Origin of the sequence: Streptomyces sp. NPDC048643 (assembly GCF_040650615.1) — a bacterium.
Taxonomy (GTDB): Bacteria; Actinomycetota; Actinomycetes; order Streptomycetales; family Streptomycetaceae; genus Streptomyces.
This window is the reverse complement of record NZ_JBEZHO010000001.1, coordinates 352834-410201: the sequence shown is the minus strand read 5'-3', so window position 1 is coordinate 410201 and position 57368 is coordinate 352834. Positions and strand designations below refer to the sequence as shown.

The 57368-nt window shown below is 69.2% G+C and carries 52 protein-coding genes and 3 tRNA genes (1 of these 55 running past the window's edge); 28 read left to right on the top strand and 27 right to left on the bottom strand.

The annotated features are described in order from the left end of the window. The 9 genes from AB0C62_RS01805 to rpmH all read right to left on the bottom strand — a co-directional run. Positions 1–30, bottom strand: the 5' portion of a protein-coding gene (locus tag AB0C62_RS01805; RefSeq protein WP_362969097.1) for a GNAT family N-acetyltransferase. It extends 588 nt beyond the left edge of the window; the window shows 30 of its 618 coding nt (coding positions 1–30); the start codon lies at positions 28–30; its stop codon lies beyond the left edge, outside the window. A gap of 329 nt (positions 31–359) precedes the next feature. Beyond that, the gene (locus tag AB0C62_RS01800) at positions 360–1454 is read right to left on the bottom strand and encodes a ParB/RepB/Spo0J family partition protein (RefSeq protein ID WP_362969096.1); all 1095 of its coding nucleotides are present in this window, start codon (positions 1452–1454) and stop codon (positions 360–362) included. Further along, a complete protein-coding gene (locus AB0C62_RS01795) occupies positions 1451–2524 on the bottom strand; it encodes a ParA family protein (protein ID WP_362969123.1) in 1074 nt (357 codons plus the stop codon). The genes AB0C62_RS01800 and AB0C62_RS01795 overlap by 4 nt, the downstream gene beginning before the upstream one ends. A 354-nt stretch (positions 2525–2878) precedes the next feature. Then, positions 2879–3595 (bottom strand): 16S rRNA (guanine(527)-N(7))-methyltransferase RsmG, encoded by a 717-nt coding sequence (gene rsmG / locus AB0C62_RS01790; protein WP_081218334.1) that lies wholly within the window; start codon positions 3593–3595, stop codon positions 2879–2881. Positions 3596–3797: 202 nt separating this feature from the next. Then, positions 3798–4307 carry a R3H domain-containing nucleic acid-binding protein gene (locus AB0C62_RS01785; RefSeq protein WP_081218335.1) on the bottom strand — a complete coding sequence of 170 codons (510 nt, stop codon included), beginning with the start codon at positions 4305–4307 and terminating at the stop codon, positions 3798–3800. A 15-nt stretch (positions 4308–4322) separates the two neighbouring features. Continuing rightward, the gene (gene yidC / locus AB0C62_RS01780; RefSeq protein WP_362969095.1) at positions 4323–5597 is read right to left on the bottom strand and encodes a membrane protein insertase YidC; all 1275 of its coding nucleotides are present in this window, start codon (positions 5595–5597) and stop codon (positions 4323–4325) included. Positions 5598–5600: 3 nt separating this feature from the next. Then, complete coding sequence (gene yidD, locus AB0C62_RS01775) at positions 5601–5954, bottom strand: membrane protein insertion efficiency factor YidD (protein WP_362969094.1); 354 nt, start codon at positions 5952–5954, stop codon at positions 5601–5603. Continuing rightward, entirely contained in the window at positions 5951–6322 is a 372-nt protein-coding gene (rnpA, locus tag AB0C62_RS01770) for a ribonuclease P protein component (RefSeq protein ID WP_081218338.1), read from the bottom strand. Before rnpA ends, yidD begins: the two co-directional genes overlap by 4 nt. 21 nt (positions 6323–6343) lie before the next feature. Next, positions 6344–6481: a 50S ribosomal protein L34 gene (rpmH, locus tag AB0C62_RS01765; protein WP_006381191.1), complete on the bottom strand. Its 138-nt coding sequence runs from the start codon at positions 6479–6481 to the stop codon at positions 6344–6346. A gap of 398 nt (positions 6482–6879) precedes the next feature. Here rpmH and dnaA point away from each other — a divergent pair, with 398 nt between their 5' ends. The 9 genes from dnaA to AB0C62_RS01720 all read left to right on the top strand — a co-directional run bounded on the left by dnaA (position 6880) and on the right by AB0C62_RS01720 (position 20266). Further along, positions 6880–8955, top strand: coding sequence for a chromosomal replication initiator protein DnaA (gene dnaA / locus AB0C62_RS01760; RefSeq protein ID WP_362969093.1), 2076 nt, complete (start codon positions 6880–6882; stop codon positions 8953–8955). Positions 8956–10043: 1088 nt separating this feature from the next. After that, positions 10044–11174, top strand: coding sequence for a DNA polymerase III subunit beta (gene dnaN, locus AB0C62_RS01755; RefSeq protein WP_149512458.1), 1131 nt, complete (start codon positions 10044–10046; stop codon positions 11172–11174). A gap of 192 nt (positions 11175–11366) precedes the next feature. Beyond that, a complete protein-coding gene (gene gnd, locus AB0C62_RS01750; RefSeq protein WP_362969092.1) occupies positions 11367–12242 on the top strand; it encodes a phosphogluconate dehydrogenase (NAD(+)-dependent, decarboxylating) in 876 nt (291 codons plus the stop codon). 130 nt (positions 12243–12372) lie between these two features. Further along, complete coding sequence (gene recF / locus AB0C62_RS01745; RefSeq protein ID WP_362969091.1) at positions 12373–13497, top strand: DNA replication/repair protein RecF; 1125 nt, start codon at positions 12373–12375, stop codon at positions 13495–13497. Next, positions 13494–14069: a DciA family protein gene (locus tag AB0C62_RS01740; protein ID WP_362969090.1), complete on the top strand. Its 576-nt coding sequence runs from the start codon at positions 13494–13496 to the stop codon at positions 14067–14069. Before recF ends, AB0C62_RS01740 begins: the two co-directional genes overlap by 4 nt. Positions 14070–14654: 585 nt before the next feature. Continuing rightward, positions 14655–16718, top strand: coding sequence for a DNA topoisomerase (ATP-hydrolyzing) subunit B (gene gyrB / locus AB0C62_RS01735; protein ID WP_362969089.1), 2064 nt, complete (start codon positions 14655–14657; stop codon positions 16716–16718). Positions 16719–16760: 42 nt separating this feature from the next. Further along, complete coding sequence (gene gyrA, locus AB0C62_RS01730) at positions 16761–19352, top strand: DNA gyrase subunit A (RefSeq protein ID WP_362969088.1); 2592 nt, start codon at positions 16761–16763, stop codon at positions 19350–19352. A 19-nt stretch (positions 19353–19371) separates the two neighbouring features. Continuing rightward, on the top strand, positions 19372–20091 hold the full coding sequence (locus tag AB0C62_RS01725) for a DUF3566 domain-containing protein (protein WP_362969087.1): 720 nt from the start codon (positions 19372–19374) through the stop codon (positions 20089–20091). A 101-nt stretch (positions 20092–20192) separates the two neighbouring features. After that, a tRNA-Ile gene (locus AB0C62_RS01720) sits at positions 20193–20266 on the top strand. A gap of 704 nt (positions 20267–20970) precedes the next feature. Here the strand turns inward: AB0C62_RS01720 and AB0C62_RS01715 are convergent. Beyond that, the gene (locus AB0C62_RS01715; RefSeq protein WP_362969086.1) at positions 20971–21420 is read right to left on the bottom strand and encodes a DUF6344 domain-containing protein; all 450 of its coding nucleotides are present in this window, start codon (positions 21418–21420) and stop codon (positions 20971–20973) included. Between the two features lie 327 nt (positions 21421–21747). On the opposite strand from AB0C62_RS01715, the gene AB0C62_RS01710 reads away from it, so the two are divergent. Both AB0C62_RS01710 and AB0C62_RS01705 read left to right on the top strand, forming a co-directional pair. Continuing rightward, complete coding sequence (locus AB0C62_RS01710) at positions 21748–21876, top strand: DLW-39 family protein (protein ID WP_351638128.1); 129 nt, start codon at positions 21748–21750, stop codon at positions 21874–21876. A 228-nt stretch (positions 21877–22104) separates the two neighbouring features. Beyond that, complete coding sequence (locus tag AB0C62_RS01705; protein WP_362969085.1) at positions 22105–23577, top strand: hypothetical protein; 1473 nt, start codon at positions 22105–22107, stop codon at positions 23575–23577. Positions 23578–23637: 60 nt separating this feature from the next. Here AB0C62_RS01705 and AB0C62_RS01700 read toward each other — a convergent pair whose 3' ends face one another. Further along, a complete protein-coding gene (locus AB0C62_RS01700; RefSeq protein WP_362969122.1) occupies positions 23638–25440 on the bottom strand; it encodes a protein kinase in 1803 nt (600 codons plus the stop codon). 130 nt (positions 25441–25570) lie between these two features. Then, positions 25571–26119 carry a transcriptional regulator gene (locus AB0C62_RS01695; protein ID WP_037689714.1) on the bottom strand — a complete coding sequence of 183 codons (549 nt, stop codon included), beginning with the start codon at positions 26117–26119 and terminating at the stop codon, positions 25571–25573. Between the two features lie 182 nt (positions 26120–26301). Between AB0C62_RS01695 and AB0C62_RS01690 the strand changes: the two genes are divergently transcribed. Further along, a tRNA-Ala gene (locus AB0C62_RS01690) sits at positions 26302–26374 on the top strand. A gap of 482 nt (positions 26375–26856) precedes the next feature. Here AB0C62_RS01690 and AB0C62_RS01685 read toward each other — a convergent pair. Next, entirely contained in the window at positions 26857–27558 is a 702-nt protein-coding gene (locus AB0C62_RS01685; RefSeq protein WP_362969084.1) for a DUF5324 family protein, read from the bottom strand. Between the two features lie 394 nt (positions 27559–27952). On the opposite strand from AB0C62_RS01685, the gene AB0C62_RS01680 reads away from it, so the two are divergent. Next, a complete protein-coding gene (locus AB0C62_RS01680; protein WP_362969083.1) occupies positions 27953–28486 on the top strand; it encodes a peptidylprolyl isomerase in 534 nt (177 codons plus the stop codon). Positions 28487–28664: 178 nt separating this feature from the next. Next, complete coding sequence (locus AB0C62_RS01675; protein WP_362969082.1) at positions 28665–29570, top strand: rhomboid family intramembrane serine protease; 906 nt, start codon at positions 28665–28667, stop codon at positions 29568–29570. Positions 29571–29859: 289 nt separating this feature from the next. On the opposite strand, the gene crgA is transcribed toward AB0C62_RS01675, so the two are convergent. Beyond that, complete coding sequence (gene crgA / locus AB0C62_RS01670) at positions 29860–30114, bottom strand: cell division protein CrgA (protein ID WP_081218355.1); 255 nt, start codon at positions 30112–30114, stop codon at positions 29860–29862. Between the two features lie 142 nt (positions 30115–30256). On the opposite strand from crgA, the gene AB0C62_RS01665 reads away from it, so the two are divergent. The 6 genes from AB0C62_RS01665 to AB0C62_RS01640 all read left to right on the top strand — a co-directional run bounded on the left by AB0C62_RS01665 (position 30257) and on the right by AB0C62_RS01640 (position 34837). Continuing rightward, a complete protein-coding gene (locus AB0C62_RS01665; RefSeq protein ID WP_362969081.1) occupies positions 30257–31036 on the top strand; it encodes a DUF881 domain-containing protein in 780 nt (259 codons plus the stop codon). A gap of 68 nt (positions 31037–31104) precedes the next feature. After that, a complete protein-coding gene (locus AB0C62_RS01660) occupies positions 31105–31848 on the top strand; it encodes a class E sortase (RefSeq protein WP_362969080.1) in 744 nt (247 codons plus the stop codon). A gap of 31 nt (positions 31849–31879) precedes the next feature. Continuing rightward, positions 31880–32041, top strand: a complete 162-nt coding sequence (locus AB0C62_RS01655; protein WP_107482591.1) for a hypothetical protein — start codon at positions 31880–31882, stop codon at positions 32039–32041. After that, the gene (locus tag AB0C62_RS01650; protein ID WP_362969079.1) at positions 32038–32676 is read left to right on the top strand and encodes an aminodeoxychorismate/anthranilate synthase component II; all 639 of its coding nucleotides are present in this window, start codon (positions 32038–32040) and stop codon (positions 32674–32676) included. Before AB0C62_RS01655 ends, AB0C62_RS01650 begins: the two co-directional genes overlap by 4 nt. Next, positions 32673–33932: a class E sortase gene (locus AB0C62_RS01645; RefSeq protein WP_362969078.1), complete on the top strand. Its 1260-nt coding sequence runs from the start codon at positions 32673–32675 to the stop codon at positions 33930–33932. Before AB0C62_RS01650 ends, AB0C62_RS01645 begins: the two co-directional genes overlap by 4 nt. A 239-nt stretch (positions 33933–34171) precedes the next feature. After that, a complete protein-coding gene (locus AB0C62_RS01640) occupies positions 34172–34837 on the top strand; it encodes a class E sortase (protein ID WP_164372981.1) in 666 nt (221 codons plus the stop codon). 134 nt (positions 34838–34971) lie between these two features. On the opposite strand, the gene pknB is transcribed toward AB0C62_RS01640, so the two are convergent. From pknB to AB0C62_RS01610, 6 genes are all read right to left on the bottom strand, one after another. Next, a complete protein-coding gene (pknB, locus tag AB0C62_RS01635; protein WP_362969077.1) occupies positions 34972–36975 on the bottom strand; it encodes a Stk1 family PASTA domain-containing Ser/Thr kinase in 2004 nt (667 codons plus the stop codon). 170 nt (positions 36976–37145) lie between these two features. Continuing rightward, a complete protein-coding gene (locus tag AB0C62_RS01630) occupies positions 37146–38621 on the bottom strand; it encodes a penicillin-binding transpeptidase domain-containing protein (RefSeq protein WP_362969076.1) in 1476 nt (491 codons plus the stop codon). Further along, positions 38618–40057 (bottom strand): FtsW/RodA/SpoVE family cell cycle protein, encoded by a 1440-nt coding sequence (locus tag AB0C62_RS01625; protein ID WP_081218363.1) that lies wholly within the window; start codon positions 40055–40057, stop codon positions 38618–38620. Before AB0C62_RS01625 ends, AB0C62_RS01630 begins: the two co-directional genes overlap by 4 nt. Before the next feature lie 26 nt (positions 40058–40083). Next, positions 40084–41610, bottom strand: coding sequence for a Stp1/IreP family PP2C-type Ser/Thr phosphatase (locus tag AB0C62_RS01620; protein WP_239155399.1), 1527 nt, complete (start codon positions 41608–41610; stop codon positions 40084–40086). Positions 41611–41738: 128 nt separating this feature from the next. After that, entirely contained in the window at positions 41739–42263 is a 525-nt protein-coding gene (locus AB0C62_RS01615) for an FHA domain-containing protein (protein ID WP_362969075.1), read from the bottom strand. Positions 42264–42273: 10 nt separating this feature from the next. Then, the gene (locus AB0C62_RS01610; protein ID WP_362969074.1) at positions 42274–43116 is read right to left on the bottom strand and encodes a DUF3662 and FHA domain-containing protein; all 843 of its coding nucleotides are present in this window, start codon (positions 43114–43116) and stop codon (positions 42274–42276) included. A gap of 577 nt (positions 43117–43693) precedes the next feature. Between AB0C62_RS01610 and AB0C62_RS01605 the strand changes: the two genes are divergently transcribed. Next, positions 43694–43777, top strand: a tRNA-Leu gene (locus AB0C62_RS01605). 424 nt (positions 43778–44201) lie between these two features. On the opposite strand, the gene AB0C62_RS01600 is transcribed toward AB0C62_RS01605, so the two are convergent. Next, entirely contained in the window at positions 44202–44855 is a 654-nt protein-coding gene (locus tag AB0C62_RS01600; protein ID WP_362969073.1) for an NAD(P)H-dependent oxidoreductase, read from the bottom strand. 267 nt (positions 44856–45122) lie between these two features. On the opposite strand from AB0C62_RS01600, the gene AB0C62_RS01595 reads away from it, so the two are divergent. The 4 genes from AB0C62_RS01595 (at position 45123) to AB0C62_RS01580 (ending at position 48887) form a co-directional block, all read left to right on the top strand. Continuing rightward, entirely contained in the window at positions 45123–45494 is a 372-nt protein-coding gene (locus tag AB0C62_RS01595) for a helix-turn-helix domain-containing protein (RefSeq protein WP_362969072.1), read from the top strand. Between the two features lie 172 nt (positions 45495–45666). Then, positions 45667–47289 carry a DUF2252 family protein gene (locus AB0C62_RS01590; RefSeq protein ID WP_362969071.1) on the top strand — a complete coding sequence of 541 codons (1623 nt, stop codon included), beginning with the start codon at positions 45667–45669 and terminating at the stop codon, positions 47287–47289. Between the two features lie 150 nt (positions 47290–47439). Further along, complete coding sequence (locus AB0C62_RS01585) at positions 47440–48477, top strand: hypothetical protein (RefSeq protein WP_362969070.1); 1038 nt, start codon at positions 47440–47442, stop codon at positions 48475–48477. Between the two features lie 62 nt (positions 48478–48539). Continuing rightward, entirely contained in the window at positions 48540–48887 is a 348-nt protein-coding gene (locus AB0C62_RS01580) for a rhodanese-like domain-containing protein (protein ID WP_362969069.1), read from the top strand. Between the two features lie 163 nt (positions 48888–49050). Here the strand turns inward: AB0C62_RS01580 and AB0C62_RS01575 are convergent, their stop codons facing one another. The 6 genes from AB0C62_RS01575 to paaA all read right to left on the bottom strand — a co-directional run bounded on the left by AB0C62_RS01575 (position 49051) and on the right by paaA (position 54073). After that, the gene (locus tag AB0C62_RS01575; RefSeq protein ID WP_362969068.1) at positions 49051–50184 is read right to left on the bottom strand and encodes an acyl-CoA dehydrogenase family protein; all 1134 of its coding nucleotides are present in this window, start codon (positions 50182–50184) and stop codon (positions 49051–49053) included. A 233-nt stretch (positions 50185–50417) separates the two neighbouring features. Then, complete coding sequence (locus AB0C62_RS01570; RefSeq protein ID WP_362969067.1) at positions 50418–51482, bottom strand: 2Fe-2S iron-sulfur cluster-binding protein; 1065 nt, start codon at positions 51480–51482, stop codon at positions 50418–50420. Next, on the bottom strand, positions 51482–52039 hold the full coding sequence (gene paaD, locus AB0C62_RS01565; protein WP_362969066.1) for a 1,2-phenylacetyl-CoA epoxidase subunit PaaD: 558 nt from the start codon (positions 52037–52039) through the stop codon (positions 51482–51484). Before paaD ends, AB0C62_RS01570 begins: the two co-directional genes overlap by 1 nt. Beyond that, complete coding sequence (gene paaC / locus AB0C62_RS01560; RefSeq protein WP_362969065.1) at positions 52033–52752, bottom strand: 1,2-phenylacetyl-CoA epoxidase subunit PaaC; 720 nt, start codon at positions 52750–52752, stop codon at positions 52033–52035. Before paaC ends, paaD begins: the two co-directional genes overlap by 7 nt. After that, complete coding sequence (gene paaB / locus AB0C62_RS01555) at positions 52749–53036, bottom strand: 1,2-phenylacetyl-CoA epoxidase subunit PaaB (protein WP_261703692.1); 288 nt, start codon at positions 53034–53036, stop codon at positions 52749–52751. Before paaB ends, paaC begins: the two co-directional genes overlap by 4 nt. After that, entirely contained in the window at positions 53033–54073 is a 1041-nt protein-coding gene (paaA, locus tag AB0C62_RS01550; RefSeq protein ID WP_362969064.1) for a 1,2-phenylacetyl-CoA epoxidase subunit PaaA, read from the bottom strand. Before paaA ends, paaB begins: the two co-directional genes overlap by 4 nt. A 383-nt stretch (positions 54074–54456) precedes the next feature. Between paaA and AB0C62_RS01545 the strand changes: the two genes are divergently transcribed. Genes AB0C62_RS01545 through AB0C62_RS01535 form a run of 3 tightly spaced genes read left to right on the top strand, consistent with a single transcriptional unit; the run spans position 54457 to position 57352 of the window. Then, entirely contained in the window at positions 54457–55377 is a 921-nt protein-coding gene (locus AB0C62_RS01545) for a DUF5819 family protein (protein WP_362969063.1), read from the top strand. Next, positions 55374–56606 carry an HTTM domain-containing protein gene (locus AB0C62_RS01540; protein WP_362969062.1) on the top strand — a complete coding sequence of 411 codons (1233 nt, stop codon included), beginning with the start codon at positions 55374–55376 and terminating at the stop codon, positions 56604–56606. The genes AB0C62_RS01545 and AB0C62_RS01540 overlap by 4 nt, the downstream gene beginning before the upstream one ends. Next, positions 56603–57352 carry a TrmH family RNA methyltransferase gene (locus AB0C62_RS01535; protein WP_362969061.1) on the top strand — a complete coding sequence of 250 codons (750 nt, stop codon included), beginning with the start codon at positions 56603–56605 and terminating at the stop codon, positions 57350–57352. Before AB0C62_RS01540 ends, AB0C62_RS01535 begins: the two co-directional genes overlap by 4 nt. Positions 57353–57368 lie beyond the last annotated feature (16 nt).

The window sequence follows — 57368 nt, the reverse complement described above, 5'->3', positions numbered from 1 at the left end:
CAGCGTGAGCGGTACGAGCCGACGCCCCATGAAGGATGTTCCTCGCTTCCTTCCCCCGCGGCGTCACGGGCGGATGTCAGATGGCTCCGCTCCTTGAGCAGGCTGCCGACGAACCCTCCGACGGCCCCCAGGCCCAGCCCTGCGGTGAGCAGTCCTGTACGGCTCAGGGTGTGCATGGCCCCCGCCTCCCCTATGAAGGTGCTGCCAGGTGAATGCGCCATACCCCATCGCATCGTATCCACGATGCGATTCCCTCGATACCGACAGAAAGCAAAGAGCGGGCCGTGTTCCGGTACACACCGGACACGGCCCGCTCCGCGCTGGTGGACCGACCGGAGACCGGTCCACCAGAAGCCGGCTCAGGCCTCCACGTCGTCGGAGCCGTCGTCCAGAAGACTCTTCTGAAGGACCGGTCCCTCACCGGGAGCGAAGGAGCCGAGGATGCGCTCAAGGTCTTCCATCGAAGCGAACTCGACAGTGATCTTGCCCTTCTTCTGCCCCAGGTCGACCTTCACCCGCGTCTCGAAGCGGTCCGACAGACGTGTCGCCAGCTCGCTGAGCGCGGGAGACACCCGGCCGCCAGCCCGCGGACCCTTGGCCCGCTGAGCCGACTGCGGACGCGACCCCATGAGGGTGACGATCTCCTCCACGGCTCGCACCGAGAGGCCCTCGGCCACGATGCGGTGGGCCAGGCGATCCTGCTCCTCCGAGTCGTCGACGGAGAGGAGGGCACGCGCATGACCGGCGGAGAGGACCCCGGCGGCGACACGGCGCTGAACGGACGGCGAGAGCTTGAGCAGACGCAGGGTGTTGGAGACCTGCGGACGGGAGCGTCCGATCCGGTCGGCCAGCTGGTCGTGCGTGCAGTTGAAGTCCTTGAGCAACTGGTCGTAGGCGGCCGCCTCTTCCAGCGGGTTCAGCTGGGCACGGTGCAGGTTCTCCAGCAGCGCGTCCAGGAGGAGCTTCTCGTCGTCCGTGGCGCGGACGATCGCGGGGATGGCCTCGAGTCCCGCCTCACGACAGGCCCGGAAGCGCCGCTCACCCATGATGAGCTCGTAGCGCGACGGACCCACCTGCCGCACGACGACAGGCTGGAGGAGTCCGACCTCCTTGATGGAGGTGACGAGTTCGGCCAGGGCGTCCTCGTCGAAGACCTCACGAGGCTGGCGCGGGTTCGGGGTGATGAAGTCCAGGGGCAGCTCGGCGAAGTGAGCACCGACCGGCGCCTGCAGCTCATCCGTGGACCCGCTCGACCACGGCTCCTCGGTCTCATGTGAAACAGGCGGCAGCGTCGTCACCTTGGCCGCCGCGACCCCGCGCTCCGCGGTGAGGACGGGGCCGGAAGCCGGCGTCGTGGACGCACCGCTCCCCGAACCGCTCACACGCTCACCTGTCGGAGCCGCGGGGATCAATGCGCCAAGACCCCGTCCCAGCCCCCTTCGTCGCTCGCTCACTGGATCCCCTCCACCGTGTTCCGATCGTTCCGTGCGCCCGCGTGGGCATGTTGTGCGTCGTACGCCACTCCGGCTCCGCGAAGGGCGATCTCTCGGGCCGCCTCCAGGTACGAGAGAGCACCGCTCGAACCCGGATCGTAGGTCAGGACCGTCTGCCCGTAGCTCGGAGCCTCGGAGATGCGGACCGAGCGCGGAATGCTCGTCCGCAGTACCTCTTCGCCGAAGTGGCTGCGTACCTCGTCCGCGACCTGGGACGCCAGACGTGTCCGTCCGTCGTACATGGTCAGCAGGATCGTCGAGACGTGGAGGTTGGGGTTGAGGTGCCCCCGCACCAGGTCGACGTTGCGCAGAAGCTGTCCCAGACCTTCCAGTGCGTAGTACTCGCACTGGATCGGGATGAGGACCTCGGCGCCGGCGACGAGTGCGTTGACGGTCAGCAGACCGAGCGACGGCGGGCAGTCGATGAGGATGTAGTCCAGAGGCTGCTCGTAGGCCAGGATCGCTCGTTCCAGTCGGCTCTCGCGAGCCACCAGCGACACCAGCTCGATCTCCGCACCGGCGAGGTCGATCGTCGCGGGAGCACAGAAGAGACCCTCGACGTCAGGGACCGCCTGAACGACTTCGGAGAGCGGCTTGCTGTCGATCAGCACGTCGTAGATCGACGGGACCTCGGCGTGGTGGTCGATACCCAGCGCGGTGGAGGCATTGCCCTGAGGGTCGAGGTCGATCACCAGGACGCGGCTGCCGTGCAGGGCCAGCGAGGCAGCAAGGTTGACCGTGGTCGTGGTCTTACCCACCCCACCCTTCTGGTTGGCGACCACCATGACTCGGGTCTGCTCGGGCCGTGGCAGGCCCTCGCCGGCACGACCTAGCGCCTCCACAGCCAGTTGGGCAGCACGACCGATGGGAGTGTCGTCCATAGGGGGCGGTGTTTCACGTGAAACATCCTCCCCCATCGACTCGGTACGGGGACCGGGGACCGGATCGGTCATCGGTCCCGCGATGTTGGCGTCGGACCGCAAGGATTCACTCTCCTCGACTTCAGGCTCGCAATGAACAGAGCCTCCCATGCGATCGGGGTCGTGAACCAGCGAGGCCCGTTGTTCTGTGGAGAAATCCACCTCTGTGGACAACTCCGCACCCTCTCCGAGTGAACCGAGAGGCTTTCGGTCGCGAGGTTCGGCCGCAGCGCGGCCACGACTGATGATGCCGTGCAACAGTGAGCGACGTTTCACGTGAAACACGATGCCTAGCCGCTCGGGTCATCGCGGCGCGACACTCCGAGATGCACAGGTTTGGCTGCTTGTGTGGAGTAGGGCTCGCCCTGACGGCCGCCCTACAGGAGTGACAAAGAACTCCTCCCGAGAAACAACAAACTCCCGGCTCCCCTAAGCAGGGAGCCGGGATGTTCATACCGCTCAGCGTCAGCGGCGACGACGCGTTCGGCCCGTCCTGGCCGCCTTGGCCCGCTTGGCCGCGAAACGCACACCACCGGGGCTCTCGCCCACCTCGACCCGCACGACGGTGGACAGCGGGTCCACGACCCCCTCGCCCACATGCAGAACGGAGGTCTCCACGGCACCGAGCTTGCTGAGCGCGGTGGAGGCGGCCTTCAGCTCCTCCTCGGCGGTGTCCCCCTTGAGGGCCAGCATCTCGCCGTACGGGCGCAGCAGCGGGATGCCCCAGCCGGCGAGCCGGTCGAGCGGGGCGACCGCCCGGGCCGTCACCACGTGTACCGGCTGAAGCGTGCCCATGACTTCCTCTGCGCGGCCGCGCACGACGGTCACATGGTCGAGGCCGAGCAGTTCCACGACTTCGGTGAGGAAGGTGGTCCGGCGCAGGAGCGGCTCGAGCAGCGTGATCTTGAGGTCCTCCCGGACGAGCGCCAGCGGGATACCGGGGAGTCCGGCACCGGAGCCGACGTCGCACACGGTCACACCCTCGGGCACGACCTCGGAGAGCACCGCGCAGTTCAGCAGGTGCCGCTCCCACAGCCGGGGCACCTCACGAGGGCCGATCAGCCCGCGCTGCACTCCCGCCTCGGCCAGCAGTTCCGCGTACCGGACCGCGTCCGCGAAGCGATCGCCGAATACCTCGCGCGCCTGCTCGGGCGCGGGGGGAAGCTCCGCTGCCTCCGTCACGGGGGACCGTCCTTCCGTACCGCTTGAGCGCTCTGGGCGCTGATCACCAGGACTACCAGGGACTAACAGCTGTCGAGGACCGCAGGTGCGGGTACCGCGGCCGGCGTTCCGTGTCGGGGACCACAGCTGCAGGGGACTACCAGGCTGACAAAGTTCGGCCCCGTCTGCGCAACAGACGGGGCCGAGGGAGCGTACGTACCGATCAGGCGGGGAGCACGACGACGAAGCGCTGCGGCTCCTCGCCCTCGGACTCGCTGCGCAGGCCCGCGGCCTTGACCGCGTCGTGCACCACCTTGCGCTCGAAGGGCGTCATCGGGTCCATCTTGACCGGCTCGCCGGAGCTCTTGACCTCGGCGGCGGCCTTGGCCCCCAGCTCGGAGAGCTCCTCACGCTTCTGAGCGCGGAAGCCCGCGATGTCCAGCATCAGGCGGCTGCGGTCCCCGGTCTCCCGGTGCACGGCCAGCCGCGTGAGCTCCTGGAGTGCCTCCAGCACCTCGCCGTCGCGGCCGACCAGCTTCTGCAGGTCGCGGCCGCCCGAGTCGCTGATGATCGAGACAGCGGCGCGGTCGGCCTCGACGTCCATGTCGATGTCGCCGTCGAGGTCGGCGATGTCGAGCAGACCTTCGAGGTAGTCCGCCGCGATCTCGCCTTCCTGCTCCAGGCGGGTCAGGGTGTCGCCCTCAGCGGCGGCGGAGGTGGTGCCTTCCGTCACGGGATGGACTCCTTCTTACTTCTTGGACGGGGACTTGGGCCGCTGTGGGCCCTTGCGCTGTCCGGACTGGGCCTTGCTGCGGGTACCGGCGGCGGGCTTTGCCGCGGAGGGCTTGGTGTCCTGTGGCTCGTCGGACTTGCTCAGCGAGGTCTTCGGCTCGGACTCGTCCTCAGGCTTGGCCCCGCCGGCGGTCACGGCCGACTGGCGCTGCGACTTGGACTGCCGCTTCGGCTGCTGACGCTTGGGAGCGGCCGGAGCTGTCGTCGTGGTGCCGTCCTCGGCCTCGATGACCGTCGAGCTGTCGCCCTTCGTCACGACCCCGTCGGGCTGGGCCACGAGACCCGCCTTGGTGAGGCCGTTGATGAACTTGCGCTCGAACTCGTTGCGGTCGCGGCCCTTGGCGACGATGGCCTTGATGATGGTCTTCTCGCTGCGGCGGCGCGTCTTGCCGTGGCTGGTGACGTGCTTCTGCAGGCGCTCCAGGTAGGCGGCCTGAGCCTTCGAACCCGGGGTCGGGTTGTTGCGGATGACGTACATCTGCTGACCCATGGTCCACACGTTGGTGGTCAGCCAGTAGACGAGGACACCGACCGGGAAGTTGATGCCGAAGACGGCGAACATGACCGGGAAGACGTACATCAGCATCTTCTGCTGCTGCATGAACGGCGTCTTCACCGTGGTGTCGACGTTCTTCGTCATCAGCTGGCGCTGGGTGTAGAACTGCGACGCCGACATCATCACGATCATGATCGCGGTGACGACCCGGACGTCCGTCAGCGAAGCACCGAGCGCCTCGACCTTGGCCTGGCCGTCCGTGAACTTGGCGGCGAGCGGGGCACCGAAGATGTGCGCCTTACGGGCGCTGGCCAGCAACGATTCGTTGATGACACCGATCGTCGAACCCGTCGCGATGCCGTTGAGCACGTGGTACAGGGCGAAGAAGAACGGTGACTGGGCCAGGATGGGAAGGCACGAGGAGAGCGGGTTGGTACCCGACTCCTTGTACAGCTTCATCATCTCTTCGGACTGGCGCTGCTTGTCGTTCTTGTAGCGCTCCTGGATCTTCTTCATCTCGGGCTGCAGCGTCTGCATCGCCCGAGTGGCCTTGATCTGCTTCACGAAGAGCGGGATCAGGCAGATACGGATCAAAATCACCAGGGACACGATGGACAAGCCCCAGGCCCAGCCCGTGTCAGGGCCGAAGATCTGCCCGTACACGGAGTGGAACTGGACGATGACCCAGGAAACGGGTGTCGTGATGAAGCTGAAAAGACTGGCAATCGTGTCCACTAATCAGGCTCCTTGAGCATGGGACGGGGTCTCGGCGGCCGGGCTCGGGGCAGTGGTCTCCCCGGTGGCCGGTTCGGCGGCGGAGTTCCCGCCCTTGCGTGCACGCCAGGCGTTACGCAGCAATTCGTGCCACCGCGGACGCTTGCGTTGCGGAACATGGTCCACACCGCCCTGCGACCACGGATTGCACCGGAGGATGCGCCAGGCGGTCAGTGCCGTTCCCTTGATCGCACCGTGCCGGTCGATGGCTGTGTAGCCGTAGTGGGAGCACGACGGGTAGTACTTGCAGACCGGCCCGAGCAACGGGCTGATCGTCCACTGATAGATCTTGATCAGAGCAAGCAGTGGGTACTTCATCGCGCGCCCCCTCCCAGTAGCCGCTCGATGGCGGCGTCCAGGTCTCGGGCCAGCTGTTCATGGTCGGCGTCACCCGCACCGGGCAGCGCTCGTACGACTACCAGGCTACCGGGGGGCAGCAGGGCGACTCGGTCACGCATCAGATGGCGAAGCCTGCGCTTCACCTTGTTGCGTACGACCGCTCCGCCCACGGCTTTGCTCACGACGAAACCCGCACGCGTCGGGGGAGCGCTCTCCCCAGGCGCGTGCGGGTCCGGTGCACCGCTACGAAGGTGGACGACGAGGAGCGGGCGTCCGGCCCGGCGTCCTCGACGTACCGCGGTCGCGAAGTCCTCGCGCCGCCTCAGCCGATGCTCGGTAGGCAGCACGAGATCATGACCTGTAAGTAATCAGGCGGACAGGCTGGCGCGACCCTTGCCACGGCGGTTCGCGAGAATCGCGCGGCCGGCACGGGTGCGCATCCGCAGGCGGAAGCCGTGGGTCTTGGCGCGACGACGGTTGTTCGGCTGGAAGGTGCGCTTGCTCACTCGGGGGCTCCAGAAAGAATCGGTGGTGGCGGGGTGCCGTCCTGGCTGTCACCGTGCGCCCACGAGGAAACTCGTATTACGCCCGAGTGCACCGCTTCCCGATCGCTCTTCGCGATCTGTGCCCATCGGAGGCAGGCGGCAGCAGCCATCGACAACTCGACCTGGTTACGGTACGCGCGGCTACGCCATCCGGTCAAACCAGTCCCTCGCAGGAGACACTGTCCACAGGCTGGGGACAACAACTTGAACCGCACCGGTCGCCCTGACTACCGTGGCTGAACTCCGATTCGTTCCGTTCTCGCCGCCCCAGCGGTTTTGTTCCTCCGCCCCGCCCCGCCTGATTTACCAACCCGTTCCCAGAACCACACGTTCGTGGGACCCGTGAGAGAGCGTGCCCTGTGGCTGACGTACCTGCCGATCTTGCCGCAGTGTGGCCACGAGTACTGGAACAACTCCTCGGTGAGGGCCGCGGTCAGGGCGTCGAGGTCAAGGACGAGCACTGGATCAAGCGCTGCCAGCCCCTGGCGCTGGTCGCGGACACCGCCCTGCTCGCCGTCCCGAACGAGTTTGCGAAGGGCGTCCTGGAAGGCCGCCTCGCGCCGATCGTCAGTGAGACGCTGAGCCGCGAGTGCGGCCGCCCGATCCGTATCGCGATCACCGTCGACGACTCCGCCGGCGAGCCGCCCCCCACACCCGCCGCCCCTCGCTACGAGGAGTCGGAGCACTCCACCGGACAGGGCCGCGACACGTACGAGAGCCAGGGGCGCGAAGAGCGCGGCCCGTACGACAACGGTCAGGGACGCGACGACCGCGGCTCCTACGACGGCGGACAGGGCCGCGACGACCGGAAGGCCTACGAAGGTCAGCGGGACGATCGCGGCGCCTACGACGGCCAGAGCCGTGACGACCGCAGCGGTTACGAGGGCGGCCAGGGACGCGACGACCGCAGCCCGTACGAGCCGCAGGGGCGCGAGGAGCGCAGCCCTTACGAGCCCCAGCGCCGCGACGGATACGAGGGGTACGGCCGCCACCGCGCCGACGACCACCGTGGCGGCCGCTCCGAATCCCTGCCCGGCGCACCCGGCGATCAGCTGCCGACCGCGCGTCCCGCCTACCCGGACTACCAGCGCCCCGAGCCGGGTGCCTGGCCGCGGCACTCCCAGGACGACTACGGCTGGCAGCAGCAGCGCCTCGGGTTCCCGGACCGCGATCCGTACGCCTCGCCGCAGCAGGACTACCGGCCGCAGTCGATGGACCGCTCGCCCTACGAGCAGCAGCGCCAGGACTACGACCAGGCGCGCCCGGACTACGACCAGCGCCCCGATCGCCGCGACCTGCAGGACCCCTCCGGCAACGGCCAGGTGCGCAGGGGCGGTCCCTCGAGCGGTGCTCCCGGACCGAAGGCGGCGCAGCCCGCGCCCGCGTCGGGTCCGGGCGAGCCCACCGCGCGGTTGAACCCGAAGTACCTCTTCGACACGTTCGTCATCGGCGCCTCGAACCGCTTCGCGCACGCCGCCGCGGTGGCCGTCGCCGAGGCGCCGGCGAAGGCGTACAACCCCCTCTTCATCTATGGGGAGTCGGGCCTCGGCAAGACGCACCTGCTGCACGCGATCGGGCACTACGCGCGCAGCCTCTATCCGGGCACGCGGGTGCGCTACGTGAGCTCGGAGGAGTTCACCAACGAGTTCATCAACTCCATCCGCGACGGCAAGGGCGACAGCTTCCGCAAGCGGTACCGGGAGATGGACATCCTGCTCGTCGACGACATCCAGTTCCTCGCGGACAAGGAGTCGACGCAGGAGGAGTTCTTCCACACCTTCAACACGCTCCACAACGCGAACAAGCAGATCGTGCTCTCCAGCGACCGGCCGCCCAAGCAGCTGGTCACGCTGGAGGACCGACTGCGGAACCGTTTCGAATGGGGTCTGATCACGGACGTCCAGCCGCCCGAGCTGGAGACCCGGATCGCCATCCTCCGCAAGAAGGCGGTGCAGGAGCAGCTCAACGCCCCGCCGGAGGTCCTGGAGTTCATCGCGTCCCGGATCTCGCGCAACATCCGCGAGCTGGAGGGGGCGCTGATCCGGGTGACGGCGTTCGCGTCGCTCAACCGGCAGCCGGTGGACCTCGGTCTGACGGAGATCGTCCTCAAGGACCTGATCCCCGGCGGCGAGGACTCGGCCCCCGAGATCACGGCGACCGCGATCATGGCGGCGACGGCCGACTACTTCGGGCTCACCGTGGACGACCTGTGCGGTTCCTCGCGCAGCCGGGTGCTGGTGACGGCGCGCCAGATCGCCATGTACCTGTGCCGGGAGCTGACCGACCTGTCGCTGCCGAAGATCGGTGCGCAGTTCGGTGGCCGCGACCACACGACCGTGATGCACGCGGACCGCAAGATCCGCGCGCTGATGGCCGAGCGCCGCTCCATCTACAACCAGGTCACCGAGCTGACCAACCGCATCAAGAACGGCTGACACAGTCGGCCGCAGCAGCGTGCCGAGGGCGCCCCGGGAGACCTTCCCGGGGCGCCCTTCGCCTTTCCGGGAGCTCCCCAGGCGCGTGCGTCGGGGCTCGGTCGTCGTCTCGAGGTCCCCTCCGCGCCCCTCTCAGGAGTTCCGGGAACCCTCTTCCGAGGGACGCGGAGCCTTTCCCGAGCGGTCTGGCGCGTCCTACGAGTGCCGCTGGAAGCGTCCTGCGAGCACTCGGAAACGCGATTCGGCGGCTTCTGACGGCCTCTTCGAGGGCTCGGAGCCCCCTGTCACCGCTACCGGCCCGACACCTGCTGTTCGAATCCGGGCGGGGTTACGGCCACCCTCCACAGATTCGGTGACTTTCCGGCGTCCACATCCTGGGGACTGGGAAGTTGTCCAGATCGTGTCCACAGGGGAGTCTGTTGAAAGACCATCAGACCAGGTCAACCGCCTGTGGATTCGTGGACAATAATTCTCCACAGGCTGTGGACAAAGAAAAGATCCACAGGGTGTGCATCGAGTTGTCCACTGGCGGCCCACAGACAGGAGCCCGTTGTCCCCAGCGATCTCCAGCTTCTCCACACCTCTGTCCACTGTTCGGCAACGCGACGCGCGATCTCACCGGGTCGAGTGAAAGGCGTCACACCAAGGTGCCGGATTGGCCTGTGGGGAACGGGGGTAAAGCTGGGGACGGTGCTGGGGAGAAGTGGCCCCAGGCTGTGCATCGAGTGTGCAGAACTTTTCGCCGTCCACAGAGAAGCCTGGTTGTCCACCGTCTCCGCCCACAGGGTCAGTGGACAAAAAACCGCCTCTGAGCTGCGAAAACGGGGTTATCCACGGTTTCCACAGGCCCTACTACTAAGACCAACTAGAGAGAGCCTGAGAAACGTTTCGAAGACGGGGCTGTGCACAACTCGCTCCCGGCGGCTCGACTGCCGCTCGGCACGACTTGACCCCGAGGGGCACCGACTGTCAGCGCGGTGCGTCAGACTGGTCCCCGGTGTCCTTCCCCTCACAGGACCGAACGACACCGAGTCAGACGACGAAGGCCAGCAGGGCGAGAGCGCCGGCAACAGACGGAGGCGGCAACGGTGAAGATCCGGGTGGAACGCGACGTACTCGCGGAGGCAGTGGCCTGGGCGGCACGCAGCCTCCCGGCCCGTCCGCCGGCTCCTGTGCTCGCCGGCCTCCTTCTGAGGGCCGAGGAGGGCGCCCTGAGCCTCTCCAGCTTCGACTACGAGGTCTCGGCGCGGGTCTCCGTGGACGCGGAGATCGACGAGGAGGGCACGGTCCTCGTGTCCGGCCGTCTCCTCGCCGACATCTGCCGCGCCCTCCCCAACCGGCCGGTGGAGATTTCCACAGACGGTGTACGGGCGACCGTGGTCTGCGGCTCCTCCCGCTTCACCCTCCACACCCTGCCGGTGGAGGAGTACCCGGCGCTGCCGCAGATGCCGTCGGCGACCGGCACCGTCCCCGGTGAGGTCTTCGCCTCCGCCGCCGCCCAGGTGGCCATCGCCGCCGGACGCGACGACACGCTCCCCGTCCTCACCGGTGTGCGGATCGAGATCGAGGGCGACACCGTCACCCTGGCCTCCACCGACCGCTACCGCTTCGCGGTCCGCGAGTTCCTGTGGAAGCCGGAGAACCCCGAGGCGTCCGCGGTGGCCCTGGTGCCCGCCAAGACGCTCCTGGACACCGCCAAGGCCCTCACGAGCGGCGACAGCGTCATCCTGGCGCTCTCCGGCTCCGGCGCGGGCGAGGGCCTCATCGGCTTCGAGGGCGCCGGCCGGCGTACGACCACCCGTCTGCTCGAAGGCGACCTCCCGAAGTACCGCTCGCTGTTCCCGACCGAGTTCAACTCGATCGCCGTCATCGAGACCGCCCCCTTCGTGGAGGCCGTCAAGCGTGTGGCCCTCGTCGCCGAGCGGAACACCCCGGTGCGGCTGAGCTTCGAGCAGGGCGTGCTGATCCTCGAGGCCGGTTCCAGCGACGACGCACAGGCTGTGGAAAGGGTCGACGCGCAGCTTGAGGGCGACGACGTCTCGATCGCCTTCAACCCGACGTTCCTGCTCGACGGCCTGAGCGCCATCGACTCGCCGGTGGCCCAGCTGTCCTTCACGACGTCCACGAAGCCGGCGCTGCTGAGCGGCAGGCCCGCCCTGGACGCCGAGGCCGACGAGGCCTACAAGTACCTGATCATGCCGGTCCGCCTCTCCGGCTGACGTCCGGAGCCCGCCGGTCCTGAGGGGCCGGCGGGACGCACCGCGGACGGAGTACACGTCTGAGCGGCTATGCCCCCAGATGCGCATGTGTTCCCCCGGTGCCCGAAAGGCGTGGGTGGTACCCCCCGGTCTAGGCTCGGACCCAGGTACGAGAGTGCCCTCATGCCACGTCGCAACCCTAAGGAACAACTGATGGAGCTCGGTCTCGTCGGCCTCGGCAAGATGGGCGGCAACATGCGCGAGCGGATCCGCCGCGCAGGCCACACCGTCATCGGATACGACCGCAACCCGGACCTCGCCGACGTCCACAGCCTGGAAGAACTCGTGGGCAGGCTCAAGGGCCCCCGCGTGGTGTGGGTCATGGTCCCGGCCGGTGCCGCGACCCAGGCCACCATCGACGAGCTGGCCGCCCTGCTGGAGCCCGGCGATGTCGTGGTGGACGGCGGCAACTCCCGCTGGACGGACGACGAGAAGCACGCCGTCGAGCTGGGCATCAAGGGCATCGGCTTCGTCGACTGCGGCGTCTCCGGCGGCGTCTGGGGCCTGGAGAACGGCTACGCACTGATGTACGGCGGCACCCCCGAGAACGTCGAGAAGGTGCAGCCGATCTTCGACGCTCTCAAGCCGGAGGGCGACTTCGGTTCGGTGCACGCGGGCAAGGTCGGCGCGGGCCACTTCGCGAAGATGGTTCACAACGGCATCGAGTACGCCATGATGCAGGCCTACGCCGAGGGCTGGGAGCTGCTGGAGAAGGTCGACTCCGTCACGGACGTCCGCGAGGTCTTCCGCTCCTGGCAGGAGGGCACCGTCATCCGCTCCTGGCTGCTCGACCTCGCTGTCAACGCGCTGGACGAGGACGAGCACCTCGACAAGCTCAGGGGTTTCGCACAGGACTCCGGCGAGGGTCGGTGGACGGTGGAGGCCGCCATCGACAACGCGGTGCCGCTCCCCGCGATCACCGCGTCGCTCTTCGCCCGCTTCGCCTCGCGACAGGACGACTCTCCGCAGATGAAGATGATCGCGGCCCTGCGCAACCAGTTCGGCGGCCACGCCGTCGAGAAGGCCTGATCGACGCCCCGGGTTCTCCACACCCGGGGTGACCCGGTTGTCCACAGCCGGGGAAGAACCTGGGGACCGGGGCGACCCGGACCCCGGGCAGAACCCGAAACACCACGCTGGGGGAGGTCGGCGAACGACCATGCACGTCACGCATCTGTCGCTGGCCGACTTCCGCTCGTACGCCCGGGTCGAGGTTCCGCTCGACCCGGGCGTCACCGCGTTCGTCGGCCCCAACGGGCAGGGCAAGACGAACCTGGTCGAGGCCGTCGGCTACCTCGCCTCCCTCGGCAGCCACCGCGTCTCCTCCGACGCGCCGCTGGTCCGCCTGGGCGCCGAGCGGGCGATCATCCGGGCCAACGTCCGCCAGGGAGAGCGCCAGCAGCTCATCGAACTGGAACTGAACCCGGGCAAGGCCAATCGCGCCCGTATCAACAGGTCCTCGCAGGTCAGGCCCCGTGACGTGCTCGGCATCGTGCGTACCGTGCTGTTCGCGCCCGAGGACCTCGCCCTGGTCAAGGGCGACCCGGGTGAGCGGCGCCGCTTCCTCGACGAGCTGATCACCGCGCGCTCCCCGCGCATGGCGGGCGTCCGCTCCGACTACGACCGCGTCCTCAAGCAGCGCAACACCCTTCTGAAGTCGGCCGCGCTGGCCCGTCGGCACGGCGGCCGCACCATGGATCTGTCCACCCTCGACGTGTGGGACCAGCACCTCGCGCGCGTGGGCGCCGAACTGCTTGCCCAGCGCCTCGACCTGGTAGCCGCCGTCCAGCCACTGGCCGACAAGGCCTACGAACAGCTGGCCCCCGGCGGCGGCCCCGTCGCCCTGGAGTACAAGGCCTCCTCGCCCGGCATCGTGGGCCACGGACGCGAGGAGCTCTTCGCGCAGTTGATCGCGGCCCTGGAGGAGTCCCGCAAGTCCGAGATCGAGCGTGGCGTGACCCTCGTGGGCCCCCACCGCGACGACCTCGTGCTCAAGCTCGGACAGTTGCCGGCCAAGGGATACGCCTCCCACGGCGAGTCATGGTCCTACGCGCTGGCACTGCGCCTGGCCTCGTACGACCTGCTCCGCGCCGAGGGCAACGAACCGGTACTGGTCCTCGACGACGTGTTCGCCGAGCTGGACAGCCGCAGGCGCGAGCGGCTCGCGGAACTCGTCGCCCCGGGCGAGCAGGTACTGGTGACGGCCGCCGTGGACGACGACGTGCCGGGGGTCCTGAGCGGGACGCGGTACGTCGTGTCCGAGGGCACGGTGGAGCGCGTATGACGGAAAACACACCGGCAGCGGGTGCCGAGGGCGCGTCCGGGGACGGCGCCCCCAAGAAGACCCCCGAACCGTCCGGCGTCGACCTCGCGCGCGTGGCGCTGCGCGCCGCGAAAGAGCAGGCACGCGCGCGTGGGGACGCGGCCCAGCAGAAGAAGCAGGCCCGCCGCGGCGGCGGCCTGCGCTCCGGTTCCGGCGCCGACGGGCGTGACCCCATGGCGCTGGGCGCCGCCATCAACCGGCTGCTCACCGAACGCGGCTGGGAGACCCCGGCCGCGGTGGGCGGCGTGATGGGGCGCTGGCCGCAGATCGTCGGCGAGGACCTGGCCAAGCACTGTGTCCCGCTGCGCTACGACGAGGACCCGGCCGAGCGGGTCCTGACCGTGCAGTGCGACTCGACCGCCTGGGCGACCCAGCTGCGCCTGCTGGCCCCTCAGCTCGTCGCGCGGCTCAACCAGGACCTCGGCCAAGGCGCCGTCCGCCTGATCAAGGTCCTGGGCCCCAACGGCCCCGCCCGCCGCTACGGGCCCCTGCGGGCTCCCGGCAGCAAGGGTCCCGGCGACACCTACGGATGACCTCCGCGCGGTGATCGTCCGGGCCCCGGAGATCAACCGCGGCTCGCTCGGGTCCACGCCGGTTCACCCCGTGCCCCTTTCATCACCTCCCTTCACGGGCGTCGCGCGCCCTCTCCGGACCGGCCTGGCCCTGGGCCCGCGGCGACCGAACGTGCGGACCTCTTCCCCTCCTACTCCACCGTGCCACCCGTTATCCCTGTTCAGAGGCGTGCCGGGCGCTTCCCCGCAGCTGTTTCGCGTACCTCGTACGCCTGATCGCGGGGTGCTCCGGAGGGCTGTCGAGGGCAACCGGATGCGGTTGCGAAGACCGACCTGACTTGCCAGTAGCCAAGGGTTGACACCCGGAAGCGCTGAGTGCCGCTGTGAGCCTCTTTGGGCCCGGGTCCGCATATGGGGAGTCGGGCGAGACCGGTTCAGGGCGGCACATGCGGACTCAGGTACCGGCAAACCCCCATCACTGTCGGCGCTACCGGTAGACTGAGGGCTAATCCCGCCCCACTTGTGGGACGCACCGAGCAACGCTGACTAAGGCTTACCAACGCAACACGCCGCAGCCGCTCCGGCCACCCGCCGGGAGTTCGGCTTGTGCTGTGCCAGAAAGGGCGCTTCGTGGCCGATTCCGGCAACCCCAACGAGAACATCCCGTCCATCGACGCCGGCGCGAACGGCGAGGTCACCGCCTCGTACGACGCCAGCGCCATCACCGTCCTCGAGGGTCTGGACGCGGTCCGCAAGCGACCCGGCATGTACATCGGCTCGACCGGTGAGCGCGGGCTCCACCACCTCGTGTACGAGGTCGTGGACAACTCGGTCGACGAGGCGCTGGCCGGCCACGCCGACACGATCGACATCACGATCCTCCCGGACGGCGGCGTCCGCGTCATCGACAACGGCCGAGGCATCCCGGTCGGCATCGTCGCCTCCGAGGGCAAGCCTGCCCTCGAGGTCGTGCTGACCGTCCTGCACGCGGGCGGCAAGTTCGGCGGCGGCGGCTACGCGGTCTCCGGTGGTCTGCACGGCGTGGGCGTCTCCGTCGTGAACGCCCTGTCGAGCAAGGTCTCCGTCGAGGTCAAGACGGACGGCCACCGCCACACGCAGGAATACAAGATGGGCGTCCCCACCGCCCCGCTGGTCCAGCACGAGGCCACCGAGGAGACGGGCACGTCGGTCACCTTCTGGGCCGACGCGGACATCTTCGAGACCACGGAGTACTCCTTCGAGACGCTCTCGCGGCGCTTCCAGGAGATGGCGTTCCTCAACAAGGGCCTGACGATCAAGCTCACGGACGAGCGTGAGTCGGCGAAGGCCACGGCGGGCGCGGACGAGGCGGGTGCGGACGAGAAGGACGAGGTCAAGACCGTCACGTACCACTACGAAGGCGGCATCGTCGACTTCGTGAAGTACCTCAACTCCCGCAAGGGGGAAGTGGTGCACCCCACCGTCATCGACCTCGAGGCGGAGGACAAGGACAAGAGCCTGTCCCTCGAAGTCGCGATGCAGTGGAACAGCGGATACAGCGAGGGCGTGTACTCCTTCGCCAACATCATCCACACGCACGAGGGCGGTACGCACGAGGAGGGCTTCCGTGCGGCGCTGACCTCGCTCATCAACAAGTATGCGCGCGACAAGAAGCTGCTTCGCGAGAAGGACGACAACCTCACGGGTGACGACATCCGCGAGGGTCTGACCGCGATCATCTCCGTCAAGCTGAGCGAGCCGCAGTTCGAGGGCCAGACGAAGACCAAGCTGGGCAACACGGAGGCGAAGACCTTCGTCCAGCGCGCGGTCTACGAACACCTCAACGACTGGTTGGACCGCAACCCGAACGAGGCCGCGGACATCATCCGCAAGTCCATCCAGGCGGCCACCGCGCGCGTGGCGGCCCGCAAGGCGCGCGACCTCACCCGCCGCAAGGGCCTGCTGGAGTCGGCGTCCCTGCCGGGCAAGCTGTCCGACTGCCAGTCGAACGACCCCACCAAGTGCGAGATCTTCATCGTCGAGGGTGACTCCGCCGGCGGCTCGGCCAAGTCCGGCCGTAACCCCCAGTACCAGGCGATCCTCCCGATCCGAGGAAAGATCCTCAACGTCGAGAAGGCGCGGATCGACAAGATCCTGCAGAACCAGGAGATCCAGGCACTGATCTCCGCCTTCGGCACCGGAGTCCACGAGGACTTCGACATCGCGAAGCTCCGCTATCACAAGATCATCCTGATGGCGGACGCCGACGTCGACGGCCAGCACATCAACACCCTGCTGCTGACCTTCCTGTTCCGCTTCATGCGGCCGCTGGTCGAGGCCGGGCACGTGTTCCTGTCGCGCCCGCCGCTCTACAAGATCAAGTGGGGCCGGGACGACTTCGAGTACGCCTACTCGGACCGGGAGCGCGACGCGCTGATCGAGCTGGGCCGCCAGGCCGGCAAGCGTGTCCGTGAGGACTCGATCCAGCGATTCAAGGGTCTCGGTGAGATGAACGCCGAGGAACTGCGCATCACGACCATGGACCAGGAGCACCGCGTCCTCGGCCAGGTCACGCTCGACGACGCCGCCCAGGCCGACGACCTGTTCTCGGTCCTCATGGGCGAGGACGTCGAGGCGCGCCGCGCGTTCATCCAGCGCAATGCCAAGGACGTCCGCTTCCTCGACATCTGAGTCGGTCTCAGCTGACCGCGTCAGAAAGGATCTTCACCAGCAATGACCGACGAGAACACTCCGAGCACCCCCGAAGAGGGCGAGATCGCCCTGCGCATCGAGCCCGTCGGGCTCGAGACCGAGATGCAGCGCTCGTATCTCGACTACGCGATGTCCGTCATCGTGTCGCGCGCGCTGCCCGACGTGCGGGACGGTCTCAAGCCCGTCCACCGGCGCGTCCTGTACGCCATGTACGACGGCGGCTACCGGCCCGAGAAGGGCTTCTACAAGTGCGCCCGCGTCGTCGGCGACGTCATGGGCACCTACCACCCGCACGGTGACTCCTCGATCTACGACGCGCTGGTCCGCCTCGCGCAGCCGTGGTCGATGCGGATGCCGCTGGTGGACTCCAACGGCAACTTCGGCTCTCCCGGCAACGACCCGGCCGCCGCCATGCGGTACACCGAGTGCAAGCTGAAGCCGCTGTCCATGGAGATGGTCCGCGACATCGACGAGGAGACCGTCGATTTCACGGACAACTACGACGGCCGCAACCAGGAGCCGACGGTCCTGCCGGCCCGCTTCCCGAACCTGCTGATCAACGGCTCGGCGGGCATCGCGGTCGGTATGGCCACCAACATCCCGCCGCACAACCTGCGCGAGGTCGCGTCCGGCGCCCAGTGGTACCTGGAGAACCCCGAGGCCTCCCACGAGGAGCTCCTGGACGCCCTGATCGAGCGCATCAAGGGCCCCGACTTCCCGAGCGGCGCCCTGGTCGTGGGCCGCAAGGGCATCGAGGAGGCGTACCGCACGGGCCGTGGCTCCATCACGATGCGCGCGGTCGTCGACGTCGAGGAGATCCAGAACCGCCAGTGCCTGGTGGTCACCGAACTCCCCTACCAGACCAACCCCGACAACCTCGCGCAGAAGATCGCTGACCTGGTCAAGGACGGCAAGGTCGGCGGTATCGCGGACGTCCGGGACGAGACCAGTTCCCGTACCGGCCAGCGCCTCGTGATCGTGCTCAAGAGGGACGCGGTCGCCAAGGTCGTCCTGAACAACCTCTACAAGCACACCGACCTGCAGACGAACTTCGGCGCGAACATGCTGGCGCTCGTCGACGGTGTGCCGCGCACCCTCTCCCTGGACGCGTTCATCCGTCACTGGGTGACGCACCAGATCGAGGTCATCGTCCGCCGGACGAAGTTCCGGCTGCGCAAGGCCGAGGAGCGCGCGCACATCCTGCGTGGCCTCCTGAAGGCCCTGGACGCCATCGACGAGGTCATCGCCCTCATTCGGCGCAGTGACACCGTGGAGATCGCGCGAGAGGGCCTGATGGGCCTCCTGGAGATCGACGAGATCCAGGCGAACGCGATCCTCGAGATGCAGCTCCGCCGGCTCGCCGCCCTGGAGCGCCAGAAGATCATCTCGGAGCACGACGAGCTCCAGGCCAAGATCCGCGAGTACAACGAGATCCTCGCCTCGCCCGAGCGCCAGCGCGGCATCATCAGCGAGGAGCTCGCCGCGATCGTCGAGAAGTTCGGCGACGACCGCCGCTCCAAGCTGGTGCCGTTCGACGGTGACATGTCCATCGAGGACCTGATCGCCGAAGAGGACATCGTCGTCACCATCACGCGCGGTGGCTACATCAAGCGGACGAAGACCGAGGACTACCGCTCGCAGAAGCGCGGCGGCAAGGGAGTCCGCGGCGCGAAGCTGAAGCAGGACGACATCGTCGACCACTTCTTCGTGTCGACGACGCACCACTGGCTGCTGTTCTTCACCAACAAGGGCCGCGTCTACCGCGCCAAGGCGTACGAACTTCCGGACGCCGGCCGGGACGCGCGCGGGCAGCACGTCGCCAACCTGCTGGCCTTCCAGCCGGACGAGGCGATCGCCGAGATCCTCGCCATCCGTGACTACGAGGCGGCGCCCTACCTGGTGCTGGCCACCAAGGGCGGACTGGTCAAGAAGACACCTCTCAAGGATTACGATTCGCCCCGTTCCGGCGGTGTCATCGCGATCAACCTCCGCGAGACGGAGGACGGTTCCGACGACGAACTGATCGGAGCCGAACTCGTCTCGGCCGAAGACGATCTGCTGCTGATCAGCAGGAAGGCCCAGTCGATCAGGTTCACCGCTACGGACGACGCTCTGCGACCGATGGGCCGTGCGACCTCGGGCGTCAAGGGAATGAGTTTCCGCGAGAGCGACCAGCTTCTCTCGATGAATGTTGTTCGACCCGGTACGTTCGTGTTCACTGCCACAGACGGTGGGTACGCGAAGCGGACCAACGTCGACGAGTACCGCGTCCAGGGTCGCGGTGGCCTGGGTATCAAGGCCGCCAAGATCGTCGAGGACCGCGGTTCTCTCGTCGGTGCGCTGGTGGTCGAGGAGACCGACGAGATCCTCGCCATCACGCTGTCCGGCGGTGTGATTCGTACGCGAGTCAACGAGGTCAGGGAGACGGGCCGTGACACCATGGGCGTCCAACTGATCAACCTGGGCAAGCGCGATGCCGTGGTCGGTATCGCTCGTAACGCCGAGGCCGGTCGTGAGGCGGAGGAGGTCGACGGCGGAGACGCTGTCGACGACGTCGCCGAGGGCGTCGAGGCCGTCGGTACGGAAGAGGGCGATCCGTCCTCGGCCGAGTAGCGCGAGGAGTGAGTTCATCGTGAGCGGAGCCACGGGCGCCGGATCGACCGGTACGGAAACGGACGGCGGCCGTGGCCCCGCCATGGATGAGGACGACTCCCATGACTCTCATGGATCCCAGGGGGGAACTGTGACGGACACCCGAGGCCAGCAGGCCCAGCAGTACGCGGGCGGGCAGGCGGCCCCGGCCGGGGCGACCTCGGCGCCGAGCGCGCCGGCGGCGGGACCGGCACTGCCGGGCTCACCGCTGCCGGGCGAGCGGAACGGGCAGCAGCCCGCCCAGCCGTATCACCCGCCGCAGGCGTACCCGGCTCAGGCGCCTTCGGGCGCCGTCCGCCGACCGCGCACCGGCGCGCGCACCACACCGCGCACCCGCAAGGCACGACTGCGGGTGGCCAAGGCCGACCCGTGGTCGGTGATGAAGGTCAGCTTCCTGCTCTCCATCGCGCTCGGCATCTGCACGATCGTGGCGGCCGCGGTGCTGTGGATGGTCATGGACGCCATGGGCGTCTTCTCGACCGTCGGTGGCACGATCTCCGAGGCGACGGGCTCGAACGAGTCGAACGGCTTCGACCTTCAGTCGTTCCTCTCGCTCCCGCACGTCCTGATGTTCACGTCCGTCATCGCGGTCATCGACGTCGTCCTCGCGACGGCTCTCGCGACCCTCGGCGCGTTCATCTACAACCTCTCCGCCGGCTTCGTCGGCGGTGTCGAGCTGACCCTCGCGGAGGACGAGTGAGGGCCCGCTCAAACGCCCTCTGACTATCGATTTTGGGACTGGCCGCGTCGTGCGCTAATCTTCAGAGGTCAGCGCGCGGGACACACACCGCAAAGCGCGGCGGGGCTATAGCTCAGTTGGTTAGAGCGCATCCCTGATAAGGATGAGGCCACAGGTTCAAATCCTGTTAGCCCCACAGCATCAAGACCCCCAACCGGTTCCGGTTGGGGGTCTTTGCGTTGCGCGTCCGCGGGGTTGTGCGGGGTGTGGCGGGCTTCACGAGGGCGGGGGCCTGGATGCGTCACAGAGGCCGCCACAGATGTCCCCGCGCAGCCAGGAGTCGTTCCGGCGGGATGCCTCCGCGGTGGGCGACGGGCTCCCGAGAGGTGCGGCGGTGGCATGCCCCTCTGTCGGGGCGATGGGGCGCGGTCTGTGCGGTGGTGGGGCACCTGGCGCTGCCGTGGCGGGGACGGCTGCCGCACGGCGGGGTCAGGTGTGCTCCGTTGGCCGGCCACGGGGTGGGACGTCGAAGGCCCGGCAACTCGTCCGAGTCGCCGGGCCTTTGCCCTGGGTGCTTTGTACGCAAGTTCGCCGCTACGTCAGGGGGTCTGTGGGGGCTGTGCAAGGTGAGGCTGGGAGAAAGAAAAGAGGGGTCGAGAAAGCGAGTTGTGGCAGGGGGTGTTGATAAAGGGTGGTGCCGAAGGAGCAGCAGTACGGAGGAGTACGTGAGGCGGGATGCGGTGGGGCGCCATGGTCGAGGAAGGGCCAGGGGCGAAGCTCACGTGGGGACGGTGTCCCGTAGGTGGTTCTGTCCTTGGTTCCCGCACTCGGTTCTCGGACCGGCTCTCGTACGGCGTCGTGCTCCGTACGGTGTTCTCCCCGTGGTTCCTCTCGCGCTGGTCAACGCTGGAGGGGCACCGGAGCCCTGAGGGGCGCGATCGCGGCCGTGTCGGTCGCCGCGAGGGCCGCGGGGTCGGAGCAGGCGGCGGTGCGATCGGCCAGTCCTTCCGCCTCGGTCAGGCCTTCAACTTCGGTCAGACCCTCCGCCTCGGTGAGGGCGGCGGTGTCCGTCGCGTCCTCCTCGGCCGGCGCGCGGTGGCGGCAGCTCGGCGAGGAGCCGTGGGCCTCGGCGCGGATCCGTTGCTTCATCGTCGGGGGGAGTGCCCGGCTGAAGGACAGGGTCCAGGGGGAGAGCGCCGGGGCCGTCACAGCGGCCTCGGTGTTGCGGGCCACGGGGGCCTGCGGTACGGCGGCGGCCGCGGTGGTCGTGATGAGTCCGAGCGTCGTGCACAGAGCCAGGAACGCGGTGACGATCGCGGTCCACAGCTTCATGACCTTGTTCTGGGTCATGGCCCCTCACTTTCGGGTCAGGCGATTTGCGTACTTTCCTCATGATGTGTATGCGGACCGCGAAGTGGTGGACCGACGCCCGTGGCGCGTCGATGTTCAGATGAACACCACCCGGATGGCCGCAAGAGACCGGGAAAGTCCCCAGATGCCACTGAAAGTCACTTTCTGTGACATGTGATCACCCTCAGATCGGGGTGGTGAAGTCCGGTCCTACTGCTGTTCTCAGGGCCGGAGTTGAGGGCTGAACCAGGTCACCGATCGGTATCGGTCGGTGTGTATAGTCGGGCGCCAGAAGTCCCCTACGTCAACGAAAGACGAGGTCGCGCGGTGAAGAAGCTTCTCCTGGTCACACTGGCCGCCATCGGCGGGCTCCTCGTGTACCGCCAGATCCAGGCGGATCGCGCCGAGCAGGATCTGTGGACGGAGGCGACCGACTCCGTGCCTACGGGTTCGTGAGTACCGACAACAGTCTCAGAGCAGACCCCGGCCGCCCTGGCGGTCGGGGTTTTGTGTTGTCCGGGCCCTCTCCGGTTGACGAAGGCGAGCGGACGGGGTTCCGGGGCGGCAGCTGACCGTCGTACGGCCGTTCCCTTTCGGCCGCTCCCCGGGATAGCCCGGGTGCTGCCGTGGCCGAGGGGGCAGGATGGGGCCACGCCAGGGGGCTACGACGAGGGGTGGCGCGTGATGGGGGTGCGCACGGAGAGCCGGCGTGCGAGAACGTGGCACGGCAGGGCCTTCACGGTCGCGGCGGCGGCGACGCTCTGCGGGGCACTGACTCCCGCAGGCTGGGCCGCGGACGGGACGCCGGGCCCGTACTCCTTCGCCGAGGACGCCACCACCGTCCGGGGCGCCGAGGGCACCACCGACTCGGCACGGCTTGAGGCGGGCCACACGTACAAGAGCTCCATCGGGCCCTCCGGCCGGGGTGGGAGGCTCTACTACCGTCTCGAACTCGACGCCGCCTCCACCGCGTACGTCTCCGCAACGGCCGTCCCCCGGCCCGGCGCGGGCGTCTCCTACGCGGACGGTCTCAAGGTCTCCCTGCAGGACGGCAACGGCCGCAACTGCTCCCCCTCCGGCAGTGCCCACTTCGGCGCCACCCAGAGTCCGCACCCCATCGCGGCCTGGGCGGCACGGGAAACGGGCGGCAAGCAGTACGCCTGCCAGACGGCCGGGACGTACTACGTGGTCGTCGAGCGCAGTGGAGCGGGCACTTCGAAGGAATCTCCGGGGGCCACGTCGGGAGGCTCGGCTGATCCGAAGGGCTCGGCGTCGCGGGCGTGGGACCTGGAGATCGGCTACGTGTCGGAGCCGGGTCTGAAGGAGGCGCGCTCCACAACCGCGCCGGAAGCCTGGGACTCCGCGACTCCTGAAGCTCTCGCGGGCGCGGCGCGGCACCGCGAAGGTGGAGCAGGGTTCAGCACCGCGACCACCCTGGGACAGGGCGTCTGGCGGGACGGCATCAGCCCGGGAGAGACCCGCTTCTACAAGGTCCCGGTCGACTGGGGGCAGCAGTTCTACGCCACCGCCGACCTGGGCAGTTCGAGCGGTGGCGACGGCTACGTCGGCACTGCCCTGGCCGTGTCGCTCTACAACCCGGTCCGCGGCTTCGTCGACGCTGTCGGCTCCGGATACGACGGCAGGCAGCGGTCCGCCGCGCTCGCTCCCGTTCCTCCGGTCGCCTACGAGAACCGCTACGCGCTCAGCGACCGCGTGAGCGGTATGCGGTTCGCCGGCTCCTACTACCTCGTGGTCCATCTTGCCGCGCAGGTCGCCGACCGGTTCGGCGACGGCCCGCTCGGGCTGACCCTGCGGGTCCGTGTGACCGGAGCGGCACGCTCAGGGCCTGCCTACGCGGGGCGCGCCCTGCCACGGGACGTGTTCGACGTCGCAGCGGGCGACAGCGGCACAGCGGGCGGTCCGACGGGCACGGGGAACGGCGACGGCCGAAGCACCACGATGAAACTGCTCGCCGTGGGCGGCATCGGTCTGGGAAGCCTGCTGGTGCTGACGCTGGGAGCGTGGACCGTGGCCGCACGACGGCGGCGGCCGATACGGGCTCCCTGGCCCGCATCGGAGGAGGCGGACACCGTTCCGGGTCCCCTGCCCGCACCGGATCCCGCGCCCTGGGACCACGGCGCACCACGGAGCTGGTGACGCCCTCCTCAGAGGGCGCGGCGGGGCCGGTGCCACGGTCTTTCGGATCTCGGCCGGTTCTCAGATCTGGGTCAGTGCCCAGAACCCCACCGCGAAACAGGCCAGCGCCAGCACCAGCATCGGGATCGCGATCTTCGCCGGCGGTCCCGGGCGCGGTCGTGCCCGCTTTCCCCGGTGCCCAGGAGTCGCCGCTGCTGGAGGTGCGACCTGCTGAGGCGGAACCTGGGCGGATCGAGCGGTGTAAGAAGCAGTAGGGGTGTACGCGTGCTGCTGCATCGCTGTGGCCGGAGGCTCGGGCCGGTGGGGGAACGGCGCGTGCGGAGTCGGAGTCGGGGTGGGCTCCGACTCCGGGAGACCAGGGGGAACGAGCGCCGAAGGCGGTGAGAGGGGCGGGAGCGGGACCGAGGTGGGGGGAGTGGGCGTTTCTGCCTCGCTCCCGACCTGATGGGTAGGGGACTGCCGGGGTGCGTGCGTAGGTTCGGTCTGAGGCCGCGGCAGGGGCTGGGGGGTTGCCCGCTGTTGTGGCGAGGAGTCGGATGCGACGGCGGGCCTCGGCGGCGGCAGGAGGAAGCTGCCGGTGTCCGACATCGAGGAGCGGGGTGTGGGGGCGGGAATCGAGGGCGCCGCAGTGCCGGCGCCGGGCTCGGGAACGCCTCCGACATCGTCGGTGGCACCGTCGGAGGTGCCGTCCGTGGCGACTTCGGCTGGGGAGACCGGGTCTGCCTGGGACGCGGGGTCGGATCCGGTGCTAGTGCTGGCGTCGTCGCCGCTACCGGCATTCGACAGGGGGCCTGCATTGGCTCCCAGCAGCGAGCCCGTACCTGCGTGAGACAAAGAAGGAGCCCTGTCCGAAGCGCTGTCCGCGGTGCCGCCTGGGTTGTTGTCCGAGCCGGGGCCGAGATGCGCTGCCGTGCTGTCCGGGTGCCCGGGGGAGAACAGGGCCGCCGGATTCCCGCCCGAAGGCGTCGAAGCCGACCCTTTTCCGAGAGGTCCCTCCGGCCCGAATCCCATCGGCAGTGGACCGAGTTGGTCGAACACCTCGATGAGTTCGTCGTCGGGGCCGGGCTCCGGGAGCAGTTCGGCGGCTGCGGCGAGCGCCTTGCGCGCGCCGGTGGCGGTACGGAACCGGGCCTGTGGATCCGGCTGGAGGAGTGTCGCCACCACCTGCCACAGGGGCTCGGGTATGCCCCGGGGGGCGGGCGGTGTGCCGTGCTCGGCGAAGTACTCGATCAGCGCCTTGGCGTCCGGCTTGGCGCCTTCCAGGAGGTAGAGGGCGACCAGGCCCACGGCGAACAGGTCCGCGGGGAAGTCGGGCTCGGATCCGAGCATCTGCTCGGGGGCGAAGTAACCGGGCGTCCCCACCACGTAGTTGGTCTCCGTGAGCCGGGGCTCACCGAGCCGCATCGCGATGCCGAAGTCGGACAGCCGCAGCCGCGGCCGGCCGGTACCGGTGGCTTCGAGGAGCACGTTGGCGGGCTTGACGTCGCGGTGCACGACCCCTTCCGCGTGCACGGCCGCGAGGCCCGCGAGGAGTTGGTCGACCAGTGTGTGGACGAAGACCGGAGGCAGCGGCCCGTAGTCGTTGACCAGGTGCACCAGGGAGCCTCCGGCGACAAGGTCCATGGTGAACAGGACCTTGTCGTCGTCCGCCGCCCAGCTCGCGGGAGCCAGCACGTGCGGATGATCGATCCGCAGGGCCTGCTCCCGCACGAAGCGCAACAGGGCGTGCGCATCGCTCTGTTGGAGCACCTTGGCGGCGACATAGCGGCGTCGCCGGTGGTCCCAGGCGCGCCAGACGGCGCCGACTCCCCCGCGCCCGATCGGGTCGACCAGTTCGTACCGACCTGCGAAGACCTCACCCATGGTCGTGCGTCGCTCCCCTTCGGCGGTCGCTCCGGAGACCTCTTCCGAGGTGCCCGGCTGCCTGACGTGCGGCGGCTGGAAGGTCGTGCGGGCCTTCACTGGCCGGATGTTCGGCGGCCGGGCGGCCTGCTCAGTTCTGGTGGGACTGGTAGTGCGCGACCGCGTCCGAGGTGCGGCCGGCGCCGTAGACCCGGAGGAACTCTGCCAGTTCCGGATGGGTCGGGGCGAGGGTGTCCGCCGCGTCGATGATGTCTCCGGCGGCGGCGACCGACCGCAGCAGGGACTGGATCTCACGGACCACACGCTTGACCGTCGGGGCGCCCGAACTGGTCGTGGACTGCGTGGTGTTGCTCAGCACCGATCCCCCCTGGGACTTCTTGATCTCGTCCATCCGCTCGGTCGCCTCGGCGGCGCTGACGCTGCCGTCGGCGACCTGACCCGCCAGGTCCTGCAGAAGCTGTACGCGCTGGACCACCGCGGGATTGCCGATCTTGGCCCGCTGACCGCTCATCAGCTGCGACAGCATGGGAGCGGAGAGGCCCAGCACGCCGGCAAGACGGGCCTGGTTCAGGCCCAGGTCCTCTATGAGCCTACGGAAGAGCGCCCCCAGAGGCTCCCCGTACCAGTTCCGCTGCAGCTCCCGGGCTCTCGCGGTTGCTTCCTGCTGTGCGGCGTCCATTGCGTCTCCCCATCGCTTCCCCAAGTACCGCGGTTCGCTGTCGCGAACCACGTCGAGCATCTTACGGAGAGTGGTCGTCCACGGGGACCCCCAATCTTTTTGCGAGATCCCGGGGGTGACCCGGTACTCTGGTCTGCGGCGCCCGTCGACAGGTGGTTCCTGTGGCCGGACGCTCCTCTTACGGGGCCTTAGCTCAGTTGGTAGAGCGCTGTCTTTGCATGGCAGATGTCAGGGGTTCGACTCCCCTAGGCTCCACAACCCGGACCGGCCAGACGCCCTCAGCGGCGGCTGGCCGGTCTTTTGCATGTTCGGCTCCCACCGTCGGCAGGTCCGTCGAGTGACGCCTTCCGGGTGGGATCCAGGGCATCGAGAAGGCGACCGGTGAACTGCGTCACGCGCGTTCTCTTTGCAGTCGTTGCATTTCTTTGCGCAAACGTGGACTGGAGGAAGGGTGCTCGCGGTGGCCGTACGGACGTCGGCTGCGGCGCCTCGGTCGGGCGGTCGGAGTTCGAGCCCCTGTGTGAGCTGGCATGCGGCAGGTCGCGTAGCCGTGCAGGTGCAGCCCGTCAACAACATCTCCACGGATGCTGCACACGAAGACCGTTGCAAACGTCATCGCGATCGGGGTGGGTAAATCGGGCCCGAGGCGGCCGGTCGTTGTTCCACGTGAAACATCGCCGCGGGGCAGGAGACCCTCAAGTCTCCTGCCCCGCGGCGATGTTGTGAGTCGGCCGGGCTCAGCGCAGATCGTCGCGCTCGGCCGCCTCTTCCTGTGCTTCCTTGACCTGCACCTCGGGGTCCAGGTCGGACTGGCCGCTGCCGTCGACGGACGTCAGGCGCCCGGTCTCGGGTACCTCGGTCGCGGCCGGCGGTTCGACCAGCCAGTCGGGGTTGGCCTGCTTGTCCCACCACTTCCAGGCGGCGAAAGCACCGCCCGCCACGATCCCCAGCACGGCCAGTCCCTTCACGAGACGGCCGGTCCTCGCCCGCCGCTCGTGCTTGCGGACCAGCTTCTGGATCTCCTTCGGCGAGACCTGACCACGCAGCGCGGCAATGGCCGCCGCGCCACGGGACGCGGCTTCCTCCCCGACGGGCTGAGCGGCTGCCACCGCCTGCTCGATCTTCGGCTTGGAATAGACGGCGGCCTGGCGAGCCGCCTTCCGGGTGCGCACGGCCGCCTCTTGGGCAGCCTGGTCGACCTTCGGCGGAACATGAGTGCGGGCCTGCTCAAAGCGCGGCGCGAGATGGGCGTCGTACTGCACACGGGCCTGCTCGGCGGCCTGCGACACCTTCGGCGCCAGCCGAACGCGTGCTTCGGTCGCGTAGTACGCAGCCCTGTCCTTGGCGGTGTCGGCGTAAGGCGCCACCACTTCCGCGGCGTGCAGCACGCTGTCCTTCGCCGAGCCGGTCGCGGCGCGCACGCTGTCGATGCGGGTCACGGGTTTCCTCCTCCTCGGTGGCGTACGTCGGGGGTTCGGGTACCCCCAAAGACACACAGTTCACCTTTCCACCCCTACGGGGATCATGCCCGCCTGACGGGGCCGGGGCATGTGAGGACGGGCATCCGTGTCACGGGTGGTGAGTCCTGGGACGACGGACCCGCCTCAGCCGGTCAGGTGTCGATCACATGAGATAGCGGAAAAATACGGGCAACGGGAGCTTGTCGTCGACAATGTCACGGATCGCCGCCCCTCGCCTCCGTCCCGGAAGGACTCGGCCTGATTTCTCCAAGCCCGTTGCGCGGATGCCCGCCCCGGCGGTGGCGGACGGGCGTCCGGGGTCCCCGTCCGTGCGAGGATCGGTCAGTCAAAAGAAGGCAACGGAAGGCAGATCGTGGCCGAGCAGCTTTACGCCACCCTGAAGACCAACCAAGGCGACATCGAGATCCGGCTTCTGCCGAACCACGCGCCCAAGACGGTCCGGAACTTCGTCGAGCTCGCCAAGGGTGAGCGTGAGTGGGTCAACCCGGAGACGGGTGCGAAGTCGACCGACAAGCTGTACGACGGCACGGTCTTCCACCGGGTGATCAGCGGCTTCATGATCCAGGGCGGTGACCCCCTCGGCAACGGCACCGGTGGCCCCGGCTACCAGTTCGAGGACGAGTTCCACCCGGACCTGTCCTTCAACAAGCCCTACCTGCTCGCCATGGCCAACGCCGGCCCGGGCACCAACGGCTCGCAGTTCTTCATCACCGTCTCCCCGACGGCCTGGCTGACCCGCAAGCACACCATCTTCGGCGAGATCACGGACACGGCCAGCCAGAAGGTCGTGGACGCCGTCGCCGCCACGCAGACCAACCCGCGCACCGACCGCCCGGTCAACGACGTCGTCATCGAGTCGGTCGTCGTCGAGACCCGCGAGGGCTGAGCCGGCCGGATCCGCGCCGTCAGGTGCGGAGAATCAGGGCAGGACAGCCCCGGCTTCGACCGATCAGGCGGGGAACCAAACGCCCCGTTCATCCGTAAGGATGGACGGGGCTGCGCGTTGTGCGCACGGACCCGTTGTGAGCGCGTGCGAGCCGCCGTACGGAGATTGAGGGGACCCCATGGACCAGCCGCCCGGCAGCCCGCAGGGGCCGCGGGACCAGGGATCGCAGGACGCCCACGACCTGCCGACCTGCTATCGGCACCCGGACCGCGAGACAGGGGTGCGCTGCACCCGCTGCGAGCGTCCGATCTGCCCGGAGTGCATGGTCAGTGCCTCCGTCGGCTTCCAGTGCCCCGATTGCATCCGCGGCGGCTCCGGCACCGGGCACGCCTCGACGGCCACGCAGCCCCGGACGATCGCAGGCGGCACGGTGACCGCGGACCCGCGGTTTGTGACCAAGGTGTTGATCGGCCTCAATGTGGCCCTCTACCTGGTACAGCGCGTGGTGGGTGACTCGTTCACCGACCAGTTCACCCTCTTCGGCCGGGCCTTGCTCTCCGGCGAGCTCCAAGGTGTGGCCGAGGGCCAGTGGTACCGGATGCTGACGTCGATGTTCCTCCACGGCAGTCCCACCCACATCATCTTCAACATGCTCACCCTGTGGTGGATCGGCGGTCCGCTGGAGGCGGCTCTCGGCCGGGCCCGCTATCTCTCCCTCTACTTCATCTCCGGCCTTGCGGGCAGCGCACTCTGCTACCTCCTCACCGCTCCCAATCAGCCGTCGCTCGGTGCCTCTGGTGCGATCTACGGCCTGTTTGGAGCCACAGCCGTCCTGATGCGACGCCTGAACAGCGACATGCGCCCGATCATCGCCCTGCTGGTGATCAACCTGATCTTCACCTTCGGCTGGAGCGGTATCGCCTGGCAGGCGCACATCGGTGGGCTGGTCGCCGGTGTGGTGGTCGGCTACGCGATGGTGCACGCACCGCGTGAACGGAGGAACCTCGTCCAGTACGGAGTGTGCGCGCTCTTCCTGGTCGTCGTCGTGGGGACGACGCTGCTGAGGACCGCTCAGCTCACCTGAGGACGTCCTCGGCTCAGGTGAGGGGTGATGTTGTCCACAGACTGTGGCGGATCTTGTGCACGCTGTGGGGGAACAGCTGTGCCCCCTGTCACTGACCTGAGTTTCCGCAGGTCGGACAGGGGGCGAACAGGTTTCCGGATCCCGGTAGGTCAGTCACACCGGCGTCAACCGCTGATGAGTTATCCACAGATCGTCTTTCTTTTCCACCTGTGGACAACTGCTGTGGATAACTCAGTGGATAGCCGTGGGCAGAGCTGGCGCCCGACTGCTCACCTGTGAGTGGAAGGAGTCACTTCCACTGCGTGGAGACACCGAATCCGGCCGCGATGAAGCCGAAGCCGACCACGATGTTCCAGTTGTCGAGGGCGTCGATCGGCAGGCTGCCGTCTGTCACGTAGAAGACGACGATCCAGGCGAGGCCGATGAGGAACATGGCCAGCATGACCGGGGCGACCCAGGTGTTGCTGGTCAGCTTGATGGTGGACGCCTGCTTCGCCGGGGGCGGCGTGTAGTCGGCCTTCTTGCGGATACGTGACTTCGGCACGAGGGTCTCTCCTGTCGATGCGCTGCGTGGCCGCGCAGGGAACTGGGGCGGGCTCCGGGGCAGCGTACAAGGGGACACTGAGTGCTCCCCCGGGCGTCCGTTAGCGTAGTGCTTCCGCGGCGCCTAAGGAGATAAGGGTACGTTGAGCAATTCTGCCGACTCCCCCGGGACGGGTCCCAGTCCTGCCGGAAAGCGCCGTTTCCGGCCTGTACGCGTGCTCACGGCGGCCGTCTTCGCCCTGGCCGGGCTCATCTTCTTCACGAGCTTCGACACGGCCAAGGGAACGAACATCCGGACGGACACCTCCCTGCTGAAGCTCTCCGACCTGATCCAGGAGCGCAGTCACAAGAACGCGACGCTGGACGAGTCCAACGGTGCTCTGCGCGACGACGTGGACTCCCTCGCCGGCCGCGAGGACGGCAGCAGTGAGGCCGAGGACGCCAAGCTGGCCGCCCTGGAGCAGCACGCCGGCACCAAGAAGCTCAAGGGCAAGGCCGTCACGGTCACGCTCAACGACGCTCCGCCGAACGCCACCGCCAAGCTGCCCGGCTATCCCGAGCCCCAGCCCGACTACCTCGTCATCCACCAGCAGGACCTCCAGGCCGTGGTCAACGCCCTGTGGCAGGGCGGCGCCGAGGGCATCAAGGTCATGGACCAGCGGCTGATCTCCACGAGTGCCGTGCGCTGCGTGGGCAACACCCTGATCCTCCAGGGCCGCGTCTACTCGCCCCCGTACAAGATCACCGCGATCGGTGATCCGAAGAAGCTGCAGGACGCGCTCGCTGCTTCCCCGGCGATCCAGAACTACATGGTCTACGTCAACGTCTACGGGCTCGGCTGGAAAGTCGCGGAGAACGGGACGGTGACTCTTCCCGGCTACTCGGGCACAGTGGATCTCCACTACGCGAAGCCCGTGGAGTAACCGCGCGCCATCGCGGAGCAGTGGGCGAAGCCTGTTGAGCGAGCTGCCGCCAGGGGGACCTTGTGTCGGTGCGAGTGGTCGTCAGGACCATCAGTGAGCTGTGCATCACGGTGGGCAGCCTCATCGTGCTCTTCGTGGTCTACGTGCTCTTCTGGACCGGCGTGAAGGCCGACAGCGCGATGGACCACCAGATCGACGTCCTCCAGAAACAGTGGTCGAAGGGCGCGGTCACCCAGAAGCCGACCACCCCCGACGACCCCTCGGCTTCTCCGGCTCCCTCCGGCTCCGCGGGGGCCACGGCCGGTGCCGCCTCCGCGACCCCGAAAGAGCCGGGCCCGTACAAGTACGGGGGCCCCTTCGCGGTCATGTACATCCCGCGGCTTGGTTTCACGTGGAACAAGCCCGTGCTCGAAGGCACCGCCACGAACGTGCTGAAGAAGGGGCTCGGCCACTACCGGGGTACCGCCCAGCTCGGCCAGGAGGGCAACTTCTCGGTCGCCGGCCACCGGCGCACGTACGGCGATCCCTTCAAGGACTTTCCACGGCTGCGACGCGGAGACGCGGTGGTGCTCACCGACGGGACGACCTGGTTCACGTATCGGATCGACAAAGGCCCCTACAAAACCGTGCCGTCGGACATTGAGGTGATCGACCCTGTGCCACGTAAATCCGGGTACACGCGGCCGGGGCGCTATCTCACGCTGACCACGTGCGATCCGGAGTGGGGTCACAGTCACCGGCTGATCGTCTGGGCGCACCTTGATTCCACGCAGCCTGTGGAGGCAGGGAAACCGGCGGCTCTGCGCCGTTAGTCTGTTGACGTACGGCGACGGAAGGGACGGCATGTACGGCTGGATCTGGCGGCATCTGCCGGGGACCGTGTGGGTGAAGGCCCTGGTCTCCCTCGTGCTCGTCCTGGCAGTGGTCTACGTGCTGTTCCAGTACGTCTTTCCGTGGGCCGAACCGCTGCTGCCCTTCAATGATGTGACGGTGGACAACCAGTGAGCACGCGCATCCTCGTCGTGGACAACTACGACAGCTTCGTCTTCAACCTGGTCCAGTACCTGTACCAGTTGGGCGCCGAGTGCGAGGTGCTGCGCAACGACGAGGTGTCGACCGCGCACGCACAGGACGGCTTCGACGGCGTTCTCCTGTCCCCGGGGCCGGGCGCTCCCGAGCAGGCCGGCGTCTGCATCGACATGGTCCGGCACTGCGCCGACACCGGGGTCCCCGTCTTCGGCGTCTGCCTCGGGATGCAGTCGATGCAGGTGGCGTACGGCGGGGTCGTCGACCGGGCCCCCGAGCTGCTGCACGGGAAGACCTCGCTCGTGGAGCACCACGGCAAGGGCGTCTTCGCCGGTCTGCCGTCGCCGTTCACCGCGACCCGCTACCACTCGCTGGCGGCCGAGCCGGAGACGGTCCCGGCCGAGCTCGAGGTCACGGCCCGCACGCACGACGGCATCGTCATGGGCCTCAGACACCGCGAACTCCCCGTCGAGGGAGTGCAGTTCCACCCCGAGTCAGTACTCACCGAGCACGGCCACCGGATGCTCGCCAACTGGCTGCACGAGTGCGGAGACAAGGTCGCCGTGGCGAGGTCGGCGGGGCTCGCCCCGGTGGTGGGCAGGGCCACGGCGTGACCGCGCTGCGCCCCGAGCGCGAGAGTTCCTCCTACGGCGGCCAGGCCGCTTACGGGGGCGCTGACGCGTTCGAGGGTGCGGGCACCCAGGCGTTCGGTGGCGCGGGTGGCTTCGAGCCGGCGGTCGGAGGGTTCGCCGACCCACTGACGGATCCCTTGCCGGGTCAAGCACAGGCACAGGGGCAGGCCCAGACACAGGCCCAGGCCCGGACCCAGGAGTACGGCCCGGACGGGTATGGACTCCAGTGGTCCTCCGGTCAGCCACCGGCACCGCAGCCGTCGCGAACCGCCCGGTCCGCCCCACGCTCCGCGTCGTCCTACGAGGAAGCGGTCGCCGCGCTGCCCCTGGACGACGAGACGGTCGCGTTGCGGCTCGCCGATCTGCCGAGGACCGGCGAGGGAAGCCCGGCCGGAACCGCGGGGACGTCCGCACCCGGTGGCCGTGCGGCCCGTCGTAAGGCGGCCAGGCGCCGCGGACGGCACGGGGGCTCCCAGGAGCCACAGGGGCCACAGGAGTCCGCTCAGGGGGCCGCTGAGGCCCCTCTGAGCCGGATGGAGGCCCGACGGGCGGCCCGGGCGCGCAAACCCAGCACGGGTGTCCTGGTGAGCCGGATGATCGGCGAGGTGTTCATCACCACCGGCGTCCTCATGCTGCTGTTCGTGACCTACCAGCTGTGGTGGTCGAACGTGCGGGCGCACCAGCAGGCGGGCAGCGCCGCTCATCACCTCCAGCAGGACTGGGCGGACGGCAAGCGGAACCCCGGGACGTTCTCGCCCGGGCAGGGGTTCGCCATCCTGCACATCCCGAAGCTGGACGTCGTCGCGCCGATCGCCGAGGGCATCAGCAAGACGCAGGTGCTCGACCGGGGCATGGTCGGCCACTACGGCGAGGGCGATCTCAAGACGGCGATGCCGGACGCCAAGACGGGCAACTTCGCGCTCGCCGGGCACCGCAACACCCACGGCGAGCCGTTCCGCTACATCAACCGGCTCCAGCCGGGCGACGAGATCGTGGTCGAGACGCAGGACGACTACTACGTCTACAAGATGTCGTCGATCCTTCCGGTCACGAGTCCGAGCAACACCAGCGTGCTCGACCCGGTCCCCAAGGGGTCCGGGTTCACGGCACCGGGCCGCTACATCACATTGACCACCTGCACACCGGAGTTCACCAGTAAGTACCGGATGATCGTCTGGGGCAAGATGGTCGAGGACCGGCCACGCAGCAAGGGAAAACCGGACGCGCTGGTCGGCTGACGGCGCCGGCCGGGCAGCGGGCGGGGACGCACGAAACGCATGAACGCGCCAAGCGCACAGGACGCGGGACGCGTGCGTGCACGCGGCACACGTACGCGAGACAACAGCGGGACAGAACAAGACGGGGCGGATGAACAGTGGCAGCGAGCACCGACCACGACGAGCGCGCCGCGGCGGAGGCCGGATCCCCACCGGACGGTGAAGCGACCACGGACCGCCGGCGCATCGGATGGTTCGCGATGATCGTCAGCGTCTTCGGTGAACTGCTGATCACCACGGGCCTGGTGCTCGGACTGTTCGTCGTCTACTCGCTGTGGTGGACGAACGTCGTCGCCGACCGGGCGGCCCACCAGCAGGGCGACAAGGTGCGCGACGACTGGGCGCAGGGCAGAGGACCCGGCGGCCCGGGCGCCCTGGACACCAAGGCGGGCATCGGCTTCCTGCACGTTCCGTCGATGAAGAACGGCGAGGTCCTCGTCGAGAAGGGCACGTCGACGAACATCCTCAACGACGGTGTCGCCGGCTACTACACGAACCCCGTCAAGTCGTCCCTCCCGACGACCGGCAAGAACGGCAACTTCACGCTCGCCGCGCACCGGGACGGCCACGGCGCGAAGTTCCACAACATCGACAAGGTCAGGAAGGGCGACGCGGTCGTCTTCGAGACCAAGGACAAGTGGTACGTGTACAAGGTCTTCGGCATCCTCCCGGAGACCTCGAAGTACAACGTCAAGGTTCTCCAGACGGTGCCCAAGCAGTCAGGGAAGACGAAGCCGGGGCACTACATCACGCTGACCACGTGCACGCCGGTGTACACCTCCCGCTACCGCTACGTGGTCTGGGGCGAACTGGAGCGCGTCGACAAGGTCGACAACGCCCGGACGCCGCCGAAGGAACTGCGCTGACTCCACGGCCACCGCCACGGGCCCGGGCACGAGCACGGCCACGAGCACGAGCGCGGGCATGCGGGACATGGCACAGGGGCCCGGTACTCCTCGGAGTACCGGGCCCCTACATGGTGGCCTTGCCAGTTCAGCGGCTAGTTGCCGCCGATGAACCCGCCACCGCCGTTGTCGTTCCCGCCGTTGTTGTTGCCCCCGATGTTGACGGTCGTGAGGGTGACCGTCGTGTTGTCGGGGCTGTCGACCGGGCTGTTGGCGCCTGGGTTCTGCTGGATCACGGTGGCGCCGTCGCTTCCGTCACTGCCGGGGGCGAACTGGATGTTGTTGAAGCCGGCCTGCTGCAGGATCTGCTTGGCCTCGTTCACCTTCTTGCCGACGACGCTCGGCACGGCGGACTGCTTCTTGGCCTTGCCGATCTGGATCTGCACCTTGGAGTTGGGATCCACCTTGTTGCCGGCCGTAGGCGTCGTGGCGATGACCTTGCCGACCAGGTTCTGGTCGTCGGTCTCGACGTCGGTGCACTCGCCCACGAGGTTGCTGGCCGTCATCTGCGCCTTGGCCTGGTCGCAGTTCTTGCCGGAGACGTCGGGGACGGTGGACTGCTTCTTCTCCCGGGCGACGGTCAGCGTGATCGTCGAGCCCTTCTGCACCTCTTCGCCGAGCTCCGGATCCTGGTCCAGGACGGTGCCGGCCTTCTCCGTGGACTCCTCGGACTTCGTCTCGACGTTGAAGCCGTACTTCTCGTCCTCGAGGATGTCCTTGGCCTTGTCCAGGAGCTCGCCCTTGACGCTCGGAACCGCCACCTTCGGCGCCCCGGTGGACACGACCACGTCGATCGTGTCGCCCTTCTTGACCGTCGTGCCCAGAGCCGGGTCCTGGGAGCAGACGTTGCCCTTCGGCTCCTTCTCGCACGGCTTCCGCGTGGGGGAGAGCGTCAGATCGCGGTTGTCCGCCATCTTCTGGGCGGCCGAGTACTTCTGGCTGACGAAGTTGGGCACCTCGAAGGAGTCGTCGCTGCCCGCTCCGTTGCCCCCGACCAGGTACTTGCCGATCAGGATCGCGCCGATCAGCACCAGGACACCCGCGACGACCAGAAGGATCGTCGAGGTGTTGTTGTTGCCGCTCTTCTTCTGCCGGCGGCGGTCCGGGCGGTCGTCGTAGCCGTAGCCGCCGTCGTCCGGGTTCATCGGCGGCAGCATCGACGTGGGCTGCGCGTCCGAGGAGCGCAGGGCCGTGGTCGCCTGGTCGTCACCGTAACCGCCGTATCCGACGGAGCCCATGGCGGCGGAGGCCGCGACGGGCTGGCCGTCGAGGCAGGCCTCGATGTCGGCGCGCATCTCGTCGGCGGACTGGTACCGGTAGTCGGGGTCCTTGACGAGGGCCTTCAGCACGATCGCGTCCATCTCGGGCGTGATCTCGGGGTCGAAGACCGACGGGGCCTGCGGCTCCTCGCGGACGTGCTGGTACGCGACGGCCACCGGGGAGTCGCCCACGAAGGGCGGCCGCACGGTCAGCAGTTCGTACAGCAGGCAGCCCGTGGAGTAGAGGTCCGAGCGGGCGTCGACCTGCTCGCCCTTCGCCTGCTCCGGGGAGAGGTACTGTGCGGTGCCGATCACGGCGGCGGTCTGCGTCATGGTCATACCGGAGTCGCCCATGGCGCGCGCGATGCCGAAGTCCATGACCTTGACCTGGCCGTTGCGCGTCAGCATCACGTTGGCCGGCTTGATGTCACGGTGGACGATGCCCGCGCGGTGCGAGTACTCCAGCGCCTGGAGGATGCCGATGGTCATCTCCATCGACCGCTCGGGCAGCAGCCTGCGGCCGGAGTGCAGCAGCTCTCGCAGCGTGGACCCGTCGACGTACTCCATCACGATGTACGGGATGGAGGTGTTGTCGATGTAGTCCTCACCCGTGTCGTACACGGCGACGATCGCGGGATGGTTGAGCGAGGCGGCCGACTGGGCCTCCCGGCGGAACCGAGCCTGGAACGACGGGTCACGCGCGAGGTCAGCCCGCAGCGTCTTCACCGCCACCGTGCGCCCGAGCCGGGTGTCATGCGCGAGGTAGACCTCCGCCATGCCACCACGGCCGAGCACGTGGCTCAGCTCGTACCGGCCGCCGAGGCGACGCGGCTCTTCCATAGCTACCTACCAGCCCTCTCCGTCGGTCCCGACCGCACCTTTGTGTGGTCCGGCGGTGTGCTGTCCGGGCATACCGTACCCGGATCGCCTTGTGTGACCTGGCCAAGACCGTCACCCGTGACAGGACCGGTATCGCAACGTGCACCGATGTGAAGGGGACGTGATCGGGGTCACTTCTTGCTGTCGATGACTGCCTTCATCACGTCCCTTGCGATGGGAGCGGCGAGACCGCCACCGGAGATGTCGTCGCGGTTGGCGCTGCCGTCCTCGACGACCACGGCCACGGCCACCGGGGAGCTGCCGTCAGGCAGCTTCGCGTAGGAGATGAACCAGGCGTACGGCTTCTCGCTGTTGTCGACGCCGTGCTGGGCGGTGCCGGTCTTGCCGCCGACCGTGTAGCCGGGGATGGCGGCCCTGGTGCCGGTACCGCCGGGCTTGATCACCGTCTCCATCATCGACTGGAGGACCTGGGCGTTCTTCTCGCTGAGCGGCTGGCTCAGCTTCTCGGGGTCCGTGTGCTCGATGACGTCGAGGTTGTGGGTGCTCAGTTCGCTCACCATGTACGGCTTCATCAGGGCGCCGTCGTTGGCGACCGCGGAGGCCACCATCGCCATCTGGAGCGGGGTGGCGGCGGTGTTGTACTGGCCGATCGAGGACAGCGCGGTCTGCGACTGGTTCATGTCGTCGGAGAAGACCGAGGAGCTGGAGCGGATCGGCGTGAACTGCTCGGAGCCGAAGCCGAACTTCTTGGCCTCCTCCAGCATCTTGTCGTTGCCGAGGTCCGAGCCGATCTTGCCGAAGACCGTGTTGCAGGACACCTGGAGCGCGGTGCGCAGGTCGGCGTTCTTGCACGGCAGGTTGCCCTCGTTGGGCAGCTTGGTCGTGGTGCCGGGCATGGTCCACGGGTCGGGAGAGTCCGTCTTGGTGTCCGCGTCCGGGACGAGCCCGTTCTCCAGCGCGGCGGCGGCGGTGACGACCTTGAAGGTGGAGCCCGGCGGGTACGTCTCGCGCAGCGCCCGGTTGAGCATCGGGTCGTCGGGGTTCTTCTTCTTCTGGAGGTTCTCCCACGCCTTGGAGTCCGTGGTGGTGGAGTTGCCCGCGAAGGTGGACGGGTCGTACGACGGCGTCGAGGCCAGCGCCAGGATCGCTCCCGTCTTGGGGTCGATCGCCGCGACGGCGCCCTTCTTGGCGCCGAGGCCCTCGAAGGCCGCCTTCTGCGCGGCGCCGTTCAGGGTCGTGACGACGTTGCCGCCCTGCTTCTTCTTGCCCGTGATCATGTCGAGCGTGTTCCGGAAGAAGAGCCGGTCGTCGTTGCCGGTGAGGATGCCGTCGTCGATCTTCTCGAGCTGGTTGGCGCCGAAGGCCTGCGAGGCGTAGCCCGTGACGGGGGCCCACATCGCGCCGTCCTTGTACGTGCGCTTGTACTCGTAGTCGCCCGTCTTGGACTTCACGGACCCGGTGATCGGGTTGCCGTCCACGATGATGTCGCCGCGCGGGGTGGCGTAGCGCTCGATGTTCACGCGGCGGTTGGCCGTGTCCGTGCGCAGCTCGTCCGCCTGGACGTACTGGAGCCAGTTGTCGCGGAGGAGCAGGGCGAGGACGAGCAGCCCGCAGAAGATCGCGATACGGCGCAGGGGCTTGTTCACGGTCGGACCACCTGGGTCATCTCGGCGTCAGGGCTGGGGGCCGGCGCGGGGGCCGGCCTGCGCGCGGTGTCGCTGATGCGGATCAGGATGCCGATGAGCGCCCAGTTGGCGATGACGGAGGAACCGCCGTACGCGAGGAAGGGCATCGTCATACCGGTCAGCGGGATAAGGCCCATCACACCGCCGGCGACCACGAAGACCTGGAGCGCGAAGGCGCCGGAGAGGCCGACGGCGAGGAGCTTGCCGAACGGGTCGCGGGCAGCGAGGGCCGTGCGGACGCCGCGCTCGACGATCAGACCGTAGAGGACCAGGATCGCCATGATGCCGGCGAGGCCCATCTCCTCGCCGAACGTGGCGAGGATGAAGTCGGAGTTGGCGGCGAACCGGATCAGCTCGGAGTGACCCTGGCCGAGGCCGGTGCCGAGGGTGCCGCCGGAGCCGAACGCCCACAGGGCCTGCATGGCCTGCTCGGAGTGGACTCCGGGCGCGCCCGACTGGCTGAGCTTGTACTCGCCCATCGGGTTGAGCCACGCTTGGACACGCTGCTGCACGTGGGGCTCGAAGGTCGCCACGCCGACCGCGCCCGCCGCGGACATCAGCAGACCGAAGACGATCCAGCTGGTCCGCTCGGTGGCGACGTACAGCATGATGATGAACATTCCGAAGAACAGCAGCGACGTACCGAGGTCGGTCTCGAACACCAGGATGAGGATCGAGATGAACCAGACGACCAGGATCGGGCCCAGGTCGCGGCCGCGCGGCAGGTAGAGACCCATGAAGCGGCGGCTGGCCAGGGCGAGCGCGTCGCGCTTCACCATCAGATAGCCGGCGAAGAAGATCGCCAGGACGATCTTCGCGAACTCACCGGGCTGGATGGAGAAGCTGCCGACGTGGATCCAGATCTTGGCGCCGTAGATGTTGGCACCGAGACCGGGGACGAGCGGCAGGAGCAGGAGCACCAGGGCGCCGACCATGGAGATGTAGGTGTAGCGCTGCAGGACGCGGTGGTCCTTCAGGAACACCAGGACGACGACGAACAAGGCGATGCCGAGCGCGGTGTACATCAGCTGGCGGGGCGCCGCGGTGCCGGCCTGCTTGATCTGCTGGAGCAGCTTGGACTGGTCGAGGCGCCAGATGACGACCAGACCCAGCCCGTTCAGCAGCGTGGCCACCGGCAGCAACAGTGGATCCGCGTACGGAGCGAACTTCCGTACGACGAGGTGGGCGACGGCGGCCAGCAGGCCGAGGCCCAAGCCGTAGCTCAGCAGCCCCGCGGGCACCTGGTCGTCGATGGCGAGGCCCACGTTGGCGTAGGCGAACACCGGGATGACAACGGCGAACACCAGCAAGGCCAGTTCGGTGTTGCGTCGGCTCGGTGCGCCGATCGATCCGATCGTGGACGTGTGGTGCGTCGGCGTGTTCGTACTACTGCTCATCGTGTGACAGGGCCCCTCACGGCTTCTTACTGCTTACCGCACAGCGAGACCAGCTTCTGCTCCTCGTCGGAGAGGCTGGGGCCGGGTGTGGGAGTGGGTGCGGTCGTGGACTGGGAGGACGAAGGAGTCGGGCTCGGGCTGGACGTGGCCTTGGACGTCAGGGAGGTCTTTGTGGTTCCCGTGGTCCCGCCGGCCTTGCCCTCACCGGTCTTCGCGTTGTTCTCGCTCTCGGCCGCGCGGCGCTGCGCGTCCTTCTTGCATGCGGAGGCCTGGACGGAGAGCTCGTCGACCTTCGACCTGGCGTCGCCGAGGCCGCCTTCGGCGATGGTCTCCTTGACCTGCTTCTGCTGGTACGGCGGCAGGTACTTGAGTTCGATCTCGGGGTGATCCTTCTCCACCTTCGAGAGCGAGACCCAGGCGAGGTCCTGGCTGATCCCGCGGTACAGGGCCACGTGCTCGCCCTTGGTGCCGACGTAGTACTGCGTCTGCGTCCAGCGGTAACCGCCGTACAGGCCACCGCCGATGACGGCGAGCGCCAGGACGGTGTAGAAGGATCTCTTCAGCCACCTGCGGCCCTTGCGCGGCTTGACGAAGTCCTCGTCGGAGTAGTCGCCGAAGCCGCCCGTGGACACGTAGCCGGTGGTGTCGCCGCTGCCGGGCGGGCCGAACTCGCCGCCGCCGCCCTGTCCGGGGACCTGCCGGCCGAGGCTGGAGGCACGCCCGGCGGGCGTCTGCATCGCGCCGTTGTCCTGGAGCTGGAGCTGGTTCTCGGCGACGGCGCCGACCACGACCGGGGTGTCGGAGAGCTGGGCGGCGAGGGTGTCGCCGGAGTCGATGTCGAGGACGTCGGCCACGATGACGGTGATGTTGTCCGGGCCGCCGCCGCGCAGCGCGAGCTGGATGAGCTCCTGGACGGTCTCCTGCGGGCCCTGGTAGCTGGCGAGGGTCTCCTCCATCGTCTGGTGGGAGACGACGCCGCTGAGGCCGTCGGAGCAGATCAGGTAGCGGTCGCCGGCGCGGACCTCGCGGATGGAGAGGTCCGGCTCGACGTGGTCGCCGCTGCCCAGCGCGCGCATCAGCAGGGAGCGCTGCGGGTGGGTGGTGGCCTCTTCCTCGGTGATGCGTCCCTCGTCGACGAGGCGCTGCACCCAGGTGTGGTCCTGCGTGATCTGCGTGAGCACGCCGTCGCGCAGCAGGTAGGCGCGGGAGTCGCCGACGTGCACGAGGCCGAGGCGCTGGCCCGTCCACAGCAGGGCGGTGAGCGTGGTGCCCATGCCCTCCAGCTGCGGGTCCTCCTCGACCATCAGCCGGAGCTGGTCGTTGGCGCGCTGCACGGCGGTGCCGAGCGAGGTGAGGATGTCGGAGCCGGGCACGTCGTCGTCGAGGGCGACGATGGTGGAGATCACCTCGGAGCTGGCGACCTCACCGGCGGCCTGGCCGCCCATCCCGTCGGCGATCGCGAGCAGCCGGGGACCGGCGTAGCCGGAGTCCTCGTTGCCCTCGCGGATCATGCCTTTGTGCGATCCGGCGGCGAAGCGCAGTGACAGACTCATGCGCACCTCGCCCGTCGGCTCCGGGTACATCCGCACGGTGCCCACCCTCCGGTCGGGAGCGCGCCGGGATCCATCACGTGGACCGCCGCCGCGTGCTCGCTCCGCTCGCGCTCATTCATGACGTGGCACTACTTCCGCAGCTCGATGACTGTCTTGCCGATGCGGATCGGCGCGCCCAGCGGAACGGGCGTGGGGGTCGTCAGTCGGCTCCGGTCGAGATACGTGCCGTTGGTGGAGCCGAGATCCTCGACGATCCACTGGCCGTCCCGGTCCGGGTAGATCCTGGCATGCCGACTCGACGCGTAGTCGTCGTCCAGCACGATGGTGCTGTCGTGGGCGCGGCCCAGGGTGATGGTCTGCCCCTGGAGGGCGACTGTCGTGCCCGTGAGGGTGCCCTCCGAGACGACCAGCTTGGACGGGGCGCCACGGCGCTGCCGGCCGCCGCCGCTGGGCGGCGGTTGCTGCTGGCGCTGTTGCGGAGGCGCGGCCTGTCGCGCGGCCTGCTGAGGCCGTTGGGCCTCCCGGCGCGAGCCGCGCTGCGTGACGCGCGTTCCGAACAGGTCGCTGCGGATGACCTGCACGGCCACGATCACGAACAGCCACAGTACGGCCAGGAAACCCAGCCGCATGACCGTGAGGGTCAGCTCTGACATTGCCCCCGCTTCACCCTTCGGCTTGCCGGTAAATGATGGTGGTGCTGCCCACGACGATCCGCGAGCCGTCGCGGAGCGTAGCGCGGGTGGTGTGCTGCCCGTCCACCACGATGCCGTTGGTGGACCCGAGATCCTGGATCGTCGGGGGCGTTCCGGTCCGGATCTCACAGTGCCGGCGGGATACGCCGGGGTCGTCGATCCGCACGTCGGCTTCGGTGCTGCGGCCCAGCACCAGCGTCGAGCGGGAGATCTGATGGCGTGCGCCGTTGATCTCCACCCAGTGCCGCATTCGGGAACCCGCCGCCGGAGCGGCCGGGGGCCTGGCACCCGAGGGTGCCGCGCCCGGACGGCCGCCGGGCGGCGGCGCGGACGGCATGGGAGGAGCGGCCGCGGGCGGGTAGCCGTAGCCACCCTGGGCTCCGCGGGGTGCCGCCGGGGCGGGGCCCGCGGGGGCACGCTCCGGGGACTGCTGGTTGGCGGAGGAGGCGAGCGTACGGCTGCGCACCCGGTAGAGCCCGGTGTCGAGGTCGTCCGCCTTCTCCAGGTGGACCTTGATGGGTCCCATGAAGGTGTAGCGCTGCTGCTTGGCGTAGTCGCGGACCATGCCGGCGAGCTCGTCGCCCAGCTGGCCGGAGTACGGGCTGAGGCGCTCGAAGTCCGGCGTGCTCAGCTCGACGATGAAGTCGTTGGGGACGACGGTCCTGTCGCGGTTCCAGATCGTGGCGTTGTTGTCGCACTCGCGCTGCAGCGCTCCGGCGATCTCCACGGGCTGGACCTCGGACTTGAACACCTTGGCGAAGGTGCCGTTGACCAGACCTTCGAGACGCTGCTCGAACTTCTTCAGGACTCCCATGGGGCACCTCCTCCTGCGTAGCCGTCCTGGTACAGCTTGCTGTCGTCTACCTGATCCTGCTGGCCCTGCTGGTACTGCTTACTGATCGTATCCACGCGTCGGGAAATCGGCTGGTTCCCCCTGTCGGCCCGGTCGACAGGTTGTCGACGGCTTCGGAAGTCCCCTCCGCACGTTCCCTGAGAGGGCCCTCTTCGAACTCTTCCCGGCACTACTCCTGCCATGGATCGTAGAGGCGCCCCGCGACCAGTGTCCCGCACCTGACTGTGCGGCCCGTCCGGCTCCTGGAGAGATGGGCAGGACCGGTACGAGGTTGATACGTGAACCGGTTCGGTCTGAGACGTGTGGGGCGGAACGGTGTCCTTGTGACCGAACCGGCCTGCGGCGGAGGTGAGGCCGCGAGGGGTACAGGCCGGGCGGCACACGGGCACCGGGCCTGGGACGTCCCACGCCGGGGCGGTGGACGGCGGGTGCCCGGGGCTGGGAAAAGGGATGTGAATCCACCCCTGACAGCGTGCTAATCTTCTGGATGTCGGCAGGCGCTCGCACCACTCGGTGGGAGACGGACGACACACCCAATGCGCGGGTGGCGGAATAGGCAGACGCGCTGGATTCAGGTTCCAGTGCCCGAAAGGGCGTGGGGGTTCAACTCCCCCCTCGCGCACAGCTGAAAGCCCCGCAGGTCCTCGGACCTGCGGGGCTTTTGCGTTGTCCGCGCCAGTGCCCGAGGTGATTCCGGGTGGTGTGCCGACCGGATCTGGTCCGGAACCGTCCGGAACCGGTCGATTGCCCCTACAGGGCGCGTGATGGACCGTCACGGCCGGACCGCTCCGGCCCGGCTCGTCGCCCCGCCGGGCAGGCGGCGGTGGCGCCCCTAAGTGTGACGATGCTCTCAGATGCCCGGTGATGGGCTTCCCCCTCGTCGGGCCGGTGAGCCGTTTTCCGGCGAAGTCCCGCGAAAAGTGGGCGGAGCCACACGGAAAGCGCGCCGAGCCCCGCAGGGTGAGGAGGGCTGCCCTGCGGGGCTCGGTGTCGTCGCCGACGAGGGGGCGGAGGGATGCCGACGGTCGGCTGTCCCGGCCGCGGGGTTACGCGGCGAGGCGCTGCGCGACGTCCTTCGCCTTGGCGGCCGCGTCCTGGAGGGCCTTGTCGCGGGACGCCTCGAAGAGGGGGACCAGCTCGGACATCGCCGGGTTGCTCGGCGCCATGGTGAGCTCCGGGACGATGAAGTCGAGGTCCAGCTCGAGCATGTCGCGCAGCACCGCCTCCAGGTAGTTCTGCACGTACTCGAAGCCCGCGCGCGGGGTGCCCGGCGCGTACGAGCCGCCGCGGCTCGCGACCACGGTCACCGGGGTGCCCTTGATCTTCGAGTCCTCGGCCATGGCCGTGCGGCCGATCAGCACCACGTTGTCGAGCCACGCCTTGAGGGTCGAGGGGATGGAGAAGTTGTACATCGGGGCGCCGATCAGGATCGCGTCCGCGCGCTCCATCTCCTCGATGAGCTTCACGCGCGCGGCGAAGGCCTCGGCCTGCTCGGGGCTGTGGGTGTCCGGGGTGGCGAACCCGGCGGTGTGGGCCTCGGCGGTGATGTGCGGCACGGGCTCGGCGGCGAGGTCGCGGTAGATGACCGTGCCGTCGGGGTGCTGCTCCTGCCAGGCGGTGCGGAAGGCGTCCGTCACGGCACGCGAGGCGGAGGCGCTGCCCGGGAAAACGGACGAGTCGATGAGGAGGAGGGTGGCCATGGGGATCTCCAAGAAGAGCGGGGTGAACCGATGGAGCCCGCAGGCCCGGGGAGGGCCGTGGGGCGGAGCCCTGGCGGGCTCTTGGTGCCGAGTCCGGTCGACCTGGTGAGGGCGGGCCCGGGCAGGGCTTCGGAAACGGACCCAGGGCAGGGCGGCGCACGGACGGCGACGCGAAGCCCTGGAGGGCTTCTCATTCGTACCTAACTAGAGATAACACAGCTACTTACTTTTTTTCATCCCCTTGTGTGGACGCAGTACTCTGGAGGCATGGCAGAACCGGGAAGCCACGACGCGGGGCCGTGCCAGAAGGTCGACGACGGCATGACCCGTGTCTTCACGCTGCTCGGAAAGCGCTGGACGGGCCTGGTCGTCGCGGTTCTGATGCAACATCCCGTCCACTTCGCCGAGTTGCGCAGAGCGATCCCCGGAATCAGCGAGCGGATGCTCTCCGACCGGCTCACCGAGCTGGCTGTGGCCGGCCTGGTCGTGCGCGAGGTCAACGAGGGGCCTCCGCTGCGGGTTGCGTACCGCCTGACGGAGGCCGGAGCGGCACTGGAGCCCGCGCTCAAGGAACTGGGCGCCTGGGCGGAGATGTATCTGCCGGGGAGCGGGCCGTGCCCGGGAGAGCTGCGGAAGTAGGCCGGGGCGGGGCGTGACCGACGTCTCCCGAACCCGGTGCGGGCGATCGGCCGGCCCGAGGGCGGGTCGGGCCGGGTGGCGGCCGAGAGTTGTCCACAGGGCCTGACGCGTTTTCGCGACCGGCTGTACGGTCGGCACGAGTTGATGTTCGTGTGCGGGGGAGGCGGTCGTCATGGCCGAGGTCGGTTCAGCGGGGGCGGAGCAGCAGGCGGTCGCGGCCGCGCCGGACGGGCGGCCCGAGGTCGTCCGAGCGACGGGGTTCGACCGGCAGGGCGGCGGTGGCCGGGCGGAGCGCCCCGTCCCCGGGGCGGAGCCGGGGGAGCGTCCGGACGGACTCTCCCCGATCGAGAGTGCGCCGCTGCCCAAGGTGGTGTCCCTGTCCGAGCGCCGATCGGCTGCGGAGGGCTTCGGGGGCCGGGGATTCGGCGTCCCGGGCTTCGCCGCCTGGCCGGTACAGGGGTCGCCCAAGGCGGAGGGGAAGGCCCTGCGCGGGCGCGTGCCGCACGCCGCGCACGCCGAGCTGACGTCGGATGCCGACCGGCCCGACGCCGTGTCCGCGGTCGAGGAGTCCAACCGCGGCCGGCTCTCCGATCTCACCCCGATACGGGTCGGCAGGATGGCCGCCACCCCCTTCGCCTTCCTGCGCGGTTCCGCCGGCCTCATGGCCTACGACCTCGCCCGCACCCCCATGACCGGCATCAGCGCCCAGATCTGCGGTGACGCCCACGCGGCGAACTTCGGCCTGTACGGCGACGCGCGCGGCGGCCTGGTCATCGACCTGAACGACTTCGACGAGACGGTGTACGGCCCCTGGGAGTGGGATCTCAAGCGGCTCGCCACCTCCCTCGTGCTGGCCGGCCGGGAGGCGGGGGCGGACGAGGACACCTGCCGTGCCGCCGCGTACGACACCGTGGGGGCGTACCGCCGCACCATGCGCCTGCTGGCCAAGTTGCCGGTGCTGAACGCCTGGAACGCCATCGCCGACGAGGAACTCGTCTCCCACGCCGACGCCCACGATCTGCTCGGCACCCTGGAGCGGGTCTCCGAGAAGGCGCGGGCCAACACCAGCGGGCGGTTCGCCGCCCGGTCGACGGAGGCCGTGGAGGGTGGCGGGCGCCGGTTCGTCGACGCGCCGCCCGTGCTGCGCCGGGTGCCCGACGCGGAGGCGGCCGCTGTCGCCGCGTCCCTGGAGCACTATCTGACGACGCTCTCGGAGGACCGCCTCCCCCTGCTCGCGCGCTACGCCGTGCACGACGTCGCCTTCCGCGTCGTGGGTACGGGCAGTGTCGGCACCCGCTCGTACGTCGTGCTGCTGCTCGACCACCGCGGTGAGGCGCTCGTCCTCCAGGTGAAGGAGGCCCGTGCCTCGGCGCTGCTGCCGCACCTGGCGACGGCCGGGCACCGGATGCCCGAGGTGGCGCACGAGGGCCGCCGGGTCGTCCTCGGCCAGAAGCGGATGCAGGTGGTCAGCGACATCCTGCTCGGCTGGACCTCGGTCGACGGTCTTCCCTTCCAGGTGCGCCAGTTCCGTAACCGCAAGGGCAGCGTGGACCCCGCCGCCCTCGCCGCGGATCAAATGGACGACTACGGCCGCATGACCGGCGCCCTCCTGGCTCGCGCTCACAGCCACAGCGTCGATCCGCGTCTCATCTCCGGCTACTGCGGAAAGAGGGAGGGGCTGGACGAGGCCGTCGCCTCCTTCGCCGTCGCCTACGCGGACCGTACGGAGGCGGACCACGCGGCTCTGGTGGAGGCCATCAGGACCGGCCGGATCGCCTCCGAACCGGGCGTCTGACCCGACGGACGCGTCGGCGGTCCCGGTGGCGGGTGACGCCGTCGGGATGATCGGGGCGGTTGGGGTCTTTGGGGCCGTTGTGGCCGGTCAGGTGGGTGGAGAGGTGGGGAAGACCGTGAGCCGCGGGGGAGCGTGGCCTACGCTGGTCGGGTGACGACCCCGGAAGCCGATCAGAGCCAGTCCGAGCCCACCATCGAGGGGGCCCGGGAACAGTCCGGTGCTCCGACCGGCGCTTCGGCGGGCGAGACGCCCCAGGCCTCCCCCGGCGAGGGCGGCGGTCTCTCGGACGCCCAGGCCACGCAGGGTACCGAGGCCTCCCCGGCTGCCGGGAACTCCGCCGCGAGCGGGACCGATGATGAGGCCGGCGCCGGGAGCGACGCGGCGGCCGAGGTCCCGAGCGAGGACGCTCGGCCCGAGGCGCGGCTCGAACGGGCCGTGCGGGCCGCCGAGCAGGCGCTGATCGAGTTCGAGATCGCCGTCGAGACCTTCCGCGTCGAGGTCGACAACTTCTCCCGGCTGCACCACCAGAAGCTCGGCCCGATGTACTCGCGCCTCGACGAACTGGACGCCGACATCGCCGAGGCGCGCGCCGCCAGGACCGGCGACGCGGAGGACCTGCGCAAGGCGCAGGAGGCCCGGGCGCGGGTCATGCCCATGCCCGGCGTCGAGGAGCTGTTGCACGGCTGGATGGACTCGGACGGTCTGTTCCCCGAGGCTGTCGCCATGCTCACGGAGCAGCCCGTGCGGCCCCCGCAGCGGGTGCGCCCCAGCGAGGAGGCCCGCAAGTTCTTCCGTGAGCTGGTCCGCAAGGCGCACCCCGACCTCGCGCAGGACGAGGACGAGCGCAAGCGCCGGGACGAGTTCATCGCCCGCGTGAACGCCGCGTACGCGCGGGGGGACGAGAAGCTGCTGCGGGAGCTGGCCGAGGAGTGGGCCGCCGGACCCGCGCCCCAGGAGTGGAAGCCCAGCCGCAGCGAGGAGCTCTACGCACGCCTCGAATGGCTCGCCCAGCGCAAGGAGATGCTCACCTTCGTCGCGCGCGAGCTGGAGGAGAGCGCCATCGGCGCCATGCTCAAGCTGGCTCCGGAGGACCCGGACCGGCTGCTCGAGGAGATCGCCGAACAACTGCTGACGCAGGTCGGCGAGCGCGAGGCCGAGCTGGCGGAGCTGATCGCCCAGGCTCCCTGATTCTCCGGCCCGGCGAGGCTCCCGCGGCCGTGCCGTCGGCGCGGTCGGGTAGCGTCGGAGACATGAGTTTCGGAGCTGGTGTTCCCACCGTCGGGGTCGACAATCTCACCGTCGACGACTTCCTGCTGGACGTCCGGGAGGACGACGAGTGGGAGGCAGGTCATGCCGAGGGGGCGCTGCACATCCCCATGAGTGAATTCGTGGCCCGGTACGGCGAGTTGACCGAGGCGGCGCCGCAGGACGGCCGGGTCAACGTGATCTGCCGCTCCGGCGGACGGTCGGCCCAGGTCACGCAGTACCTGGTTCAGCAGGGCCTCGACGCGGTGAACGTCGACGGCGGCATGCACAGCTGGGAGGCCACCGGCCGCCCCGTGGTGAACGACAAGGGCGAGTCCGGCTTCGTGCTGTAGCCGCCATCGGCAGTCGTGGCTGTCTGCGGGACTGGGGTTCCCGGTTCCGTGCTGCGGCCGTGGGCGGCAAGCCCCGTGCTGCAGCACGGGAACCGGTTCCCCCGCCGAGGTCGTGTGCCGTCGCTTGGCGGATGTGGGCGTCAGTTCGGTGACTGCTCGGCCGTCAGCCCAGTGGATGCGCCGCCAGCAGATCGCCCAGGGCTTCCTCGTGGGCGGCCGCCGGGCCCAGGGACAGTTCCAGATGCTTGGCCCAGGCGTGATAGCGGTGCAGGGAGTAGTCGGTGTCGGCGCCGAATCCGCCGTGCAGGTGCTGGGCGGTCTGCACGACCCTGCGGACACCCTCGGACGCCCAGATCTTGGCGACGGCCACGTCACCGTAAGCCGGAAGCGCGCCGCCGGCCCCCGTGCTGATCCGCCAGGCGGCCTGCCAGAGGGTGGCCTCCATCGCCCGCAGGTCGATGTAGCGGTCGGCGGCCTGCATGGCGACCGCCTGGAACGTGGCGACCGGGAACCCGAACTGCTCCCGCTTGCCGGTGTATTCACTCGTCATCCGGAGCACCGCTTCGCCGAGGCCCAGCGCCTGGGCACAGGTTCCGGTGGCCAGCAGGTCGCGCAGCCACTCCCAGGCGCCCTCCGCGTCGATGACATCCCGTGCGGCGATCCGTGCGGATTCCAGGCGTAGTTGGCCGAGCCGCTCGCCGGTCGTGGAGATCTGCTCGGCGAGTGCCGCCCCTTCGAGGTCACGGGGGACCAGGGCGAGGAGGGTCCGGTCGGTGTCGGTGTGCGCGGGAACGACGACGACGTCGGCGCCGTAGGCCCAGGGGACGGTCGTCTGGGTGCCGTCCAGCACCCAGGTGTCCCCGTCCCGCCGCGCGGTCACGGCCCGTTCGGCCGGTTCGTGACCGGTCCTGCCACTGGCGGCGACCGTCAGTACGAGCTCGCCCCGGCCCGCCCGCGCGAGCAGATCGGCCTTCGACTCCGGCCCGCCGTACCGCTGTACGGCCAGGGCCGCCGCGCCGCACTCCAGCAGCGGAACACGCGCCAGCACCTTCGCGGACTCCCGCAGCACCAGGCACAGGGCGACCGCGTCGAGGCCCGCCCCGCCGTACTCCTCGTCGAGCAGCAGACTCAGCAGGTCCGCGTCGGCGAGCTTCGCCCACAACTGACGGTCGAAGTCCGCGGCGACGGCGCCCGCGGTGAGGGCCGGACTGGGGACTCCGTCCGGAACGACCCCGGCGAACACCGCCTTCGCCGCCTCGACCGCCGCCTGCTGCTCCTCGGTGAAGGTGAAGTCCACGATCCCGTCCTCCCGCACGCGCCGGACCACCGACCAGACAGGACGCCTGATCTGACGGAGCGTCAAGATAGAACAGGTTCTATGAGAAGGGAACGGTCGCGGGGCGGACACGGCTTGCCGGTGGCCGGTGATCGCCGGCCACCGATCGCCTGCGGTCGCGTCACGGTGGCGATCACCCGCCAGAGGAGTCGCCGTCACCGACGAGGCCGCCCCGAGGGCCGGCCCCCACGGGCTCAGCGATCGAAGTCCAACTCCACCTGTTCCGTGGACGGATGGGACTGGCAGGCCAGGACGTAGCCGGCCTCCGTCTCCTCCGGTTCCAGCGCGAAGTTACGGTCCATCCGCACCTCGCCCGAGACCAGGAAGGCGCGGCAGGTGCCGCACACGCCGCCCTTGCAGGCGTAGGGCGCGTCCGGCCGGTTGCGCAGCACGGTGTCCAGCAGGGACTCACCGTCCTGGACGGGCCACGTGCCGCCGCGTCCGTCGAGCCGCGCCGTCACCGTGCTGTGCGCGGGTGCCGGGATGACCGAGACGGTCGCCGTGCCCGCGTCCACGTGGAAGATCTCCTGGTGGATCCGCCCCCGGGACACCCCCAGGCCGCGCAGTGCCTGCTCGGCGCCCTCCACGAGACCCATGGGCCCGCACAGGAACCATCCCGCGACCTGGTCCACGGGGAGCATCGCGGGGAGCAGGTGGGTGAGCCGCTCCTGGTCGAGCCGTCCGGACGGGAGTCCGGCCTGCTGCTCCTCCCGGGAGAGGACCGTCACGAGCTGGAACCGCTGGGGATAGCGGTCCTTGAGGTCGGCGACCTCCTCCAGGAACATCGTCGACGCCGAGGTCCGGTCGCTGCGGATCAGGCAGAACCTGGCGTCCGGGCGGTGGGCGAGGAGGGTCGAGACGATCGACAGCACCGGGGTGATCCCGCTGCCGCCCACCACCGCCGCGTACAGGCCGGCCGACGGCTCCAGCGTGAAGCGTCCCGCCGGAGTCATCACCTCGACCTCGTCCCCGACGGCGATCTCCTTGAGTGCGTGGGTCGAGAACACCCCGCCGTCGACCAGGCGCACGCCGACCCGCAGGGTGCGCGGTGCCTCGCCGCCGGGCGCGGGCGCCGGGGAGCAGATCGAGTAGGTGCGCCGGATCTCCGCACCGTCGATCGTGCGGCGCAGGGCGAGATGCTGGCCGGCCGCGTGCCGGAACTCCTCGCGCAGGTCGGCCGGCACCGCGAAGGTCAGGGCCACGGCGTCGTCGGTGATCCGGTCGACCGCGGCCACCGGGAGCGGGTGGAAGCGGGCCATCACAACTCCTTGAAGTGGTCGAACGGTTCGCGGCACGACAGGCAGCGGCGCAGCGCCTTGCACGCGGTGGAGGAGAAACGGCTGAGCAGCTCGGTGCCGGCCGATCCGCAGGTCGGGCAGAGGATGGGCTCCAGCTCCGGCTCCGGTACTTCGGCTCCCGCCGCGGCGTCGGTGACGGTGCGCGTCGCGCCCAGGGAGAGCGTCACGGGTCCTGCGGGGCGGCCGCCGCGGGGCGGCGCGATCCCGAACTCCCGCAGCTTGCGGCGCCCTTCGTCGGAGATGTCGTCGGTGGACCAGGCAGGGCTGAGCACGGTGCGCACGGACACGTCCCGTATCCCGCGCTCGTGCAGCACCCGCTCGATGTCGGTCGACATGGCCTCGACGGCCGGACAGCCGGTGTACGTCGGTGTCAGCTCGACCTCGACCGAGTCCGTGCCGTGAACGTGCACCGCGCGGACCACGCCCAGCTCGTCGAGCGTGAGGACGGGCAGCTCGGGGTCGAGCACGGAGCCGGCCAGTCGGCGCAGCTCCTCCTCCAGGGCGGTGGCCGTCACCATGACGCCCCCGGGTGGCTGCGGTGCAGGTGCTGCATCTCGGCGAGCATCCGCCCGAAGGACTCGGTGTGCATCCCCTGGCGTCCGGCGCCCGCGGTCCAGGCTCCGGACTGCGGTCCGTCGGGGACGGACAGGGTGGCGCGGCGCAGGACGTCCGTCACGGACTCAAGCCAGGCGGCCCGCAGGGCCTCCCCGTCGACGTCGACGCCCTCGACGGGCTGGAACATCTCGCCGGTGAACCGCCACAGCGCCCGGCAGGCCCGGTCCATCCGCTCATGGCTGGCGTCCGTGCCGTCGCCGAGGCGCAGCGTCCACTGCTCGGCGTGGTCCTGGTGGTAGGCGACCTCCTTGACCGCCTTCGCGGCGAGGGGCGCGAACTCACCGTCCCCGGAGGCCAGCTGGGCGTAGAGGAGCCGCTGGTAGGTGGAGAAGTAGAGCTGGCGGGCGATCGTGTGGGCGAAGTCGCCGTTCGGCTGCTCGACCAGCTGGAGGTTGCGGAAGGCGCGCTCCTCGCGGAGGTACGCCAGCTCGTCCTCGTCGCCGGCGAGGGACAGCAGCACCCGGGCCTGGCCGAGCAGGTCCAGCGCGATGTTGGCCAGGGCGACTTCCTCTTCGAGGACGGGCGCGTGTCCCGCCCACTCCCCCAGGCGGTGCGAGAGCACCAGGGCGTCGTCGCCGAGAGCCAGGGCGGCCGTGGTGTTCACGGTGGTCGTCACAGGTGCTTCACCCCTTCCGGGATCTCGTAGAACGTCGGGTGGCGGTAGGGCTTGTCCGCCGACGGCTCGAAGAACGGGTCCTTCTCGTCGGGCGAGGAGGCCGTGACGGCGGCGGAGGGGACGACCCAGATCGACACGCCCTCTCCGCGGCGCGTGTACAGATCGCGTGCGTTGCGCAGCGCCATCTCGGCGTCCGGCGCGTGCAGGCTGCCGGCGTGCGTGTGCGAGAGTCCGCGGCGCGAGCGCACGAAGACTTCCCACAGGGGCCAGTCGGTGTTCGTCATGCTCGGGTCGCTCCTGTCTCGCCGGCCGTGCTCGCGGCGCCGCCGGTTCCGCTCGTGTGCTTCTTCGCGTAGACTGCGGCCGCCTCCCGGACCCAGGCGCCCTCCTCGTGGGCCGCCCGGCGCTGGGAGATCCGCTGTTCGTTGCAGGGGCCGTTGCCCTTGAGGACCTCGCGGAACTCGGTCCAGTCGATGGCGCCGAAGTCGTGCTGTCCGCGCTCCTCGTTCCAGACGAGGTCCGGGTCGGGCAGGGTCAGGCCGAGGGACGCGGCCTGCGGCACGCAGATGTCGACAAAACGCTGGCGCAGCTCGTCGTTCGAGTGGCGCTTGATCTTCCAGGCCATCGACTGCGCGGAGTGCGAGGACTCGTCGTCGGGCGGGCCGAACATCATCAGGGAGGGCCACCACCAGCGGTCCACCGCGTCCTGCGCCATCGCGTGCTGCTCGACGGTGCCCCGGCTGAGGGCCAGCAGCAGCTCGTACCCCTGGCGCTGGTGGAAGGACTCCTCCTTGCACACGCGGACCATGGCGCGCGCGTACGGGCCGTAGGAGCAGCGGCACAGGGGGACCTGGTTGGTGATCGCGGCGCCGTCCACCAGCCAGCCGACGGCGCCGACGTCGGCCCAGGTCAGCGTCGGGTAGTTGAAGATCGACGAGTACTTCTGGCGGCCGGAGTGGAGCTTGTCCAGCAACTCCTCGCGGCTCGTGCCGAGGGTCTCCGCCGCGCTGTACAGATACAGGCCGTGGCCCGCCTCGTCCTGGACCTTCGCCATCAGGATCGCCTTGCGGCGCAGCGAGGGCGCGCGCGTGATCCAGTTGGCCTCGGGCTGCATGCCGATGATCTCGGAGTGGGCGTGCTGCGCGATCTGGCGGACCAGCGTCGACCGATAGGCGTCGGGCATCCAGTCGCGGGGCTCGATGCGGTCGTCCGCCGCCACCGCGGCGTCGAAGACCGCCTCGTACGCCGCTGTGCGGGCCGCCTCCTCGGCGGCTTCGTCCGCCTGTGTGCGGGCCGTGTGGTGCGCTGCTGCTGTCGCCATGCGGTCCCCCTCGACCTCTCGTTCCCGACCGACCGATCGTTCGGTTCGCTCGCAACAATGGTCGGTCGCGCGCCGTAAGGTGTCAACCGCTGTGGATGACCTCGTGGGCGTCCGCGTGACCGTTGTGACGCACGGGGCTGTGCCGGGCGGCCGGTGCTGAGTACGGTTCGCTTGCGAAACGCCGTGGTGAGGCGCGACGTGGCGGTCCGGCGCCCGCGGCCCGGCGGCCGGCAGTCGGATTCGGGATCGTGAATCGGGGCGGAATGGACGCGAACGACGAGGGCTCCACGACCGGGCCCGGCCCGGCCGCGCCCGATCGCGCGATGCCCGATCGAGTGGGCCCTGGTCATGCGGGTCTCGATCACCCGGGCCCCGAACCGTCCGTGCCCGACGACGATCCGTCCGACAGCGGGGCGACCGATCCCACCATCCCCGGTTCCCGCCGTTCCTCCTCGGGCGACGACCCGCCCGGTGGTGCCGTGCCCGACCGGGGAGCGCCCGGCCGCGACGCGATGCCCTTCCCCGATCTGTCGGCGGCGGACGACGCCGGGTCCGACGAGCCGGTTCCCCGGAATCGTCCGCAGAACGCTCCGCGGTCGGAGAACACTCCTCCGGATGCGCAACCGGACGACGGGCCGGGGCCCGCGGGCCTCGCGGCGCTCTCCCTCCGCTATCAGGTCGCCGCCGCCTTCGCCCTCGCGGTGGTCGCCGTCGCCTCCTGTGTGCACCTCGGCATGGTGTTCCTGCACGTCGCGCCCTCGAACACGGTGACCAAGGAGCACGGCCGCGCGATCGACGAGTGGATCTACCCCGAGTTCGAGCAGAACTGGAAGCTCTTCGCGCCCAACCCGCTCCAGCAGAACATCGGGGTCCAGGTCCGCGCCCTGGGCCGGTCCCCAGACGGCACCAGCCGCGAGACCGGCTGGTACGACCTGTCGGCGCTCGACGGCCGCGCCATCGACGGGAATCCGCTGCCGAGCCACACCCAGCAGAACGAACTGCGCAGGGCGTGGGACTTCTACGTCGGCACGCACGACGCCGAGAACCGTCCCGCCGGCCTGCGCGGCGACCTCTCCGAGCGCTACCTGCGCCGTATCGCCGTGCTGCGGCTCGACCGCGAGCGCGCGGGCGGCACGGGGGCGGTCGTCGAACGCGTCCAGTTCCGCTCCCGCACGACCGACGTGCAGCCGCCCGGATGGAGCGACGAGAAGGTGTCCGACCGGCCTGTCGTACGGGAACTGCCCTGGTGGACGGTTCCCGCCGCCGACCGCGCGGGCGGCCTGACGGAGGCGAGCGCCCGATGAACCGATTCGCTCCGCCGGTCTCGCGCGGCATCGCCCGCGTCACGGAGTCGGCCCTCGGGCCGTACCAGAGCGCCGTGATCCGCATCGGCTTCGCCGCCACCTGGCTGCTGTTCCTGGTGCGCGAGTTCCCGAATCGGCAGGAGATGTACGGGCCCGACGGGCCGTGGAGCTGGGATCTCGCGCAGCGGCTCGTCGCGAGCAACCACGCGTTCACGGCCCTGCTCTGGTCCGACAGCCAGGTGTGGTTCGAGATCGTCTACGCCCTCGCCGTCCTGTCCGGCGTCCTGCTGCTGGCGGGCTGGCGGACCCGGACGATGTCCGTCCTCTTCATGATCGGCGTGCTGTCCCTGCAGAACCGCAGCGTCTTCATGGGGGACGGCGGCGACAACGTCCTCCACCTGATGGCGATCTATCTGGTGTTCACCCGCTGCGGCCGGGTGTGGTCCCTGGACGCGCGCCGCGAGCGCCTCGCGCGACAGGCACGCGCGCGGGGAGACTGGTCGGCGCCCGACCGGGTGGGACCAGCGCTGTGGGCGGTGCTCGGTGTCCTGCTGGCGACGGCGACGGGCGCCGGACGGATCGAAGGCGGCTGGCTCGGCGGCTGGCTCACGGTGTTCTGGGGTCTGTGGGCGGTCCAGGGTCTGTGGTGGGCGGTCTGCCGGTCCGCGCGGAGCGCGGAGCCACGCGTCCTGCTGGACGTCGTCGCCAACCTCGTGCACAACGCCGCTCTGTTGATCATCATGGCGGAGGCGTGCCTGATCTACGCGACCGCCGGCTGGTACAAGGTCCAGGGTTCGCGCTGGCAGGACGGCACCGCCGTCTACTACCCGCTGCACCTCGACTACTTCTCGCCCTGGTCGGCGCTGTCCGGCGTGCTGTCCGCGCACGGCACTCTCGTCATGCTGGTCACCTACGGCACGGTGATCATGCAGGTCGCCTTCCCCTTCACCCTGTTCAACCGGCGGGTCAAGAACGTCCTGCTGGTGGCGATGATGACCGAGCACGCGGTGATCGCCGTGGTCCTCGGCCTGCCGTTCTTCTCGCTCGCGATGATCGCCGCGGACGCGGTGTTCCTGCCGACGTCCTTCCTGCGCCGCCTCGGCGGATGGACGGCACGCACGCGTGGACGCCTGTTCGCCGTCGGTGGACGTGCGGTGCCGGGCCCCCGGGAGCCCGAGCCGGGCGTTCCGGAGGGAGCCGAGCCGACGCACGTAGGCTTCACCGCATGAACGACCCCGTACGTGTCTGGCGACGACTCGCCGACGATTCCGTCCTGCTCGACGGCTTCCACGCCCTCAAGCACGCGGTGCGCTTCGGGGCCGACATCCCGGTCGCCGTCGCCACCGACCGGCGGGCGATGCTGGATCTGGCCGCGGAACTCGCCCCCGACGTCCGCGCGACCCTCGACGGCCTGCTGACCGAGGTCCCGGAGGCGACGTTCACGAACCTCGTGACGCGTCCGCACCCCACCTCGGTGGCCGCTCTCGCCGTCCGTCCGTCCCGGGCCGCCAACCTGGAGGCGCTGACCCGCACTCCCCGCACCGCACCCGTCGTCGTCCTCGACGACCCGCGCAACCTGGGCAACGCCGGCGCGGTGATCCGGCTGGCGGCGGGATTCGGCGCGACCGGCGTGGTCACCACGGGCACGCTGGACCCCTGGCACCCCACGGTCGTCCGCGGCGGGGCAGGGCTGCACTTCGCGACCGCCGTGGAACGGGTGACGGTGGACGAGCTGCCGCCGGGCCCGGTGTTCGCGCTCGACCCGGAGGGCGAGGACATCCGCGGATCGAAGATCCCCGACGACGCGGTGCTCGCCTTCGGCTCGGAGCGCAGCGGGCTGTCCGCCGGACTGCGCGCCCGGGCCGACCACTTGGTGGCCCTGCCGATGCGCCCCCAGGTCTCCAGCTACAACCTCGCGACCAGTGTGGCCATGACGCTGTTCCACTGGAGCGCGACCGGGGGCGCACCCGCTTAGGGGCACCGGTCACCGG

Bases quoted from the DNA above. Each gene is read 5' to 3' on its own strand.
- AB0C62_RS01535 (WP_362969061.1), top strand. From the start codon at position 56,603: ATGAACGACCCCGTACGTGTCTGGCGACGACTCGCCGACGATTCCGTC.
- AB0C62_RS01640 (WP_164372981.1), top strand. From the start codon at position 34,172: ATGATCGTCAGCGTCTTCGGTGAACTGCTGATCACCACGGGCCTGGTG.
- AB0C62_RS01600 (WP_362969073.1), bottom strand. From the start codon at position 44,855: ATGGCCACCCTCCTCCTCATCGACTCGTCCGTTTTCCCGGGCAGCGCC.
- AB0C62_RS01675 (WP_362969082.1), top strand. From the start codon at position 28,665: ATGGACCAGCCGCCCGGCAGCCCGCAGGGGCCGCGGGACCAGGGATCG.
- AB0C62_RS01580 (WP_362969069.1), top strand. From the start codon at position 48,540: ATGAGTTTCGGAGCTGGTGTTCCCACCGTCGGGGTCGACAATCTCACC.
- AB0C62_RS01625 (WP_081218363.1), bottom strand. From the start codon at position 40,057: ATGAGCAGTAGTACGAACACGCCGACGCACCACACGTCCACGATCGGA.
- gyrA (WP_362969088.1), top strand. From the start codon at position 16,761: ATGACCGACGAGAACACTCCGAGCACCCCCGAAGAGGGCGAGATCGCC.
- AB0C62_RS01795 (WP_362969123.1), bottom strand. From the start codon at position 2,524: ATGGGAGGCTCTGTTCATTGCGAGCCTGAAGTCGAGGAGAGTGAATCC.
- AB0C62_RS01620 (WP_239155399.1), bottom strand. From the start codon at position 41,610: ATGAGTCTGTCACTGCGCTTCGCCGCCGGATCGCACAAAGGCATGATC.
- gnd (WP_362969092.1), top strand. From the start codon at position 11,367: ATGGAGCTCGGTCTCGTCGGCCTCGGCAAGATGGGCGGCAACATGCGC.
- AB0C62_RS01655 (WP_107482591.1), top strand. From the start codon at position 31,880: ATGTACGGCTGGATCTGGCGGCATCTGCCGGGGACCGTGTGGGTGAAG.
- AB0C62_RS01615 (WP_362969075.1), bottom strand. From the start codon at position 42,263: ATGTCAGAGCTGACCCTCACGGTCATGCGGCTGGGTTTCCTGGCCGTA.
- AB0C62_RS01740 (WP_362969090.1), top strand. From the start codon at position 13,494: ATGACGGAAAACACACCGGCAGCGGGTGCCGAGGGCGCGTCCGGGGAC.
- AB0C62_RS01700 (WP_362969122.1), bottom strand. From the start codon at position 25,440: ATGGGTGAGGTCTTCGCAGGTCGGTACGAACTGGTCGACCCGATCGGG.
- AB0C62_RS01715 (WP_362969086.1), bottom strand. From the start codon at position 21,420: ATGACCCAGAACAAGGTCATGAAGCTGTGGACCGCGATCGTCACCGCG.
- pknB (WP_362969077.1), bottom strand. From the start codon at position 36,975: ATGGAAGAGCCGCGTCGCCTCGGCGGCCGGTACGAGCTGAGCCACGTG.
- AB0C62_RS01590 (WP_362969071.1), top strand. From the start codon at position 45,667: ATGGCCGAGGTCGGTTCAGCGGGGGCGGAGCAGCAGGCGGTCGCGGCC.
- yidD (WP_362969094.1), bottom strand. From the start codon at position 5,954: ATGAAGTACCCACTGCTTGCTCTGATCAAGATCTATCAGTGGACGATC.
- AB0C62_RS01695 (WP_037689714.1), bottom strand. From the start codon at position 26,119: ATGGACGCCGCACAGCAGGAAGCAACCGCGAGAGCCCGGGAGCTGCAG.
- paaD (WP_362969066.1), bottom strand. From the start codon at position 52,039: ATGGTGACGGCCACCGCCCTGGAGGAGGAGCTGCGCCGACTGGCCGGC.
- AB0C62_RS01705 (WP_362969085.1), top strand. From the start codon at position 22,105: ATGGGGGTGCGCACGGAGAGCCGGCGTGCGAGAACGTGGCACGGCAGG.
- AB0C62_RS01595 (WP_362969072.1), top strand. From the start codon at position 45,123: ATGGCAGAACCGGGAAGCCACGACGCGGGGCCGTGCCAGAAGGTCGAC.
- AB0C62_RS01570 (WP_362969067.1), bottom strand. From the start codon at position 51,482: ATGGCCCGCTTCCACCCGCTCCCGGTGGCCGCGGTCGACCGGATCACC.
- AB0C62_RS01540 (WP_362969062.1), top strand. From the start codon at position 55,374: ATGAACCGATTCGCTCCGCCGGTCTCGCGCGGCATCGCCCGCGTCACG.
- paaA (WP_362969064.1), bottom strand. From the start codon at position 54,073: ATGGCGACAGCAGCAGCGCACCACACGGCCCGCACACAGGCGGACGAA.
- AB0C62_RS01610 (WP_362969074.1), bottom strand. From the start codon at position 43,116: ATGGGAGTCCTGAAGAAGTTCGAGCAGCGTCTCGAAGGTCTGGTCAAC.
- recF (WP_362969091.1), top strand. From the start codon at position 12,373: ATGCACGTCACGCATCTGTCGCTGGCCGACTTCCGCTCGTACGCCCGG.
- paaB (WP_261703692.1), bottom strand. From the start codon at position 53,036: ATGACGAACACCGACTGGCCCCTGTGGGAAGTCTTCGTGCGCTCGCGC.